Raw genomic sequence first — 50,710 nt, 5'->3', positions numbered from 1 at the left:
CGACACCGCAGGCTTGCCCACCACCGCCTCCTACGATCAGCCATGTGATCGTAGGAACTTTGCGATCAGGACACTAGGTCCTAGTCGCGCGGTCCCAGCACCGCCATCACCGCGCTGACCCGGGCGACGCGCTTGCCGTCGGCCAGCATCACGCCTTCGGTGAAGCAGAGGTTGCGGCCGAGGCGGGAGACCTCCGCCCGGACCTCGAGCCAGCAGCCCTCGGGCGCCGGGGCGAGGTAGTCGGTGGTGAGGGAGACGGTGGTCAGGGCATGGCGCGGCAGGCCCTTCCTTTCCCGCATCACCGCGACCGCATGGATCAGCCCGAGGTCGGCGAGGGTCGCGATGAAGCCGCCATGCGCGGCGCCGGCCGAGTTGCAGTGGCGATGCTGCAGCCGCAGGCCGAGCGAGACATGCGCATCGCCGGGCCGCGACCAGAAGGGACCGAGTTCGCGGGCATAGGGTCCGCCGTGGTGGGCGGGCACGAAGCCTTCGGGGATGGCATCGGCGTGGAGGGGCGGCGAGAGGGTGCGGTTCTCCATGGTCAATCGCAGCCCACGCCCATCCGCACCCGTGCTTCCGTCGCCAGCTTGTCCGCCCGCTCGTTCATGATGTCGCCGGCATGGCCACGCACCCATTTCCACTCGATGTCATGCGGCTTGGCGGCGGCCAGCAGGCGCTGCCACATCGCCATGTTCGCCACCGGCTCCTTGGCCGCATTCTTCCAGTTGTTCCGCACCCAGCCGTTGATCCAGCGGCTGATGCCGTTGCGGACGTATTCGCTGTCGGTGTGCAGGGCCACCTTGCAGGGGCGCTTCAGCGCCTCCAGCGCGCTGATCGCCGCCATCAGCTCCATCCGGTTGTTTGTGGTGGCGGGGTCGTAGCCGGACATCTCCCGCTCCAGGTCGCCGAAGCGCAGGATGGCGGACCAGCCGCCGGGGCCGGGGTTGGGCTTGCAGCCGCCATCGGTCCAGATCTCGACCAATTGCCGGGGCTGGGTCACGGGGTCAGAGGCCAAGCGCGCCAGCTCCTTCGGCGGCGGCGAAGAAGCGCAGCTTCGCCAGGTATTCCAGAGGGTCCTTGCGGGTCACCAGCGCCCCGGGCGGGGTCATCATCCAGTCGTACAACCGCGTCAGCAGGAAGCGCAGCGCGGCGCCGCGGCAGAGCACCGGCAGCGCCGCCGCCTCCGCCGCCGTCAGCGGCCGCACCCGCTGGTAGGCCGCCAGCAGCGCATGCGCCTTGGTGACGTTGTAGGCGCCGTCGGGCTCGAAGGCCCAGGCGTTCAGGCAGACGGCGATGTCGTAGGCCAGCAGATCGGTGCAGGCGAAGTAGAAGTCGATGAGGCCGGAGACCTGCGGCCGGCCGTCCGGCCCGTCGAGGAAGAAGACGTTGTCGGGAAAGAGATCCGCATGGATCTGCCCGACCGGCAGCGCCCCCGCGGCGGGCCAGGCGGCGACCACCGCCGCCAGCTTGGCGTCCAGCTCGGCGATCAGCCCGGGCTGCACCGCATCGCCGCCCGGGCGGCAACGGTCGAGCAGCGGCCCCCAGGCGGCGGGACCCAGGCCATTCGGACGGGTCGCGGTGAAATCGGCGCTGGCGGCATGCAGCCGGCCAAGCGCCTCGCCCAGCGGCGCCACGTGGTCCGGCCGCACCCGGCGCGGCCAGACGCCGGGCAGGAAGGTGCAGATGGCGGCCGGCCGGCCGGCGAGGACCCGCAGCGCCTGGCCGTCCCGCGCCTTGACCGGCTGCGGGCAATGCAGCCCGCGCGCCGCGAGGTGCTCCATCAGGCCGAGGAACCAGGGCAGCTCGGCCGGGTCGACGCGCTTCTCGTACAGCGTCAGCACGAAGTCGCCGGTGCCGGTCTTCAGGGCGTAATTGGAGTTCTCCACCCCTTCCGCGATGCCGCGGAAGGCGACCAGCTCGCCCAGGGGATAGGCGGCAAGGAAGGCGCGCAGCGCCTCGTCGGTAACTTCGGTATAGACGGCCATCGGGCGGGTTCTAGACCGCCACGATGCCGTCGCCTACCGGCCGGGAACGATTGGGCTGGAACGTTATCGCACCCCTTCGGTCACCAGTGCCGCCGGCAGCTTGAAGGTGATGGTCTCCTCCGCCACGACCACTTCCTCGATCAGCAGCGTGTAGCGCTCCCGCAGCCGGGTCAGGACCTCCTCGACCAGCACCTCGGGCGCGCTGGCGCCGGCGGTGATGCCGATGGTGGTGACGCCCTCGGCCAGGGCCAGGTCCAGGTCGCGGCCGCGCTGGACCATCACCGCGCGCGGGCAGCCGGCGCGCTCCGCCACCTCGACCAGCCGCAGCGAGTTGGAGGAATTGGGTGCGCCCACCACCACCATCAGCTCCGCCCGGTTGGCGATGGCCTTCACCGCCGCCTGGCGATTGGTGGTCGCGTAGCAGATGTCCTCCTTGGCGGGGGCATGGATATCCGGGAAGCGCGCCTTCAGCGCCGCGACGATATCGGCGGTGTCGTCCACCGACAGGGTGGTCTGGGTGATGAAGGCGAGCGGCAGCCCGCCCGGGACCGGCGCCGCCAGCGCCTGGGCGGCATCCTCGATCAGCGTCACCGTCCCTTCCGGCAGCTGGCCCATGGTGCCGACCACCTCCGGATGCCCGGCATGGCCGATCAGCAGGATGTGGCGGCCGCGGCTGAAGTGCTGCTCGGCCTCCCGGTGGACCTTGCTGACCAGCGGGCAGGTCGCATCGAGGTAGAAGAGCTTGCGGCGGCTGGCCTCGGCCGGGACGGCCTTGGGCACGCCATGGGCGGAGAAGACCACCGGGGCGTCGTCCGGCACCTCGTCCAGCTCCTCGACGAAGATGGCGCCCTGGCGTTCCAGGCTCTCGACCACGAAGCGGTTGTGGACGATTTCGTGCCGGACATAGACGGGGGCGCCGTAGCGGCGGATCGCCTCCTCCACGATCTTGATGGCCCGGTCCACGCCGGCGCAGAAGCCGCGCGGCCCGGCCAGCAGGATTTTCAGGGGGGGCAGGTTGCGCTCGGTCGCGCCGGGGTGCAGGTCCATGGTGCCTTTCGCTCGCTGGGCGCGGGGTGGAGTGCCGTCTATCAGATGGGCGGCCAGATGGGCGATAGATGGGGCCCGGTTGGTGTCATTCAGCGGGTCCGGGGTAAAGATGGCCCCGGCACACTAGCGGCCATCGGTGGGCGCTCAAGGGGGATATGGGGATGCGGGTGAGAGTTGTCCTGAAGGCTTTGGTGCTTCCCCTCATGGTGACCCTGCTGCTGGGCGGCTGCGGCGCCGCCGGCACCGGGACCCGGCTGCCCACCGCCTGCCCCACCCCCGGGCTGCTGGCCCAGGGGGCCGACCTGACCCGCTACCGCCCCGGCCCCGTCCAGGACCTCACCACCCTCGAATACGACGCCAGGCTGACCGGGCTCGGCGGCAATTGCAGCGCCGGGCGGGACGACCGCAGCATCGAGATGGAACTGACGGTTCGCTTCAGCGTGGAGCGCGGCGCGGGCCTGGAAGGCCGTACCGTGGACCTGCCGTGGTTCGTCGGCGTGGTCGATCGCCGGACCGGGGCGATCATCAGCCGTCCGGCATTTGTCGAACGCGCCGGCTTCGCCCGCAACGAGACCCGGACCAGCATCACCAGCGCACCGATTTCAATCTCCTTGCCCGTCAGTGAGTCGCGGCGTGCACAGGATTACGACATCAAGATATCCTTCGTGCTCTCCGAGGAGGATCTCGCCCTCAACCGGCGGCGCGGCCCCCGCTAACTCGCGCGGAAGAGGATTGCGCGGCGGACGGGGCAAAGGCTAGACAGGCGCACCCGCAGATACCGCGCGGGAGAGAGGGATGCCCCGGCCCACCGGGCAGCATCCCCGCCGAAGGCGCAACCGGCCCCCGGAAACGCTCAGGCAGAAGGGCCGCGCGGAGAAGGGACCTCTGGAAAGCTCGGTGCCGCAAGGTATCGGCACCGAAGGAGTAAGGCCCGGCCAAAGCCGCCGCCGAATCTCTCAGGTTCACCGGACAGAGGGGGGCCACGGACTTCAACTCACGCCGCGGATGCGGTCGGGGGACCCGTGGCCGAATCAGATCAGTTGCTTGAGACACCGCTCGGCGGCCTGCACCGGGCGCTTGGGGGCCGCATGGTCCCCTTCGCCGGCTATGCCATGCCGGTGCAATACCCCGCCGGCATCCTGACCGAACACCTGCATGTCCGCAGCGCAGCCGGGTTGTTCGACGTCTCCCACATGGGGCAGGCCGAGTTGGTCGGCGAAGGCGCCGCGGCGGCGCTGGAGCGGGTCACCCCCGCCGATGTCCAGGCGCTGAAGCCGGGGCGGCAGCGCTACGGCCTGCTGATGACCCCCGCGGGCGGCATCTTCGACGATTTCATGGTGGCCAACCTCGGCGACCGGCTCTTCCTCGTGGTCAATGCCAGCCGCAAGCACGAGGATTTCGCCCTCATCGAATCCGTGCTGCCGGCCGGCGTCCGGCTGAACCGGCTGCCGGACCGCGCCCTGCTGGCGCTGCAAGGTCCGGGGGCCGCCGCCGCCATGGCGCCCGTCGCCCCGGCGCTGACCGCCCTCACCTTCATGGGCATCGCCGCGGCCGAGGTCGCTGGCGTGCCCATCCTGGCCAGCCGCAGCGGCTATACCGGGGAGGATGGCTGGGAGATCAGCGTCCCCGCCGAGCAGGCCGAGCACTTGGCCAAGGCGCTGCTGGCCCTGCCCAGCGTGATGCCCGCCGGTCTCGGCGCCCGCGATTCGCTGCGGCTGGAAGCGGGCCTCTGCCTCTATGGCTCCGACATCGACGAGACCACCAGCCCGGTCGAGGCTGCCCTCGTCTGGTCCATCGGCAAGCGCCGCCGCATGGCCTGGGATTTCCCCGGCGCCGAGCGGGTGCGGGAGGAGCTGGCCAACGGCGCCGCGCGGCTCCGCGTCGGGCTGAAGCCGGAGGGCCGCCAGCCGGCCCGCGGTCATACGCTGATCCATGCCCCCGGCGGTGCCCCGATCGGCGAGGTCACCTCCGGCGGCTTCGGTCCCTCGCTCGGTGGCCCGATGGCCATGGGCTATGTCGCCCGCGCCCATGCCGCCGACGGCACCGCGCTTGAGTTGATGGTGCGCGGCAAGCCGCTCGCCGCCCGCGTCGCCCCGATGCCCTTCGTCCCCCACCGCTACGCCCGGTAAGGAGCCCATCCATGTCCGAGATGAAATACACCCAGGATCACGAATGGGTCCGGGCCGAGGGTGACGCCGCCACGATCGGGATCACCGAGCATGCCCAGAACGCCCTCGGCGACGTGGTCTTCGTCGACCTGCCCGAGGTCGGCCGCGAAGTGACCGCCGGCGAGGCCATCGCGGTGGTCGAGAGCGTCAAGGCGGCCTCCGACGTCTATGCCCCGATCGCCGGGCGCATCGTCGAGGTCAATGCCGCCCTGGTCGACGACCCCGGGCTGATCAACCGCGAGCCGACCGGCGAGGGCTGGTTCTTCAAGATCGAGGCCAGCGAGCCCGCCGCCATCGCCGCGCTGATGGACGACGCCGCCTATGCGGCCTTCGTGGAGAGCCAGTCTTGACTGCGTCTGATGGTCGGAGCGGCGCAGGCCGCGAAGAGCTGAATCAGCCGCAAGGTGTCTTGGCCGAACTCGCGGCACTGGAGGACGGCGCCGAATTCGCCCGTCGCCACATCGGTCCCGGCCCGGACGACATCACCGCCATGCTGCAGGTGGTCGGCGCCGCCAGCCTGGAGGAGATGGCCGGGCGCACCATCCCCGCCAGCATCCGCCAGGCCGATCTCTCCGCCCTGCCGCCGCCGGCGACCGAGGCCGAGGCCATCGCCGAGCTACGGGCCCTGGCGGAGCGGAACCGGCGGCTGAAGTCGCTGATCGGCCTCGGCTACCACGGCACCCATGTGCCGCCGGTGATCCTGCGGAACGTGCTGGAGAACCCGGGCTGGTACACCGCCTATACCCCCTACCAGGCCGAGATCGCGCAGGGCCGCCTCGAAGCCCTGGTGAACTTCCAGACCATGGTGGCCGAGCTGGCCGGCCTGCCGGTCGCCAATGCCTCGCTGCTCGATGAAGGCACCGCCGCGGCCGAGGCGGTGGCGCTGGCCCATGCCGCGCACAAGGGCAAGTCGAATACCCTGCTGGTCGCCGCCGACCTGCATCCGCAGACGCTCGCCGTGGTCCGCACCCGGGCCGAGCCGGTCGGCATCACCGTGCAGGTCGTCCCGCCCGCCGGGCTGATCGCCGCCGCGGCGGAGAAGCCCTTCGCCATGCTGCTGCAGTACCCCGGCACCACCGGCGAGGTCCGCGACCTGACGCCGGAGATCGCCGCCGCGCATGCGGCCGGGGCGCTGGCCATCGTCGCTGCCGATCCGCTCTCGCTGTGCCTGCTGACGCCGCCGGGCGAGATGGGCGCCGATGTCGTCATCGGCAGCACCCAGCGCTTCGGCGTGCCGCTCGGCTATGGCGGGCCGCATGCGGCCTATATGGCGGTGAAGGATGCGCTGAGGCGCCTGCTGCCGGGGCGCCTGGTCGGCGTCTCGCTCGATGCCGCCGGCAATCCGGCGATGCGGCTCGCGCTGCAGACGCGCGAGCAGCATATCCGGCGGGAGAAGGCGACCTCCAACATCTGCACCGCGCAGGTGCTGCTCGCCGTCATGGCCGGGATGTATGCGGTCTGGCACGGCCCGGAAGGGCTGGCGCGCATCGCCCGGCGGGTGAACCTGCAGGCCCGGCTGCTGGCCGAGGCGGCCCGGCGCGGCGGCTTCACCCTGCGTCACGACAGCTTCTTTGACACCATCGCCATCGAGGCCGGAGATCGTGCAGAGGCGCTGATGGCAGGCGCCGTGGCCCGGGGCTTCAATCTCTGGCGCGTCGATGCCGGCTGTGTCTCCATCGCCCTCGATGAGACCGTCACGCGCGACGACCTCGCCGCGCTGGCCGACTTGCTCGGCGGCGGCGCGCTCGATGCGCTGGCGCCGAAGCCCAGCCTGCCGGAGGCGCTGGCCCGCCGCAGCGCCTACCTCACCGCCGAGGTCTTCCGCAGCCACCACTCCGAACACGCCATGCTGCGCTACCTGAAGCGGCTGGAGGACAAGGACGTCGCGCTGAACCGCAGCATGATCCCGCTGGGCTCCTGCACGATGAAGCTGAACGCGACCGCGGAGATGATCCCGATCACCTTCCCCGGTTTCGCCGAGATCCATCCCTTCGCGCCGGAGGACCAGGCGCAGGGCTACTTCGCCATGGTGAAGCAGCTGGAGGACTGGCTCTGCGCCGTCACCGGCTTCGCCGCCGTCTCGTTGCAGCCGAATGCCGGCAGCCAGGGCGAATATGCCGGGCTGCTCGCCATCCGCGCCTGGCACCGCGCCCAGGGCAACGACCAGCGTGACGTCTGCCTCATCCCGAGCAGCGCGCATGGCACCAACCCGGCCAGCGCGGTCATGGCGGGCATGAAGGTGGTGGTGGTCGGCTGCGACCGCGACGGCAACGTCGACCTGAAGGACCTCGAGGCCAAGGCGGCGCAGCACGCCGACCGGCTGGCGGCGCTGATGGTGACCTATCCCAGCACGCACGGAGTCTTCGAAGAGGCCATCAAGGACATCTGCGCCCTGGTGCATCGCCATGGCGGCCAGGTCTACATGGATGGCGCCAACATGAATGCGCAGGTCGGGCTGACCTCGCCGGCGGCGATCGGCGCCGATGTCTGCCACCTGAATCTGCACAAGACCTTCTGCATCCCGCATGGCGGCGGCGGGCCTGGCGTCGGCCCGATCGGCGTCGCCGCGCATCTGGCGCCGCACCTGCCGAACCACCCCTTCCACAGCGGCGCCGGTCCGGCGACCGGCTACGGCCCGGTCTCCTCGGCGCCCTTCGGCAGTGCCGCCATCCTGCCGATCTCCTACGCCTATATCCGCATGATGGGCGCCGAAGGCCTGACGCGGGCGACGCAGGTGGCGATCCTGTCCGCGAACTACATGGCCAAGCGGCTGGAGCAGCACTACCCCGTGCTCTACCGAGGCCTCCGCGGCATGGTGGCGCATGAGTGCATCCTCGACTGCCGCGGCTTCCAGCAGGGCGGCGGCGTGATGGTCGAGGACATCGCCAAGCGGCTGCAGGACTACGGCTACCACGCGCCGACCATGTCCTGGCCGGTCTCCGGCACGCTCATGGTGGAGCCCACCGAGAGCGAGCCGAAGGAGGAGCTGGACCGCTTCTGCGACGCCATGATCGCCATCCGCGCCGAGATCCGCGCGGTGGAGCAGGGCCGCAGCGACCGCGCCGACAACCCGCTGAAGAATGCCCCCCATACCGCCGCCGAGGTCATGGCGACGGAATGGACGCATCCCTACGCGCGGGAGGAAGCCGCCTTCCCCCTGCCCTTCGTCCGCGCCCACAAGTACTGGCCGCCGGTGAAGCGCGTCGACAATGTCTACGGCGACCGCAACCTGGTCTGCACCTGCGCGCCGCTCGAGGCCTATGCGCAGCAGATGCACCTGCAGGCGGCGGAGTGACGCTCCGGCCCTGGCGGCGGACCGGCACCCGGACGGTCCACCGCGACCGCTGGGTGCATCTCCGCGCCGAGGCCTGGGTGACCGGGGCGGGCAAGGTGCTCGACCCCTGGTACATGCTGGACTGGGCGGACTGGGTGCATGTGGTGGCGCTGACGCCGGATGACCGGATGGTGCTGGTCCGCCAGTTCCGCCCGGGCGCCGGCGCCGCCATCCTCGAACTGCCGGGCGGCATGGTGGAGGCGCATGAGACCGACCCCGTCGCCGCCGGGCAGCGCGAATTCGCCGAGGAGACCGGCCATGCCGCCGCCAGCTACCGGCTGGTCAGCCGGTTGCGGCACGACCCCGCCCATGCCGGCAACCACCTGCATGTGGTCCTCGCCGAGGGTGCCACCCCGACCGGGCCCCAGCACCTCGACCCTGGCGAGGAGATCGCGGTCGAGACCCTGCCGGTCGATGCGGTGCTGGCGGGGCTCGCCGAGGGGCTGATCGGCAATGCCGGCCATTTCGGTGCGATCCTGCTGGCCTTGCGGGCGGCCGGGCGCATAGGCTTCTGAATGCCCTTACCGAGTGTCTTCCCCGCCGCCCTCGCCGCCCATGCCTTGAACGAGCCCGGGCGGCTTTCAGCCCGCATCTTCGGTCACGGCACCCTGGAGGTGCGCTGGTACGCGCCGCACGGCATGGATCCGCAGACGCCGCATTCCCGGGACGAGGCCTATGTCGTCGTCACCGGCGAAGGCCACTTCCGCTGCAACGGGGTCCTCTCCCCCTGCCGTGCCGGCGACCTGATCTTCGCCCCGGCCCATGCCGAGCATCGTTTCGAGGATTTCTCGGAGGATTTCGCGACCTGGGTGCTCTTCTACGGGCCGGAGGGTGGCGAGGCCGCCTGAACCGGCCCACCGGCTTCGCGTTGGTCCCGCATGAGCACATCCGGCAAGCCGAGCGGCGCCGCGGAGACGATGAATTCCGCCGACCCCGCCTCCAAGACCACCGCGGCCAAGGTGCAGCAGGGCAGTACCACGGCCAATCCCAAGGCCAAGGTGCCCTCGGACCTTTATCCGGACCCGCCCGGCGTCGATGACACGACCCCGGGCGCGCCGGACGACTAGGTCCGGCCGGCCATCTTCGTCACCGCATCGGCCAGCGCCTTGTCCAGCACCTCGATCAGCGTGTCGCATTCGCTGCGGGTGATGACCAAGGGCGGCGAGAGCACGATGGTATTGGAATGCCGCGCGCCGCCGCCGGAACGGCCGACGATGACGCCGTGGTTCTTGCAGAATTCCACCACGCCGCCGATCAGCCCGCCGTCGAGCTGCACCTTGCTCTCGCGGTCGGCCACCAGCTCGATCCCGATCAGCAGGCCCTTGCCGCGGATATCGCCGGTGATGCCGTGCCGGAACAGCCGATCCTTCAGCCCATCCATGAGATAGGCGCCCATCGTCGCCGCCCGCTCCGGCAGCTTCTCCTCGAGCAGGATCTCGATGTTGCGCACGGCGACGGCGGCGGCGACCGGGTGGCCGCCATAGGTATTCACCTGCATCACCTGCCGCGCCTCGGCCACCTCGCCAAGGAAGCTGTCGAAGACGTGGTTCTTCACCACCGTGGCGGCGATCGGCAGGTAGGCGGAGACGATGCCCTTGGCGACGGCCATGATATCCGGGCTGACGCCCCAGTGCTGGTGGCCGAACATCTTCCCCGTGCGGCCGAAGCCGTTGATCACCTCATCCACGTGCAGCAGCACGTCGTACTTGCGGCAGATGGCCTCGACCATCGGCAGGTACTCGTCCGGCGGCACCGCGACGCCGACGCCGGACATGATCGGCTCGACGATCACCTCCGCCACGGTCTGCGGCCCCTCGCCGAGGATGGTGGTCTCGATCGCGGTGGCGCAGGCCACCTTGCAGGAGGGGTATTCGAGGCCGAAGGGGCAGCGGTAGCAGGTCGGCGCGCCGACATGCACGAACTCGCCGGCATAGGGCTCGAACTTCATCTTGCGGTCGCCCATGCCGCCGGCCGCGAGCGTCGCCAGGGTGGTGCCGTGGTAGGCGTAGTAGCGGCTGATGGTCTTGAAGCGGAAGTCGCCGGGGAATTCGTGCTTGGCGTATTGCCGGGCGATCTTGAAGCCGGCCTCGTTCGCCTCGGAGCCGGAGTTGACGAAGTAGCTGTGGTAGTCGCCGCCCATCAGCGTGTTGAGCTGCTCGGCCAGCTGCGCCGCCGGCAGGTTCATCCCCGTGTGCGGGTAGTAGGCGATCGCCTGCATCTGCTCGGCGGCGATCTGCGCCAGCTCCGCCCGGCCATAGCCGATGTTGACGCACCAAAGCCCGGCCATGGCATCGAGGTAGGTGGTGCCATCGGCATCGACGATGGTCGAGCCCTGGCCGCCGGTGACGACCATCTGCTTCTGCTCGAGCGACTTGTGCTGCACCAGCGGGTGCAGGACGTTCGCCAGATCCTGTTCGACGACGCGCTTGCGGGCTTCGGGATCGGGCAGGTTGGTCATCGACATGGCGGGCCTCGCGCTGCTGCTGGGCGCGAGGCTAGGACATAATTTCGGCGACGGGAATCGCGCAGCCACCAGGGCCGCGCGAATTCCCCAAGGCCGGCGTCAGGCCTTCTTCAGCCGCGGCGGCTCGATCCCGGCGAGCTGGCACTGCGCATCCAGCATGGCCGAAAAATCCTTCTGCCCCCAGCCGCGCCCGCGGGCGCTGCTGAAGGCCTCCCGCGCGATGGCGGCGACCGGCAGCGTCACCTTGGCAGCATTGGCCGCCTGGACGATCAGCGACAGGTCCTTGTGGGCCAGGTCGATAGAGAAGCCCGGCACGATATCCCCGGCCAGCACCTTGTTCGGCCAGTTCACCTTGAGCTGCCCATTGGTCGCCGTCGTGCCATGCAGCACCTCCAGCGTCTTCTCCAGGTCGAGGCCGAAGGCGGTCGCCAGCGACAGCGCCTCCGCGTTGAGCTGGCAGAGGATGATGGCGAGGTAGTTGTTCACCAGTTTGCTGCGGGTGCCGGCGCCGGGGCCGCCGCAGTGATGCACGGTGGTGCCCATGGCATCGAGCAGCGGCTTCACCCGGGCGAAATCGGCATCGCTCGCGCCGACCATGAACAGCGATTCGCCGCGGTCGGCGTGCCAGGCGAGGCGCCCGACCGGCGCATCGACGAAGCCGATGCCGCGGGCGGCGCAGGCCGCGGCCAGCGCATCCGTCGTCTCCGGATCCACCGTGGACATGTCCATCACCACGGCGCCGGGGGCGAGGTTGTCCAGGATGCCGTCGGCGCCCAGCACCAGCGCCTGAACCTCCTTCGGCCCCGGCAGCATGGTCAGCACCACGTCGCTGGCCTTGGCGACCGCCGCCGCGCTGCCGGCCGAAGCCGCGCCAAGCGCTTCCAGCGCCGCTACCGGTCCCGGCGCGATGTCGTGCACCGTCAGCGGAAACTGCTTGCGGCGGATATTGGAGGCCATGCCGCAGCCCATGCGCCCGAGCCCGATGAAACCGATCTTGTCACGTGCCTGGTCCATGGAATTCCTACTCCTCGAAAGGGCGCGGAGACTGGCATTGCGCGCGACGCGGCGAAAGATGCGCGTCGTTGCGTCGGCCGCCCAATCCGCGCAATCTGTGCCTCATCTGAACCAAGGGAGATGTCCTGAATGGATCGCCGCCGCTTCATCGCGACGGGTGCCGCTGGCACCGCCGGCGCCGTTACGCTTGCCGCCCCGAACCTTGCTTCCGCCCAGCCGCGGATCCGCTGGCGTTGCCCGGGCAGCTTCCCGAAATCCCTCGATACCCTCTATGGCACGCAGGAATTCATTGCCAAGCGCGTCGCGGAAATGACCGATGGCGCCTTCCAGATCCAGGTCTTCGGCCCCGGCGAACTGGTGCCGGCGCTGCAGGTGATGGATGCGGTCGGCAACGGCAATGTCGAATGCGGCTATACCAGCGGCTACTACTACCTGGGCAAGGACCCCTCCCTCGCGCTGGTGACCTGCGTGCCCTTCGGCCTTTCCTCCCGGCAGCACTGGGCCTGGCTGACGCATGGCGGCGCGCGGGAGCTGTACGCCGAGGTCTATCGCGACCAGGGCGTCGTCGGCATCCCGGCCGGCAATACCGCGGCGCAGATGGGCGGCTGGTTCCGCAAGGAGATCAAGACCGTCGAGGACCTGAAGGGCCTCAAGTTCCGCATCGCCGGCTATGGCGGCAACGTCCTCAGCAAGCTCGGCGTCGTCACCCAGCAGATCGGCGGGCCGGACATCTATCCGGCGCTGGAACGCGGCGTCATCGATGGCGCGGAGTGGGTCGGGCCCTACGACGACGAGAAGCTCGGCTTCAACCGCGTCGCGCAATACTACTACTATCCCGGCTGGTGGGAGTATTCGCCCTCGATCGACCTGATGGTGAATGCCAAGGCCTACGAGGACCTGCCGGCCCAGTACAAGGCCGTGCTGAACGCCGCCTGCACCGAGGCTTGGCACTGGATGGCGGCTCGCTACGACGTGCTGAACCCGGCCGCGCTGCGCCGGCTCATCGCCTCCGGCACCCAGCTTCGCGGCTTCCCGCGGGACGTGCTGACCGCCTGCTACCGGGCGAGCCAGGAGCTCTATTCGGAAATCGGCGCGACCAATCCGCGCTTCAAGCGCATCCACGAGAAGTGGGATGCCTTCCGGCTGGAGCAGACGCAATGGCTGCGGGTCGCCGAGGATTCGCTCGGCAATTTCCTCGCCGCGACGACCGCCCAGCGCTGAGAAGAAAGGCCGGGGAGGTCTCCCTCCCCGGCCTTCCGGTTCAGCGCGCCGGCATGCGCACCAGGCGCATCTGGATGTAGTTGTCCGCGGTCTGCGGCACTTCCACGCCCTGCCGCGCGGCCCAGACGATCTGCTGCTGGTGCAGCGGGATATAGGCCACGTCGTCGATCAGGATCTTGCTCGCCTGGCTGATCAGCGCCTGGCGCTTCGCCGCATCCGTCTCGACCGCGATCTGGTCGACCAGCGTGTCGAATTGCCGGTTCGAATAGCCGCCGTTGTTGAAGACGCCGCGGCTGCCGTCCCGGGTCGCCGCCAGGCTGAACAGCGCGTTGTGCGCATCCGAGGTCGAGGGGGTCCAGCCCAGCATGTAGAAGCTGGTGTTGTAGCGCGGCCCGTTCACCTCGGCGAAGAAGCGGGCCCGGGTCTGGGCATTCAGGGTCACCCGGATGCCGATGCGGGCGAGCATGGAGACGGTCGCGGTGCAGATCGCCTCGTCATTCACGTAGCGGTCGTTCGGGCAATCCAGCGTCACGCCGAAGCCATTGGGATAGCCGGCCTCGGCCAGCAGCTTCTTGGCTTCCTCGAGGTTGACCCGCGGCCGCACGTCATCAGCCTCGAGGAAGCCGTTCACCCCCGGCCCATAGAGCAGGTTGGTCGGCCGCGACTGGCCGCGCATGACGGTGCGCTGGATGGCCTGCACGTCGATCGCCAGCAGCATGGCACGGCGGACCCGGACATCCTGGAAGGGGTTCCTGCCCTGGACGTCGGACTTCAGCAGCTGCGGCCGCATCTGGTCCAGGCCGAAGTAGATGGTCCGCAGCTCCGGCCCCTGGATGATGCGGACGCCGGGGGTGCGGCCGATGCGATCCACGTCCTGCGGCGGCACGGTATAGACGAAGTCCAGCTCGTTCGAGAGCAGTGCCGCGACGCGAGTGGCGTCGTTGGCGATGATGTTCAGCTCGATCCGCTGCAGGTTGTGGACCGCCTTGTCCCACCAGCCCGGGTTCGGCACCAGCACGGTGCGGCGGTCCGGCTCACGGCTCTGCAGCAGGAAGGGGCCGGTGCCCATGGCGTTGCGGGTGGCGAAATTCTCGCCGCGCGCGGTCAGGTCGGCCGGGCGCGTCGCATCGTTCTTCTCGGCCCAGGCCTTGGAGAACATGCCCCAGTTGGTGATTTCCTGGATCAGGATGGGGTTCGGGGCCGTGGTCTCGAAATCCACGGTGTGGTCGTCGACCTTGCGGATCTCCTTTACCGAGGCCAGCACGGACTGCACGTTGGAACCCGGCGCCCGCGCCCGCTGCGCGCTGAAGATCACGTCATCGGCGGTGAAGGGGGTGCCGTCGCTGAACTTCACGCCCTGGCGGAGATGGAAGCGCCAGACGGTGGGGGAAGGCTGTTCCCAGCTGACCGCCAGCGCCGGTTCCGGCTGCATCTGCGCGTTCCGCCGCACCAGCGGCTCGTAGAAGTTGGACCCGAAGGCCAGCAGGAAGGTTTCCTGGCGGGTATAGGGATCCATCGAATTGACATCGCCGTCATTCGCCCAGCGGAAGGTCTGGGATTGGGCGCTGAGGGCAGTGCCGCACAGCAGGGCGGCAGCCAGGGCAAAACGACGCATTGTTGGAGAGTCTCCCAGCGAGATCGACGCGCCGGAAGGTAGCCCGGGGATGCAGGGCCCGCAAAGCGAAACGGGGACCTTTCGGTCCCCGTTTCTTCAGTCCCGCCTTGATCCGAAGATCAGGCGCGCAGCTTGGTCGGCAGGCTGGCCACGGCGCTGTCGATCAGCGCCGCATCGGCCTTGGCATCGATCCGTTCGGCGATGACGCTGCGGGCGGCCGCCACGGCGATCTCCGACGCGGCACCGCGCACTTCCGCCACCGCACCGGCCTCCGCCGCGGCGATGCGGTCGAGCGCCATGCGCTCACGCCGCTTCGCCGAACCCTCGGCTTCCGCCGCCGCGGCCTCGGCCACGCGCCCGGCTTCCGCCTGGGCCCGGGCCAGCAGCTCGCCGGCTTCGGCCAGCGCCGCGGCACGGTCGGCCTCGGCCTGCTTCAGCAGGGCCTCCGCCTCGATCCGCAGCCGCGAGGCCTCGGCCAGATCCGTCCTCACCTGCGCCGCGCGGGCATCGAGCATGCCGGTAAGCTTGGCCCAGGCCATACGGCCGACCAGCGCGATGAAGATGAAGAAGCTGACCGCGACCCAGAACTTCGGGTCGAGGTAGAAGTGTTCGTAATGATGCGCCATCAGGCACGCCCCCGTGCTTTGAGTTCACGGTCCACCGCCTGGCCGACGGCCGCGGTGTCGGACTTGCCGATCAGCTTGCCCACCAGCGCATCCGCCGTCTCCGTCGCCACCTGGCGCAGGGCGCCCATGGCAGCGTCGCGGGCGCTGGCGATCTGGCCCTCGGCGGCTTCGATCTGCGCCGCAAGCTTTGCATTGAGCGCTTCGGAACGGGCGGATGCCTCCTCCTGCGCACGCTGCGTCGCTGCGTTGATCGCGGCCTGCGCCTCGGCCCGGGCCTTGGCGGTCGCCGTCTGATGCTCGGACAGCGCCGCATCGGCCCGCAGCTTTGCCGCCTGCGCCGATTCGAGGTCGCCCTCGATCCGCGCCCGCCGCGCTGCCAGCACGCCTTCGACCTGCGGCAGCGCGTATTGCGCCATCACGACGTACAGCGCGCCGAAGATGATCAGCATCCAGACGACCTGGGCGATCGTCCAGGGATTGGCGAAATCGAGCTGCGGCATGCCGCCGGCGCTCGATTCAGGCCGCCCGTGCTCGGCCGCCACCTGCGCCATGGCGGGCAGTGCCACCAGGCTCAGCGCGATCGCGTACCGAATGGTCTTTGTCATGCTCGTCTCCCTTGCATGCCGGACGGCGGAGGGCATCGCGCCCTCCGCCGGTCTCGCGGCAATGCTCAGGTGAAGAGGATGAGGAAGGCGATCAGCAGGGCGAAGAGCGCCACCGCTTCGGTCAGGGCGAAGCCCAGGATGCCGATCGGGAACACGACGTCCCGGGCGCCCGGGTTGCGCGCGACGCTGCTGATCAGCGAGGAGAAGATGTTGCCGATCCCGAGACCGACGCCGAACAGCGCGATGACGGCAATACCGGCCCCGAGGGCCTTGGCGGCGGCGACTTCCATGAGAGTGTCCCTTCAGGGGTAGTGTGGTTGCGAGAGGTCTGTTCGACGGCGATCAGTGCAGATGGACCGCGTCGTGCAGGTAGATGCTGGTCAGGATGGCGAAGACATAGGCCTGCAGGAAGGCGACCAGGATCTCGAACCCGACCAGGGCAACATTCATCGCCAGCGGCAGGGCCGCGCCGATGATGCCGACGACACCAAAGGCCCCGCCGATCATGACGACGAAGGTGGCGAAGACCTTCAGCATGACGTGGCCGGCGACCATGTTGGCGAAGAGACGAACGGACAGGCTGATCGGCCGCGAGAGGTAGGAGATGACCTCGATCGGGATGATCAGCGGTGCCAGCGCAAGGGGGGCGCCTTCCGGCAGGAAGTAGCCGAAGAAGTGCTTGCCGTGGATCACCAGCGCCACGATCGTGACTACCAGGAAGACCAGGACGGCCAGCGCCAGGGTCACCGCGATGTGGCTGGTGAAGGTGAAGGCATAGGGCAGCAGGCCAAGCATGTTGCCAAACAGCACGAACATGAAGATCGAGAACACGAAGGGGAAATACTTCCTCCCCTCGTCGCCGACCTGCCCGACCACGATGCCATGGACGAATTCGTAACCGCTTTCGGCCAGCGCCTGGATGCGGCCCGGCACGATGGCCCGCTTGGCGGTGCCCCAGAGCATCAGCGCGGTGATCAGCCCGAAGACCAGCAGCATATGCGCGTTGGACTGGCTGAAGCGCACGGATTCGCCGACGGCGCCGAGAAACGGCGTGAGCTCGAACTGGCTCAGCGCGTCGATAGCCTTGCCTTCAGCAGCCACTGCAGCAACTCCCGCGATTGACGCGCCATAATCCTGTGATCCGGGGCCTAGCGGCCCCAGGTCCTGCGACCACCGGAAGGCTTGAACAGCCGAAAGATGTTCATGACCCCGGCAGCAGCGCCCGCCACGAAGAACAGCAGGAAAAGCCAGGGCTTCGTCCCGAGCCATCGGTCCAGCATCAGCCCGATCACGACCCCGACCACCAGGGCCGAGACCAGTTCGAGGCCGACGCGGAACCCGATCCCCATAGGACCGGGCGGAAGACCCTGCTTGGCGCCCTCGCTCGGCTTGTCCAGACCCTGGCGGATCCGCGCCTCCCGAAGTCGCTGCTCTAAGTCGTCGCGCTCGTTCACCCTTGCTCCTCCTCCGGACCCCGGCGGAAGGCATCGGGCTCGTAAGGCCCCCCCCGCGGAGTGTCAATCCGTCGCGCGCCTGCACAGGACGCCAGCAATGCTTTTCCCATGATTAATCCGCCGGCCACCTCCCTATACGGCTTCGAAGGCACCGCTCTGCTGCCGCCAGAGCCGGGCATAGACCCCGCCCTTGCGCAGCAGGGCCTCATGCGTGCCCTCCTCGGCGATGCGGCCGTGCTCCAGCACCACCAGCCGGTCCATCCGGGCGATGGTCGAGAGCCGGTGGGCGATGGCGATCACGGTCTTGCCAGCCATCAATTCCGCCAGCTGGTCCTGGATGGCCGCCTCGACCTCCGAATCGAGGGCGCTGGTCGCCTCGTCCAGCACCAGGATCGGGGCGTCCTTCAGCAGCACGCGGGCGATGGCGATCCGCTGGCGCTGCCCGCCCGAGAGCTTGACCCCGCGTTCCCCGACGTGGGCGTCGTACCCCGCCCGGCCGCGCCAATCCTCGAGCTGGCCGATGAAGCCGGCGGCCGCGGCACGGGCCGCGGCCGCCTCCACTTCGGCCATGTCGGCATCCGGCCGGCCGTAGCGGATATTCTCGCGAATGGAACGATGCAGCAGCGCCGTATCCTGCGTCACCACGCCGATCGACCCGCGCAGGCTTTCCTGGGTCACCCCGGCGATATCCTGGCCATCGATCAGGATGCGGCCCGCCTCCGGCCGGAAGAAGCCCAGCAGCAGGTTCACCAGGGTGGATTTCCCCGCCCCGGAATGGCCGATCAGCCCGACCCGCTCGCCCGGCGCGATCCGCAGGTTCAGCCCTTGGATCACCCCGGTGTCCCGGCCATAGGAGAAATTCACCGCCTCGAAGCGGATCTCCCCTTTCGGCACCAGCAGCGGCACCGCCCCCGGCGGGTCCGGCGCGGTCGGCGGCACGGCGATGGAGTTCATCGCCTCCTGCACCACGCCCAGGTTCTCGAAGATGGCGGTCACGTTGAAGGCGACCCAGCCGGAGATATTGGCGATCTGCCAGGCCATGGGCAGCGCCGTCGCCACCGCCGCCAGCCCGATCTGGCCATGGATCCAGAGCCAGACGCCGGTCGCCGCCGTCGCCGTGATCATCGAGGCATTCAGCAGGCCGAGGGCGAAGCCATTCACCGTCACCAGCCGCATCTGCCGCAGGAAGGCGGCATTCAGCCCCAGCACGCCGTCGCGGACGAAGGCATCCTCCTGCGAGGCCCGGGCGAAGAGCTTCACCGTCTGGATATTGGTGTAGCTGTCGACGATCCGCCCCGTCAGCAGGCTCCGCGCCTCCGAGGCCTTGCGGGAGCGGTCCCGCATGCGGGGCACCAGCACCCGCAGCAGCCCGGCATAGGCGAAGAACCAGACGGCGATGGGCATCGCCAGCCGCCAGTCCGCATGGCCCAGCAGGGCCAGGGCGGCGGTGCCATAGACCAGGATGTACCAGACGGCATTGACCACCTGGACGACGCTTTCCCGGATCGCCGGTCCCGCCTGCATGACCCGGTTGGCGACCCGGCCGGAGAAATCCTCCTGGAAGAAGGGCAGGCCCTGGCGGACCACCTGCCAATGGCTCTGCCAGCGCACCAGGGAGGTGAAATTGCCGTTGATGCCCTGCTGGGTGATCAGGTTCTGCAGCAGGATGGCACCGGGCCGGCCGAGCAGGATCAGCGCCGCCATCCCCAGCAGGCTGCCCCCGGCCTCCGTCCAGAGGGTCTCCGGCGTATGGCTGCCGAGCAGCGCCACCAGCCGGCCCATCATCGCCGGGATGGCCGCATCCAGCAGTGCCACCAGCAGCCCGGCGAAGAACAGTGCGGCGAATGGCAGCTTCGCCTGGCGGATGAAGTGCCAGTAGAAGCCGGCCAGGCTGCGCGGCGGCGGGCCTTCCGGCACCGGCGTACCGAACAGGCGGGAGGCCTTGGTCCCCGGCGCCGCGACCGGGTCGACCAGGCGTTCGAAGAAACGGAATGGCATCCCGTCACAACGCCGGGCGGGGACGATCAGGTCAAGCCTTTTGCCCGGCCCGGTCAGGAAAGGTCATGCAGCCCCCGGCCGAGCGGCGGCGAGACGGTGAAGGCGGAGAATTCCACCGCCAGCCCGGCCCGTTCCGGGGTGCAGCACATCGGGCCCACCCGATAGCGGGCCGCTTTCGGAAAGGGCGCCAGCCGCACCAGCGGCCAGCGCAGGCCATCGGCCGAGGCCTGGACCCGGATGACCCCCGCCGCCACCGTCACCCGCAGCCAGAAATCCTTGGGGTCACCGGCATAGGGGCCCGTCGCCCAGTCCGAGCGGCCATCGGTGAGGACGCTGCCCAGCATCGCCTGCCCGTCCGACAGCTCGATCCCGGCCTTGATCCAGTGAAGCGGGTCGAGCCGCACCATGATGCCGGCCTGGTCATAGAGCGCGGTATAGTCGGCGCGGATGCGGAGCTGGGCGGTGAAGTCGCCGGTCGTCTCGCAGCCGAAGAAATGGCCGCTGTCGCGGGCGAAGCCGTAGTGGGTTTCCTGCCAGAAGTCGGTGGCGGCATCGGTGACGGCGAGCAGCCGGTCACCCTCCAGCCGCCACGCGGCCGGGGGGTTGTGCCAGGTGCCGCGGGCCAGGCTCATGCCTGCTTCCGCTCGATCAGCCCCCGCCGGATGCGCCGCCCGCGGCGGATCCGGTCCTCGATGAACCCCGCCTCGCCCCAGCGCACGGCGCGGGCCAGGGCATGGCTGTCCTCGGTGAAGCGGGCCAGCATCTCCAGCAGCGCCTCCCGGTTGTTGAGGAAGATGTCGCGCCACATGTCGACGTCGGAGGAGGCGATCCGGGTGAAGTCGCGGAAGCCGGAGGCGGCGAATTTCAGCACCGCCTCGCGCGTCTCCTCCGCCAGGTCGTCGGCGGTGCCGCAGATGGTGAAGGCGATCAGATGCGGCAGGTGGGAGACGATGGCGACGACCTTGTCGTGCGTCGCCGCATCCATGCTCTCGACCATGGAGCCGCAGCGCCGCCACAGCTCGGCGATTTTCTCGACCGCCGCGGCATCGCCGCCGGGCACCGGCGTCAGGATGACGTAGCGGCCGCGGAACAGGTCGGCGAAGCCGGCATCCGGGCCCGAATGCTCGGTCCCCGCCATGGGATGCGCCGGCACCAGATGCACGCCGGGCGGCAGCAGCGGCCCCAGGTCGCGGATCACGCTGCCCTTGGTGCTGCCCACGTCGGTCAGCACGCAGCCGGGCGCCAGATGCGGCGCGATGGCCGCCATCACCCCGGCATAGGCGCCGACCGGCACGCAGAGGATGACGCAGTCCGCCCCACGCACCGCCTCGGCCGCATCGTCCTCGACCACGTCGGCGAAGCCGAGTTCGCGGACCCGTGCCAGGGTTTCGGGCTTCCGGGTATGGGCCACCACCGTCCGGGCGATATCCCCGCGGTCCCGCGCCGCCCGGGCGATGGAACTGCCGACCAGCCCGACGCCGATCAGGCAGAGCCGCTCGAAGAGGGGCTCACCCACGCACGAAGCCTGTCAGCGCATCCAGCACCATGCCGCACTCCTCGGCGGTGCCGATGGTGATGCGGAGGCATTGCGGCAGGCTGTAGGAGGCCATGGCCCGGACGATCAGCCCGCGCGCCTTCAGCGCCGCATCGGCCGCCTGGGCCCGCTCGGCGGTGCTGAAGTCGGCCAGGATGAAATTGCCCTCGCTCGGCACCACGGTGACGCCCAGCGCCCGCAGCCCCTCGCTGACCTTGGCCCGCCACTCGCTGTTGTGCGCGACCGACTTCTCGACCCAGCCGGCCTCGGCCAGGGCGGCGACGCCGGCGGCGGCCGCCGGGGCATTCACGTTGAAGGGCCCGCGGACGCGGTTCAGCACGTCGGTGATATGCGGCGGCGCATAGGTCCAGCCCAGCCGCACCCCGCCCAGGCCGAAGACCTTGCTGAAGGTCCGGGTCATGATCGTATTGGTCCCGGCCTCGACCAGCGCCACGCCGGCGTCGTAGTCCTCCCGGGTGACGTATTCCGCATAGGCGGCATCCAGCACCAGCAGCACGTCCTCGCGCAGCTCGCTGCGCAGCCGGGTCACCTCGCTGGCCGGCAGCATGGTGCCGGTCGGGTTGTTCGGGTTGGCTAGGAACAGCAGCCGGGTGCGCGGGCCGACAGCGGCCAGCATCGCATCCACGTCGGCCGTGAGGTTCTTCTCCGGCACCTTGATAATGCGGCAGCCAGCATAGCGCCCGGCGATGTCATACATGACGAAGCCATGCGCGCTCATCACCAGCTCGGTGCCCTCGCCGCCATAGGCCATGATGATGTGGCCGATGAGCTCGTCCGAGCCGTTGCCGCAGACGATCCGCGCCGGGTCCAGCCCAAAGCGGGCGCCGATGGCATTGCGCAGCGCGGTGCTGCCGCCGTCGGGGTAGCGGTGCAGCTCACCGGCCAGCTTCGTATAAGCCGCCTGCGCCCCCGGCGGCACGCCGAAGGCGCCCTCGTTGGAGGAAAGCTTGATGATCCGGTTGACGCCCGGGATCTTCGATTCCCCGCCGACATAGGGCTCGATCGACAGGATGCTGGGGCGTGGCAGCAAAGCGGACATCAGCCTTGGTCTCCTCTCTCGGGCACCGCGTAGAAACCCAGCGGCAGGGCTCGGTCCACCGGCAGGCCCACAAGGCGGGGGTCGTCGGCCGTCAGCACGCCATCCACCTCGACCAGCGCCCGCAGCACCCCGCCGTCGCGGCGGAGCTGCAGCATCCGCGGCGGCAGCCCGGCCGCGGTCAGCGCCGCCGCCAGCTGCGCCCGGCTGCGGTCGCCGGAGGCCTCGATCCGCAGCAGCGACCGGTCGGCTCCGCTCGGGTCCGGCGCACCGGGGGCGACGGCGAGCGCCTCGGTCAGGCCCTCGGTCCCGGCGGCATGAAAGGGCAGCCGGGCGATCACCTGCAGCCGCGGGCTGTCGAGGCTCGTCCACCAGGCGGCCTCGGGCGCCTCGGCCTCCTCGGGCAGCGGCAGCACCGCCACCTGGGCCTCCCCGGCGGCGACGGCCGAAAGCACGCGGGCGGCGGTGGGCAGGCTGCGCAGCGGCGTCAGGCTGCCGAAATGCTCGCGCGCCAGCCGCTCATGCTCCGGCCCCCGGGCATAGACCGCGACGGAGAAGCCGCCCTGCTGGGCGGAGGAGGAGGCCAGCAGCTCCCGCCAGAGCCGCATCAGCGCGGTGGCCGGCAGCGCCCCCGTGTGGCGGGACAGCAGCCTGCGCATGATCATCGCCTCCCGCCCCGGGCGCAGCGGGCTGGGGCTGCCGGCCTTGGCGCGGCTGGCGGCCAGCCGGGCGACCACGGCGGCGCGGCGCATCACCAGCGCGTGCAGCGCATCGTCCAGGGCATCGATCTCCGCCCGCGCCTGGGCGAGCGGGTTCGGCGGTGGCGCATCCGCTGCCGCAGCAGGGACGCCATCGGGGGCGGGTTCGGGCGCTGGCGCCAATTCGCTGTCTGAGGATGTCATGTCCGGGACGTCTTTCGCGGCAGCAATAGACGTGACTCCGCCCCGCGCCAAGGCTCCACGCCCTCCCCTGGCGCCCGACCCTGCCCCCTTCCCTCGGCGGCAACCGTTGAAGACCCGCCCCGGGGAGCCTATTCCTGGCACCCAAGCCAGTAGAACCGAGCATGTCAGCACCCGTCGTCCCGCTTCCCCAGGTTGACCACCAGCGCGCCCTCTTCGCGGAGGGCCTGGCGCTCGACTGCGGCATGGTCATCGCCCCCATGGCGGTCGCCTACCAGACCTATGGCACCCTGAACGCCGCCCGGACCAATGCCATCCTGGTCTGCCATGCGCTGACCGCGGACCAATATGTTTCCGACATCAATCCGCTGACCGGCCGCGCCGGCTGGTGGGACACCATCGTCGGTCCCGGACTGCCGCTGGATACCGACCGCTATTTCCTGATCTGCGCCAATGTCCTCGGCGGCTGCATGGGCAGCACCGGCCCGCGGGAGGAGATGACCGACCCGGAAGGCCGGCCGATGGGCCGCCCCTGGGGCACGGATTTCCCCAATATCACCATCCGCGACATGGTCCGGGCCCAGAAGCTGCTGGTCGACCGCCTCGGCATCGAGCGCCTGCTGGCCGTCATCGGCGGCTCAATGGGCGGGATGCAGGTGCTGGAATGGGCGGCGACCTTCCCGGATGCGGTCTATGCCGCCGCCCCGATCGCGACGGCCGCCTATCACAGCGCCCAGAACATCGCCTTCAACGAGGTCGGCCGCGCCGCCATCCATTCCGATCCCGACTGGCGCGGCGGCCGCTACTGGGAGGATGGCGGGATCCCGGCCAAGGGCCTCTCGGTCGCCCGGATGGTCGCCCATATCACCTACCTGTCGGAACAGGCGCTGACCCGGAAGTTCGGCCGCCGGCTGCGCGGCGCCAGCTCGCTCACCTTCCTTGAGGATGTCTTCGAGGTGGAGAGCTACCTGCGCCACCAGGGCAGCACCTTTGTCCGCCGCTTCGACGCGAACAGCTACCTGACCATCACCCGCGCCATGGACTACTTCGACCTGGCCTCGGAACACGGCGGCGACCTTTCGGCCGCCTTCCGGGGGACGAAGACCCGCTTCTTCGTCTCCTCCTTCTCCTCCGACTGGCTCTTCCCGACCAGCGAGAGCCGCGCCGTGGTCCGTGCCCTGAACGCGGCGGCGGCCAATGTCAGCTTCGTCGAGATCGCTTCCGACAAGGGCCACGACGCCTTCCTGCTGGAGGAACCCGACTTCCACCGGGCACTCGGCGGCTTCCTCGCCGGCTGCGCCGATCGGCTGGGCGTCTGAAGCCGCCCGCCATCCCTTCCATTCACCCTCAGGATCTCCGCCATGCCGCCCAAAACCGGCCCCAATGACGGAATCATCGGCCAGGCCGCGGCCCTCGCCCGCGAATTCGCCCCCGAGCTCGATGCCGTCCTGCTGACCCAGTTCCCCGATGCCGAGACGCTGGACCTCTACCGGCCCGGCGAGACCGACATCGCCACCGTCACCGCGGTGAACCGCGCCGTCGCCGCGGCCCTCGCGGCCAGCGGCGTCCGCGTCTTCGTCCAGCGGGCCGACCGCGCCGCCTTCCGCCGTTGGATGGATGGCCGCATCGACACGCCGGAGAACCGCCTCGCCTGGCGCGACCGCGCGCGCATCCTGGGCGGTGCCGCGGCGCTGGAGGCGCTGGGCCTCGATGCCGCGCTGATCCCGGCGCAGCCCAAGCTCGGCACCGTGCCCGGCCCGCTGGCCGATCGCCTGGTCGCCGCCTTCGCCGAGGAGGATGGCGCCGGCTTCGAGGAACTGGCCCATGCGCTGCTGGCCGCGACCCGGACCGGCGTGCTGGAACTCGCCGTCCGCAAGGCCGCCGACCGGCTGGGCGAGGACATGGCCGAGGATCTCGTCGGCGCGCTGCTGGCCGTCGCCGAGGGCGCCGAGGCCGGCCCCTCCGGCTGGGCCGAGCTGGTCGCCCTGCCCGTCGCCCTGGTGCAGGGCGCGGTGCCGGATGCGGCGGAGCTGGGCGCCGGCATGATTGCCGCCGGCATCCTGCCCGCGACCCTGGAGCTGCGCTTCCTGCCCGGCTGGCGCTCGCCCGAGGCGCTGTCCCGGCTGGACCCCGCCGCCCTGCGCCGCGTGCTGCTCGACCTGGTCGCCGGCGCCGAGCCGCGCGACCTGCCGCCCGCCGATACCGACGAGCTGGCCAATGCCGGCTTCGGCATCCTGCTCGGCCTGCAGCTCGACTGGACCATCCCGACCTGGGAGGAGATCGCCGCCGAAGGCCCGCCCGAGCTGGACGAGGAGGACGAGAATCCTGAGGAGGGCCAGCGCGCCCTCGCCTTCGACCGCTGGCGCGCCGCCACCTTCGAGGCCGGCGGCTGCGTGCCGCTGGCCCTCGTCCCGCCTTCCGAGGTCGGTGACGAGATCGGCGACTTCCTCGGCGAGGCCGGGCAGCAGACGGCGGGGATCGAGGATATCCGCGACTTCGTCGCCATGGCCCGGCAGGAAGCCCCGGGCGAGGAGATCGTCTGCCGGCCGGAAGTGATCGGCGATGGGCTGGAGCTGTCGCTCTACACCACCGATGGCCGGTTCCTCGACAGCCTCAGCCTGGCCGCCGATGAGTTGCCGGCGCGGGCGGAGGAGATGCCCCGGCTGCTCGAGGCCTTCGTCGTCGTGGTGAAGGATGCGCCGGGGCGCTGAGGCGGAATGGCGGGGTGCCGCGCACCCCGCCAAGCCTGACTAGCGGACCTGCGGCCGCTGCCCCTGGTCGGCCGCCGGTGCGGTGGCCGATGGGGCCTGGTTCGCGGTGACCCGCCAGACGGTGTTCGACAGGTCGTCGGCGACGATCAGCGCGCCCCGCGGGTCCACCGAGACCCCGACCGGCCGGCCCCGGGTATTGCCCTCGCCGTTCAGGAACCCCGAGACGACATCGACCGGATCGCCGGCCGGCTTGCCATCCCGGAAGGGCACGAAGACCACCCGGTAGCCGACCGGGTTGTTGCGGTTCCAGCTGCCATGCTGGCCGACGAAGACCCCATCCGCGAAAGCCGTGCCCATGGCCGGGGTGGAGAAGGCCAGGCCCAGCGCCGCCACATGCGACCCGAGCGCGTAATCCGGCGCGATCGCCGAGGCGACCTTCGCGGGATTCTGCGGCTGCGCCCGGTTGTCGACATTCTGGCCCCAGTAGCTGAAGGGCCAGCCGTAGAAGGCCCCCTCCCGCACCGAGGTCAGGTAATCCGGCACCAGGTTGGGACCGATCTCGTCCCGCTCGTTCGCCACCGCGAAGAGCTGGCCGGTGCCCGGCTGGATCGCCAGCGCGGTCGGGTTGCGCAGCCCGGTCGCATAGGGCCGGTGCGCGCCGGTCTGGATATCGATCTGCCAGACCATGGCCCGGTCGATCTCGGCATCCATCCCGCGCTCGGTGATGTTGCTGTTGGAGCCGATGCCGACATAGAGGAAGCGGCCGTCGGCGCTGGCGGCCATCGCCTTGGTCCAGTGATGGTTGATCGCCGAGGGCAGGTCGGTGAGCGTCACCGGCGGTCCGCTGGCCTGAGTCTGGCCGTCCCGGTAGTCGAAGCGCACCACCGCGTCCTGGTTGGCGACATAGAGCTTGCCATCGACCAGCGCGAGCCCATAGGGCGCGTTGAGATGGTCGGCGAAGATGCCCTTCATCTCGTAGGTGCCGTCGCCATCGGCATCCCGCAGCAGCGTCAGCCGGTTGCCGCCGGGCACCGAGGTCTTGCCCAGGCTCTTGATGAAGCCGGCGATGATGTCCTTGGGGCGCACGGTCGGCGCATTGCCGCCGGCACCTTCCGCGACCAGGATATCGCCATTGGGCAGCACCAGGGTCTGCCGCGGGATGCGGAGATCGGTGGCGATGGCGGCGATCCGGTAGCCCTGCGGCACCGTGGGCAGGTCATTGCCCCAGCTCGCCGGGCGGGGAATCTGCATGGAAGGCAGCAGGCCGCGATGCGGTTCCGGCAGGGGTGGGTTGGCGCCATGCTGTTCCGGTCCGGCATCGCCGTCACAGGCCGCGAGGGTGAGCGCGACGGCGCCCATGAGAAGAGCCGAGCGCATCATGCCACCTCTTTCGCGTGAAACCCGGAATAGCCGGTCCAGGCCGCGGCGAGCGCCAGGGCCGCGACGACCGCCGAGAGATAAAGGCCTTCCGGCATGATCGCCCAGGCATCCTTGGCATGGACCAGGGCATTGACGAAGCCGAGCACCCACATGGCCAGCAGCAGGAGGCAATAGAGCACCAGCCGGCCCCGCTGCGCCGTACCGCGGCGGAACAGGTTGACCAGTGCCCAGAGCACGGCGAAGGCGCTGAAGAACAGCCCCCCGGCGATCAGCCAGGACGAGAAATTGGCCCATTGCACATGGAAGCTGCCCCGGTAGGCGAGGTCGCTGAACAGCGCCCCCAGGAACAGCGGCAGCGGGAAGGCGAGCAGCAGGGAATGCAGCGGATGCAACGGCCGTAATGGGGCCGAGGCGGATAGGGCAACCATGGAGTCTCCTCTCAGGCCTGGGCACGGCCGGATGGCCGGCTTCGGCAAAGGCGCTGAGGGGCAGCGAATGACCGGCCGCCAAGTTGCGTGACGAAGCAAGTTTCCGCGGTCGGCGGTCCCGGCTGGACGCGGAGGAAGCGCCTAGTGCGCCCCGGTCATCTCCACCAGCTCGATCACCAGCCCCGCCGTGCTCGCCGGGTCGAGGAAGGCGATGCGGTGGCCGCCATGGCCGCTGCGCGGCACCTCGTCCTTCAGCCTGATGCCCTTGCCCTTCAGCTCGGCCAGCGCCGCCTCGATGTCGTCAACCTCCAGGCAGATGTGGAACAGTCCCTCGCCGCGGGTGCGGATCCATTCGGCGGTGGCGCCGGTCTCGTCCTGCGGCTCCAGCAGTTCCAGCGCGCTTTCGCCGATCGGCAGCATCGCCAGACGGATCTTGTGCTCCGGTAGCGTCTCCTCGTGGTCGCAGCCGATCCCGAGCGTCGCCAGCGTATCCCGCACCGCATCCAGGTTGCGGATGGCGATGGCCACATGTTCGATGCGCTTGATCTTCATCGGAGCCTCCTTGAACCGGCGCCAAGGGTGATACCCTGCCGGCCAGAACGGAAGGGGGAAGCAACCATGGTCCGGATCGCCCGCCGCAGCCTGCTTGCCGCGACGCTCGCTACGCCCAGCCTTGCCGCAACCGAAGCCCCGGCCGGAGCCCCTTGGCCCAGCCGCGGCCTGGTCTGGGTGGTGCCCTTCGCCGCCGGCGGCATCACCGACAGCTCCTCCCGCGTCGTCGCCCAGCGGCTCTCGCAGATCCTCGGCCAGCCCATCGTGGTGGAGAACCGCCCCGGCGCCGGCGGTACCATCGGCACCGAGGCGGTGGCCCGGGCGCCGGCCGATGGCCTGACCCTGCTCTACGGCAGCCAGGGGCCGATCGCCGCCGCCCCGGCGCTGTATCCCGGCCTGCGCTACGACCCGAAGCGGGACTTCATCCCGGTCCAGGGCCTCGGCGCCTCGCCCAACATGGTGGTCACCAGCCCGGGCCGGCCCTGGCGCAGCATGGCGGAACTGGTCGCCGCCGCCCGGGCGCAGCCGGAGACGCTGACCTATGCCTCCACCGGCATCGGCACCGCGCCGCATCTGGCCGTCGAGATGCTGCAGCAGGTGACCGGCATCCGGCTGATCCATGCGCCCTATGCCAATGGCGCCCAGGCGGTGAACGACGTCATCGGCGGCCGGGTGGACGTGATGTGGGACTACCCGCTGACCAGCATCCCGCATGTCCGCGACGGCAGGCTGCGGGCGCTGGCCGTGACCGACAGCCAGCGCGTCCGCCTGGCGCCCGACGTCCCCACCATGGCCGAGGCCGGCTTCCCCGAGGCCGAATTCCTGCCCTGGGCCGGGCTTTTCGTTCCCGCCCAGACGCCGGCGCCGGTCGTCGGCCGCCTGGCCGCCGGGCTGCGCCAATCGATGCAGGACCCGCGGGTGCAGGAATTCTTCGACGGCACCGCGACGGTGCTCTGGCCCGGGATGGGTCCCGACCGCTTCAAGGCCTTCCTCGAGGACGAATGGCCGCGGATCGCCGCCCTGGTCGCCCGCTCCGGCGCGCGGCCGGGCTGAGGCCCCGGGCCTGGCTTGCACCCGCCCGGCCCGGCGGCTAGAGCCAGCCCTCCGCGACGCCTTGCACAGGAAATCCCCGCATGAGCGAGTCCGGCCACCGGCGCGAACGCACCATCGTGCTGGATACCGAGACCACCGGCCTCGACCCCGCCACCGGCGACCGCGTCATCGAGGTCGCGGCGATCGAGCTGGTCAACCTGATGCCCACCGCCCAGGTCTATCACGTGCTGATCGACCCGGAGCGCGACATCCCGCCCGAGGCCAGCAAGGTGCACGGCTTCACCATCGACATGCTGCGCGGCAAGCCGAGGTTCGCCGAGGTCGCCGCCGGGCTGGTCGAATTCCTCGGCGATGCGCCCATCGTCGCGCATAACGCGCCCTTCGACTTCGGCTTCCTCGACAATGAATTCCGCCTCGCCGGGCTGCCGCCGCTCGACCGCGCCCGCATGGTCGATAGCCTGATGCTGGCCAAGCAGCGCTACCCCGGCATGCCGAACAGCCTCGATGCGCTCTGCCGCCGCCTCGGCGTCGACAATTCGATGCGGGATAGCCACAACGCCCTGCTCGACGTGAAGCTGCTGGCCCAGGTCTATCTGGAGCTCATGGGCGGCCGGCAACCCGGCTTCGTCCTGGCGCTCAACATGGCCGGCCCGACGGTGGTGCTGGATGGCTTGAGCAAGCCCCGCACCCCCCGCCCCATCCTGCCGACCGAGGCGGAGCTGGCGGCCCATGCCGCTTTCCTCGGCAAGCTGAAGGAGCCACTCTGGCTGCAATAGCAACCGGAGGAACCCAAGGCATGTCCCAGCTGCACGGCAAGGTCGCCCTCGTCACCGGCGCGGCCTCCGGCATCGGTGCCGCCTGCGCCCGCACCCTGGCGCGCGAAGGCGCCAAGGTCCTGCTGACCGACCTCGACGACCACCGCGGCGAGGCGCTGGCCGCGAGCATCCGGGACGCCGGCGGCGAGGCCGCCTATCTCCACCAGGACGTCACCGAGGAGGACCGCTGGATCGAGGTCGTCGCCGCGGCGGAAGCCCGCTTCGGCAAGCTCGACGTGCTCGTCTCCAATGCCGGCATCGGCATCATGACCAGCATCGTCGACATGACCCTGGCCGATTGGCGCCGGCAGATGGCGATCAACGTCGATGGCGTCTTCCTCTCGGTGAAGCATTCCATCCCCGCCATGCGCCGGGCCGGGGGCGGATCGATCGTGCTGATCTCCTCGGTCGCCGGGCTGCGCGGCTCGGCCGGGCTGGCCGGCTATTCCGCGACCAAGGGCGCGGTGCGGCTCTTTGCCAAATCCGTGGCGCTCGAATGCGCGCGGGAGAATATCCGCTGCAACAGCGTCCATCCCGGCATCATCGAGACCCCGATCTGGGAGAAGATCCCGACCGGCGCCACCGGCCAAAGCCGCAACGCCCCGCTCGACCCACGGGCGATCGCCCTGGCCAGCGTGCCGACCGGCGTACTCGGCCAGCCGCAGGATATCGCCGATGGGGTGCTCTTTCTCGCCTCCGACCAGTCCCGCTACGTCAACGGGTCGGAGCTGGTGATCGATGGGGCGCAGACGGCGGGCCGGGTCGGCAGCATCGCCAAACCGTAACGGGGCGGAGCCCGGCGTGGGGCCTGGCCCGCCGGATTTGCCCTTCCCCCGCACCCATGGCTAACTGACATTTCAGTCGTCTCGGTTCGTAGCCCAGGGGAACCATCATCCATGCCGGAAGCGCCGACGCCCTCGCAATTGCGGCCCCTGGCGTCGCCCGCCCCTGATCGCCTGGTGGAATACTCCGCGCCCATCGGCGACTCGGTCAAGACCACCACCTGCTACATGTGCGCCTGCCGCTGCGGCATCCGGGTGCATCTGAAGGATGGCCAGGTCCGCTACATCGAGGGCAATCCGGACCACCCGGTGAACAAGGGCGTGCTCTGCGGCAAGGGCAGCGCCGGGATCATGACGCAGTACTCCCCGGCGAAGCTGCGCGCCCCCCTGAAGCGCATCGGACCGCGCGGCTCGGGCGAATATGCCGAGATCAGCTGGGAGGAGGCGCTGGAGACCGCGACGGGCTGGCTGAAGCACGTGCGGGAGACCGATCCGCGCCAGCTCGCCTTCTTCACCGGCCGCGACCAGTCGCAGAGCCTGACCGGCTTCTGGGCCGCGCAATTCGGCACCCCGAATTTCGCCGCGCATGGCGGTTTCTGCTCGGTCAACATGGCGGCCGGCGGGCTCTACACCATCGGCGGATCGTTCTGGGAATTCGGCGAGCCCGATTGGGACCGCGCCAAGTACTTCCTGATGTTCGGCGTCGCCGAGGACCACGACAGCAATCCGATCAAGATGGGGCTGTCGAAGATGAAGGCGCGCGGCGCCAAATTCATCTCGGTCAACCCGGTCCGCACCGGCTATTCCGCCATCGCCGACGAATGGGTCGGCATCCGCCCCGGCACCGATGGGCTGTTTGCCCTGTCGCTCGCGCATGAGCTGCTGCGCACCGACCACATCGACCTCGAATTCCTCGCCCGCTACACCAATGCGAGCTGGCTGGTGGTGCGCAATCCCGGCGGCGCCGACGACGGGCTGTTCGCCCGCGACGAGGCCGGCAAGCCGATGGCCTGGGACCGCAGCCGCGGCGCCATCGATGCCTCGATGGCGGATCTCTCCGCCGTCATGGTCGGCGACTTCACGCTGCCGGACGGCCGGAAAGCGCAGCCGGTCTTCCAGCTCATGGCGGAACGCTACCTGGCGCCGGAATATGCGCCCGAGGCGGTCGCCGAGTGCTGCGGCATCGACGCCGCCCGCATCCGCACCATCGCCGCCGAGATCGCCGACGTCGCCTTCAACCAGGCGATCACGCTCGAACAGCCCTGGACCGATGTCTGGGGCCGCCGGCACGAGACCATGGTCGGCCGCCCGGTCGCCTTCCACGCCATGCGCGGCATCTCGGCGCATTCCAACGGCTTCCATTCCTGCCGCGCGCTGCACCTGCTGCAGATGCTGCTCGGCGCGGTCGATACCCCCGGCTCCTGGCGCTACAAGTCACCTTTCCCGCGGCCGATCCCGCCCGGCCCCGGCCCGGCCGGCAAGGGCGCCAAGCCGAATACCCCGCTGGCGGGCAATATCCTCTCCTTCCCGCAGGGGCCGGACGACCTGCTGGTGGACGACGACGGCAATCCGCTGCGGATCGACAAGGCCTTCTCCTGGGATGCGCCGCTGGCGCTGCACGGGATGATGCATACGGTCATCGGCAATGCCGGCATCGGCGACCCGTACAAGATCGACACGCTCTTCATGTTCATGGCCAACATGGCCTGGAACAGCGCGATGAACCCCGGCGAGGTCATCCGCATCCTTACCGAGCAGCAGCCGGACGGCGAATACACCATCCCGCACGTCATCTACTCCGATGCCTACTACTCGGAGACGGTGCCCTATGCCGACCTGATCCTGCCGGACACCACCTACCTGGAACGCTGGGACTGCATCAGCATCCTCGACCGGCCGATCGGCAGCGCGCATGGCGCCGGCGATGCCATCCGCCAGCCGGTGCTCAAGCCGGACCGCGACGTGCGACCCTTCCAGGACGTGCTGATCGACCTCGGCTCCCGCCTCGGCCTGCCCGCCTTCACCAGGCCGGACGGCAGCCCGCGCTGGAAGGACTACCCCGACTACATCGTCAACCATGAGCGCATGCCCGGCGTCGGCCCGCTCGCCGGCTTCCGCGGCGCGGATGGCACGAAGAAGGGCGTCGGCGAGCCGAACCAGGACCAGCTGCAGCGCTACATCGACAATGGCTGCTTCTGGCGCGACCACCTGCCGCCGGAGCAATCCTATTTCAAGCATTCCAACAAGGATTACCTCGAGCAGTCCAAGGCCATGGGGCTGATGGGCAAGTCCGATCAGATCGTCATGCAGATCTGGTCCGAGCCGCTGCAGAAATTCCGCCTCGCCGCGGAGGGCCATGGCGCCAAGCAGCCGCCGGACCGGCTGCGGGAGCGGGTGCGCACCTATTGCGACCCGCTGCCCATCTGGTACGCGCCGCTCGAGCACACTGGCCAGGACCTCGGAGAGTTCGGCCTCTCGGCCATCACCCAGCGGCCGATGGCGATGTATCATTCCTGGGGTTCGATGAATGCCTGGCTGAAGCAGATCCTCGGCTCCAACAAGCTCTACATGGCGCGGGCCCGCGGCGCCGCGTTGGGCATCGACCAGGACGACTGGGTCTGGGTCGAGAGCCGCGCCGGGCGCCTCAAGTGCCAGGTGGCGCTGATGGAGGGCGTGAACCCCGACACGGTCTGGACCTGGAACGCCATCGGCAAGCGCTCCGGCGCCTGGAACCTCGACCCCGACAGCACGGAATCGACCAAGGGCTTCCTGCTGAACCACGTCATCAGCGAATGGCTGCCCGCCCAGGAAGGCTTCCGCCAGGCCAATGCCGACCCGGTCACCGGCCAGGCCGCCTGGTACGACCTGCGGGTGAAGGTCAGCAAATGCGCCCCCGGGGAGGAGGGCATCACCAGCCCCCACCCGGATACGCTGGCCCTGCCGCCGCATATGCCGAGCCGTCCCGACATCCTCCGCTATTCAACGAAGGCCAAGCCGTGACCTGCCTGCCCGAGATCACCCCCGGCCAGAAGAAGCTTGGCCTCGTCATCGACCTCGACACCTGCGTCGGCTGCCAGGCCTGCGCGACCAACTGCAAGGAATGGAACAGCTCCGGCCACAGCGGCCCGCTGCCCGACCTGAAGCCCTATTCCGCCGGGGCCGAGGGCGTCTGGTTCAACCGCGTCCATAGCTACGAGGCCGGCGAGGGCGGCGACGGCCGCACCGTCCACTTCCCCCGCAGCTGCCTGCATTGCGAGACCCCCGCCTGCGTCACGGTCTGCCCCACCGGCGCCTCCTACAAGCGGATCGAGGACGGCATCGTCCTGGTGGACCACGATACCTGCATCGGCTGCGGCCTGTGTGCCTGGGCCTGCCCCTATGGCGCGCGGGAGATGGACGAGGATGAGGGGGTGATGAAGAAATGCACCCTCTGCATCGACCGCATCTACAACGAGACCATCCCCGAGGCGCAGCGCCAGCCCGCCTGCGTGCTCACCTGTCCGACCAGTGCCCGCCACTTCGGCGACCTCGGCGACCCGAACAGCGATGTCAGCAAGCTGGTCGCCGAGCGCGGCGGCCAGGACCTGATGCCGGAGCTGGGCTACAATCCGGTCAACAAGTACCTGCCGCCGCGCAAGCGCAGCAGCGTTGCCGCCATGCCGGCCGAAGCCGTGCCCACCGCGATGGACATCAAGAACCCGCTGCTGCGCTGGATGGACAAGGTCCTGACGCGATGAATCCTGCGCCTTCCATCGTCTTCTTCACCACGGCGTCCGGCGCCGGCTACGGCTTGCTGTTCTGGCTCGGCCTGCTGCGGCCGCTGGGCGTGGTGCCGGCGACCCCGGCTTTCGCCCTGGTCTGCCTAGTGCTGGCGCTGCTGCTGATCACCGCCGGCCTCGCCTCCTCGACCCTGCACCTCGGCAACCCGATGCGGGCCTGGCGGGCCTTCAGCCAGTGGCGGTCCTCCTGGCTGTCGCGGGAAGGCGTGGCCGCGGTCGCCACCTATGTCCCGGCGATCGCCTTCGGCGCGGCGCTGCTGGCGGACCTGCCGGGCCTCGCCACCCTCGCCGGGCTGCTGGCGGCGGTGGGCGCCGCGGTGACGGTCTGGTGCACCGCCATGATCTATGCCTCGTTGAAGCCCATCCGGCAGTGGCACCACCCCTTGGTGGCGCCGGGCTATCTGCTGCTGGCGGCCTATTCCGGCATGGCGTTGCTGGCCGGTGTCTCGGCGCTGGGCGGCGTGGTCGGCGGCCCGGCCTCCTTCATCATCACCCTCGGCCTGGCCGGGCTGGTCCTCAAGCTGTTCTACTGGCGGATGATCGATGGCGGCGCCCCGATCGCCACCGCCGAGAGCGCCACCACCCTCGGCTTCATCGGCAAGGTCCGGCCGCTCGACCCGCCGCATACCGAAAGCAACTGGCTGCTGCGGGAGATGGGCTTCCGCGTCGCCCGCAAGCATGCCGCCACCTTGCGGACCATCGTGCTGGTCGGCGGCTTCGCCCTGCCGATCCTGCTCGCCCTGCTGGCGACGCAGATCGGTGGCGGCGTGGCGCTGCCGGCCCTGGCACTCGGCGCCCTGCTGGCCCTGGCCGGCCTGCTGGTCGAACGCTGGCTGATGTTCGCCGAGGCGACCCATACGGTGACGCTCTACTACTCCGGACGTTAACGGGGGCTTGCATCCCGGCCCCGCCATCCGCCACGCTGCCCAGCGGGATGGCAAAAAGGGCTGGGATGATGCGACTTCGCGCGCGATGGATGGCGGCTGCCTCAATTCTGGCCCTGGCGGCCGGCAGCCCGGCCGTTCAGGCCGCCGACCTCACCATCGCGGTGGGCGGCGCCTTCACCTCCATGGACCCGCATTTCTTCGACCTCTCGCCGAACCATGCCCTCACCTGGCATGTCTTCGACCGGCTGGTGCACCCCGATCTCGACCAGCGCCCGGCCCCCGGCCTCGCCACCTCCTGGCGCGCCGTCGACGAGCTGACCTGGGAATTCAAGCTGCGCGAGGGCGTCCGCTTCCAGGACGGCACCCCCTTCACGGCGGACGACGTGGTCTTCACCTTCGCCCGCGCGCCCAACGTGCCGAACAGCCCGACCTCCATGGGCCAGTACATCCGCCCGGTGACCCGGCTGGAGGTGGTCGATGCCCATACCATCCGCCTCCATACCGCGGAGCCGGTGCCGCTGATCCCGCAGATGATGGGCAGCTTCTCCATCATCGGCCGACGCCAGGGCGAGGTGAACGGCCAGGCGCTCGGCACCGCCGACTACAACAGCGGCCGCGCCGCCATCGGCACCGGCCCCTACAAGCTGGCCTCCTTCGCCATCGGCGACCGTGCCGTCTTCACCCGCAACCCGGACTGGTGGGGGCCGAAGCAGGACTGGGACCGCGTCACCTACCGCCTCATCAGCAACGACAGCGCCCGCGTCGCCGCGCTGCAATCCGGCGACGTCGATGCGATCGACACGGTGCCGACCCGCGACGTCGAGCGCATCCGCCGCGACGCGCGGCTGACGGTGCAAGCGCGCCCCGGCCTCCGCCTGATCTACCTCTACGTCGATGCCAACCGGCCGCAGTCGCCCTACGCCACCGACCGCGACGGCAAGGTGCTGCCGCAGAACCCGCTGCGCGACGTCCGCGTCCGCCAGGCGCTCAGCCTCGCCATCAACCGGGAGGGCATCCGCCGGCAGATCATGGAGGGCAATTCGCTGCCCACCGGCCAGGCCATGCCGGAGGGCAGCATGGGCTACGACCCCTCCATCCGGGTGCCGCCCTACGACGTGGACGCCGCGAAGAAGCTGCTGGCCGAGGCCGGCCTGCCGGATGGCTTCAACCTCACCCTGCACGGGCCGAACGACCGCTACGTGAACGACGACGGCATCGTCCAGGCGATCGCCCAGATGTGGTCCCGCATCGGCGTCCGCACCGCGGTCTCGACCAGCCCGGCCAGCGTCTTCTTCACCGCCGGCGGGGTGCGCGACGAGCACACGATCTCGCTCACCGGCTGGTCGACCTCGACCGGCGAGCCCGACACCCACCTGTCGCTGATGCTGGCGACGCCGGACCCGCAGCGCGGCCGCGGCACCCGCCTCCGCCCCTCCCACTACAGCAACCCCGACCTCGACCGGCTGGTGGACCGGGCGCTGACCACCATCGAGAACGAGGCGCGAGAGAAGCTGTATTTCGAGGCCATCCGCATCGGCTTCCAGCGCGACGCGGCGGTGATCCCGATCCACCACCAGGTCAATGTCTGGGCCATGCGCAAGGGCCTGACTTATACGCCGCAGCTGTCCGAGCAGACCCGCGCCATGGAATTCAGCCTGGCGCGATAGTCCGGGGCCTCACCGCAGCAGGCTGAGACCCGAAAACAGGCCGCGCAAGGCGTCGAGCCCCTGCCCGGCCAGCGCGCCGTCGAAGGGCCGGCCCGCCGCGGTGCCGCGGGCGGCGCCCAGGGCCAGCCGGTCCTGGCCCAGCTCCGCCGGAGACAGGCGGCCATTGCCGTCGTAGTCCAGGCTCTCGACCAGCAGCCGCGCCGCCAGCACCCCGGCCAGCCCGGCCGCCCCCGTCGTCGCGCCGAGCCTCTCCACCGAGGCGCCCTCCTGCAGGGCAACGACCCAGCCGAGCCCGCGCACCAGCCGCGCCACCTCGGCGGCACCCAGCTGCCCATCGCCCGAGACATCCGCCTGCACCACCAAGGCGCCGAGGCAGGTCGCCGCATCGGCGGTACAAGCGGCCTCGAGGTGCTCCAGCCCCGCCAGCAGGGCGAAGCCCTCGCCATGCTGCGCCGCCAGCGCGGCCGGGACCGTGGCGCAGCGCTGCCAGCGCATCACCGGTGCCGCGCCCGGCAGCAGGTCGTCGCGGGTCTTGGCCTCCGGCTCGGCCGTCTCCAGCGCCTCCCCGGCAAGGCGCAGCAGCAGCCGTGGTGCCGCTGCCCCGCCCGCAGTGCCGAGGCTCCAGCCCGCCATCTCCCGCAGGCCGGTGAAGCGCAGCAGCCGGCCATGGCCCGTGACCGGCACCCGCGCCGCCGCCCGTGCCGTCACCTGCAGCAGGGCGACGGGGCTGGCGCATTCGCCCTGCACCCAGCTGCCCTGCAGCCCCTCCGGCAATCCCTGCCCCAGCGCCAGGCCCGGCGCCAGCAGCAGCCACGCGGCCAGCCACCTCATTGCAGCACGAGTTCCTGGCCGGTGCAGAGATCGGCACCCGGCAGCCGCAGCTCCCGTCCGTCGCGGAACACCGCGGTCAGGTCCGCCTGGCAATGCTCAGGCCCTGCCGGCAGATCCTCCGGCGGGGCGAAGTCGAGGCTCTCGCCCGCCCCCAGCACGCTCTGCCCGAGCCGGTCCGGCCCACGCTGCGCCGCGCCGGCGGGGTCGGCGTAGAGCTCCACCACCGGCAGGGCCGCGGCATTGCGCAGCCGGACGCTGCCCTGCCGCAGCGCCGCCTTCTCCGGCCCGGCCGCCTCCGCCGGCGGCGCCAGCCGCTCCTCCAGGGTCCAGCCCGGCCGCAAGGTGATGGTGCTTGCGGCGCAGATATCGACGCCGCGCCGTTCCTCCGCCGAGCGGTTCTCGAAGATGATCCGCAGATCCGCCTGGCAGCTGCCCTCGAGGCTGACCACCTGCCGGCCCCCCGGCGCCAGCACCGCATCGCCCAGCACATCGGGGCCCCAGCTGTCGCTCTCGGCCGGGGAGACGAAGGCCCGCTGCACCGGCTGGCTGAAGCCGTTCACCAGCGTCACCTGGCGCGAAGCCCCCTCGGCCACCGCGGCCCGGCCGAAGGCCACCGCCGGCGCGGCGCAGACATCGAGGCCGCGCTGCACCTCCTCCCGGTCATCCTCGAAGACCGCGCGCAGGTCCCAGGCGCAGCCCGCGCCCCGCAGCCGCAACCGGAAATCGGCCCGCGGCTCGACCATGCTGGAGCCCAGCCGGTCGCCCCCCCAGGCGTCGCTGTCGGCCGCGCCGCCTGCCGTGCGGGCATAAAGCTCGCGCAGGGTGCGGCGGCCCTGGTTGGTCACCGTCACCTCGCGCAGCGGCAGGCCGGAATCGCCGAAGGTCAGCCGCGGCACCCGGCAGATGTCCAGACGCTCCCGCACCTCCTCCACCGCATCGTTGAAGACTGCGCGGATGTCGAAGACGCAGCCGGGCAGGTTGCGCAGCCGCAGCCGCAGGGTATCGCCGGCCGAGACGATCTCGCTGCCCAGCCGGTCCGGCCCCCAGCCGGTGGTTCCCCGCCCTGCCGGCCTGGTGCCGGGCGCGGCCAGGTAGAGCTCCCGCAGGCCCTCGTCGGACTGATTGACCACCTCCACCTCCCGCCGGGGGCCGGTATCGGCGAAGGTCACGCGCGGGTTGCGGCAGACGTCCAGTCGCCGGCGCATCTCGTCGCCACCCTCGAAGGTCGCCCGGACCTCGAAGGCGCAGTCCCGGGTGCGGCCCAGCGTGACGCGCAGGGTGGCGCGCGGCGGCAGCACGTTCGAGCCCAGCCGGTCCGGCCCTTCCTGCTCCGCGCCGGGGCGGAAGATGTACAGCTCCTGCAGGCTGCGGTCGGTCTCGTTCGCCACCGTCGCTTCCCGCGCCGCCGCGGCGGGCGGGGCGGCGGGCGCCTGCGCCCAGGCCGGCCCGCCCAGCATGAGGAGCCCCGCCAGTATCACGCGCCGCATGGGAATCCCCTGAATCGTTCCCGTCAGCATTGCGGCGCAAAACGGCAGGTTGCAAGCGCCTCAGCGCGCGACCAGCAGGCCCGCCTCGCGCATCAGCCGGCCGATCACCGCCTTGTCGCGGCGGAACACCGCCTGGGCCTCGGCCGGGCCGGCGACGACCGCGTCGCTGCCGGTCGCATCCAGCTTGGCGCGCGTCGCCGCATCGCCGGTGGCTGCCTGGAAGGCACCGGAAAGCCGCGCCTGGATCGGCTCCGGCGTGCCGACCGGGCAGAAGACCAGGATCCAGGTGGTCAGCTCGTAGCCCGGCAGCACCTCGCCGATCGCCGGCACCTCCGGCATGTTCGTCCGGCGTCCCGCCCCGGTCAGGCCGATGACCTTGCCGCGCCCCGATTCCACCACCGGGCGGAAGCTGCTCTCGCTGATGAAGCAGGCATCGAGCCGCCCGGCGGCCACGTCCCGCGCGACATCGGCGCCGCCACGGTAGGGGATGTGCTCCATCTTCACCCCGGCCATGGCCTGCATCAGCTCTCCCATCAGGTGGCCGATATGGGCGACGCCGGGGGTACCGAAGGTGACCTCGCCGGGCCGCCGCTGCGCCTCCGCCAGGAAACCGCGTAGGTCGGTGGCGGGGAAGCCCGCGCGCATCCCCAGCACATAGGGCGCGCTGGTGAGCTGGGTGATCGGCAGCAGCATGTCGTAGTCGAGCGGCAGCGACTTGTTCACCAGCGGCGAGGTGATGGTCGTCGCGCCCTCCATCACCAGCGTATAGCCATCCGCCGGGGCCTGCGCCGCGGCTGCGGCACCGAGCGCGCCGGAAGCCCCGGTACGGTTCTCGATCACCAGCTGCTGGCCGAGGGCCTCGCCGGTCTTCGACTGCACGATGCGGGCGACGGTATCGGCGATGCCGCCGGCGCTATAGGGACAGATCAGCCGCACCGGCCGGTTGGGGAAGTCGGCGATGCCCTGCCCCAGGGCCGGAACCGGCAGCAGCGCCGCCCCGAGCAGCGCCCGCCGCCTCACTTCGGCGCGCCTTCGCCGAAGTCCCACCAGATGCCGGCCATCAGCCCCAGCCCCTCGCGCAGCAGCGGCGCCAAGGCGTGCTCGTCCGGGCCATGCTGGTTGCAGCCGGGGTAGCTGTTCGGGATCCAGATGCAGGGTGCGTCGAGGATCTTGAGGAACAGGTCCGAGGGCGAGGAGCCGGAGGAATTCGGCACGATGTTCGGCGCTTGGTTCGAGGTCCGCCGCATGGATTTCGCCACCGCCTTGACCCAGGGATTCTCAGGATCGGTCCGGCTGGCCGGGAACATGCTGCGGTTCAGCGCCTCCTCCACCCGCACCATGGAGAAGCCATGCGCGTCGAGGTGCCGCCTGAGGTTGGGCACGATGGTCTCCGCCGGCACATCCACGGTATGCCGCACCTGCAGCCGCGCCCGCGCCTTGCCCTGCACCGCATTGGTCGGCGCATCCGGATGGCCGCAGACCGAGGCGAGGACGATCACGCTGGTCCAGCTGTAGATCCGCTCCGCCTTGCTCATCCCCGGCTCGCCCCAGTCGGCGCTGCCCTCGGGCACGCCGGGGATGTCCTCGAAGACCAGGGCATCGACCGCCGCCTTCACCGCCGCGGGGACCTGCTTCGGCAGCCAGCCATCCACCAGGATCCTGCCGCGCGGCGTGACGATGGAGGCCAGCGCATGCGCCAGCACGAAGCCTGGGTCGTCCAGCACGCCCCCCCAATGGCCGGAATGGTGCTCGCCCTCACGGTAGTCCACCACCAGGTCGAAGGCGACGCCGCCACGGGCGCCGAGCGACATCTCCGGCATGAAGGTGGTCTGCCGCGGCCCGTCGAGCGCGATGAAGACATCCGCCGCGCAGGCCTCGCGGTGCAGTTCCAAGAATTCGGCCAGGCCCGGCGAGCCGACCTCCTCCCCGGTCTCGACGAAGAATTTGGCGTTGAAGCCGAACTTGCCGCGCTCCGCCAGCACCGCCCGCAGGGCCTCCAGCGCGATCAGGTGCTGGCCCTTGTTGTCCACGGTGCCGCGGCCGTACCAGCGGTCGCCGGCGACGGTCACCGCCCAGGGGTCGCGGCCCTCGCTCCATTGCGGCGCCAGGCCGCGCACCACGTCGCCATGGCCATAAATCAGCACCGTCGGCAGCGCCGGGTCCTCGATCCGCGTCGCCAGCAGCACCGGGCCGCGGCCGGCCTCGGGATTGTCCAGCACCCGGCTCTCGAAGCCCATGTCCGCCAGCATCGGCGGCAGCACCTCGCCGCAGTAGCGGTAGAGGTCGGGCAGGCGCTGCGGCATCTGGCTCTCGGTCGGCACCGCCACCAGGCTGCGCAGCGCGGCCAGGTAGCGGCCGTCGTCGTAGCAGGCGGTGGCGCGGGCGATGGCGCCCTCGCGTGAACCGGACATCGCAATCCCTCCCGAAGCGGGGCCATCGTGGCCTCGCGCTCCGCCGCGGGTCAACGCCCCGGCCTTTGGCGTCCTCACGAGTTCGTGAGCGGAACTTTACCTATGAGTTACGTTGCAGACAGGTTCGTCACAGGAGGATCGATATGAACGCGCTTCGTTCGGCAGTGGCCGTGACCGCCTTGGTGGCCCTGGCCGCCTGCAATGCCTCCCCGCAGCGGCCGCAGCCGACCAACGTCGGCAACAGCGCCGCCGCCCCCATCGTGCCCGGCACCGGCCAGATCATGGGCGGCATCAGCAATGCCGAGGTCCAGCGCACCACCCCGGGCCCCGGCGCCCAGGCCCCCATCGTGCCCGGCACCGGCCGCATCATGGGCGGCACCAGCAATGCCGAGATCCAGCGCACCCGCCCGGGCCGCGGCGTTCAGGCGCCGATCGTGCCCGGCACCGGCCAGATCAACGGCGGCATCAGCAATGCCGAGGTGGACCGCGTCGGCGGCGGCCCGCCGTCCCGCTGAGCGTCGGGGGCCGGCCCTGACCAGGGGCCGGCCTCACAGCGCCCGCATCACCGCCTTCAGGACCAGTGCCAGCAGACCAACCGCGGCCACGCCACCGGCCCAGAGCCCGAGGAACCACAGCCACCGGCGCGCCGCACCCGTGGCCATGCTCAATGGTACCCCGCGCCAGCCTTCACCTTGCCGCGGAACAGCCAATAGACGTAGCCGGTATAGGCCAGGATGATCGGGATCAGCACCGCCGCCCCCACCAGCAGGAACAACTGGGAGGACCGCGGCGCCGCCGCATCCCAGATGGTGATCTCCGGCGGCACGATCATCGGCCACATGGTGATCCCGAGGCCGGTATAGGCCAGGAAGAACAGCCCCAGGGCGCAGAGGAAGGGCAGCCCATCCCGCCACGGATGCCCGTCGGTCTGGCCCAGGGCCCGGAACAGCTTCCAGCCCAGCGCCACCACCAGGACCGGCACCGGCAGCGCCGCGAGGATTGCCGGGAAGGCGAACCAGCGCGCCCGGAATTCCGGCAGCAGGAAGGGCATGATGGCGCTCACCAGCCCGATCAGCACCAGCGTCATCCAGCCCAGCCGCCGCGCCAGCCCCACCGCCTGGGCCTGCAGGGCCTCCTCGGTCTTCCAGACCAGCCAGCAGGCGCCGAGCAGGCCATAGCCCACCACCAGCGCCAGCGCCGTCAGGCAGGAGAAGGGCGTCAGCCAGTCCCACCAGCCGCCGGCATAGGCGCGCTCCTCCACCCGGATGCCCTGCACGAAGGCCCCCAGCGCCAGCCCCTGGCAGAGCGTCGCCGCATAGCTGCCCCAGGAGAAGGCGCGGTCCCAGGCCACCAGCTGCCCCGGCGTCGCCGCGCGGAAGCGCATCTCGAAGGAAACGCCGCGGAAGATCAGCGCCAGCAGCATCAGGATGATCGGCATGTAGAGCGCCGGCAGGATGGTCGCATAGGCCAGCGGGAACACCGCGAAGAGGCCGGCGCCGCCCATGATCAGCCAGGTCTCGTTGCCGTCCCAGACCGGCGCCACGGTATTGACCGCGACATCCCGCTCCTGCTGCCCGCGGATCCAGGGAAACAGGATGCCGATGCCGAGGTCGAAGCCATCCATGCAGACATAGAGGAACACCGCCGTGGCGATGAGGAAGGCCCAGATGGTGGCGATCGTCTCGGCCGTCATGCCACCGGCTCCGCCTGCCTGTCCGATTGCTTGCCCGATTGCTTGCCCGTCTGGGCCGCCGGCTTGTCCTGCACCGACGGCGCCGCCGTGGTCCCCGCGGTGCGGATCGGCTCGCCCTGGCGCGGGCCTTCCTCATGCGGCATCGGCGCATGGGCGAAGAGCCGGAACAGGTACCAGCCCCCCGCCCCGAAGACGCAGAAATACACCACCACGAAGGCCGCCAGCGAGGCCGCGACGGCCGGCGCCGCGATCGGGCTGACGCTCTCGGCCGTGCGCATCAGGCCATAGACGGTGAAGGGCTGCCGCCCCGCCTCGGTGGTGATCCAGCCGAAGGTCACCGCGATCAGCCCCGATGGCCCCATCGCCACCGCCCAGCGCTTGAACCAGGGCGTGTCGTAGAGCCGGCCGCGCCAGCGCAGCCACAGCGAGGCCAGCCCCAGCGCGATCATCAGCAGGCCGATGCCCACCATGATGCGGAAGGACCAGAAGACCAGCGGCACGTTGGTCGGCCGCGCATCGGCCGGGAAGTCCTTCAGGCCCTTCACCTCGCCGTCCCACTCATGGGTCAGGATCAGGCTGCCGAGGCGCGGGATGCCGATCGCCAGCCGCGTCTCCTCCCGCTCCATGTCCGGCATGCCGAAGAGCAGCAGCGGCGCGCCGCGCCGGGTCTCCCAATGGCCTTCCATCGCCGCGACCTTCTGCGGCTGCAGCTTCACCGCCCAGAGGCCCTGCATGTCGCCGAAGACCGCCTGGGCCGGCGCCACCACCACCGCCATCCACATCGCCATGGAGAACATCACCCGGGCATGCTGGTTGGCCCGGTCGCGCAGGATATGGAAGGCGCCGACCGCGCCGACGATCATCGCCGTGGTCAGGTAGGCGCCGGTGATGGTGTGCAGGTAGCGGAAGGGAAAGGAGGGATTGAAGACGATCGCCCACCAGTCTTCCGGCATGAAGCGGCCATCCGGCCCGATGGAGAAGCCGGCCGGCGTCTGCATCCAGGAATTGGCGGACAGGATCCAGAAGCCCGAGATCAGCGTGCCGATGGCGACCAGGCAGGTCGCGGCGAAATGCAGCCCCTTGCCGACCCGGCCCAGCCCGAACAGCATCACCCCGAGGAAACCCGCCTCCAGGAAGAAGGCCGTCAGCACCTCGTAGCCCATCAGCGGCCCCAGCACCGGCCCGGTGCGGTCGGCGAAGACCGACCAATTGGTCCCGAACTGGTAGGACAGCACGATGCCGGAGACCACGCCCATGGCGAAGTTCACCGCGAAGACCTTCAGCCAGTAGCGGAACAGGTCGAGGTAGAGCTCCCGCTTCGTGAACAGCCACAGCCCCTCCAGCACCGCGAGGTAGCTGGCCAGCCCGATGGTGAAGGCCGGGAACAGGAAGTGGAAGGTCACGGTGAAGGCGAATTGGATGCGGGCGAGCAGCAGCGCATCCGGCAAGGCATCCCAAAGCATCAGCAGGTCCTTCCCCGTCGCGTGGGTAATACCCGGCCGGCCCGCCCGTTCCCGGGTGACCTGGGCTTCCTCGCCGCTATAGCCCAGCCCGGGCGCCCGGTCGTGCCGATCCGCAACCCCATCGCCTCACGCCGCGCCGAACAGCAGATAGACCCGCGCCGCCGGCGGCCAAGCCGCCATGATCGGGTCGCGAAAGGCCCAGGCGCCCGCCACCGCCGCCGCCAGCACCAGGCCGGAGCCGATCCAGGCGGCCCAGAGCGCCATCCGGGCGGCGCGCCCATCCTGCTGCCCCGCCGCGGCCTCGGGAGGCGGCACCGCCGGCTCCGGCCGGCGCGGCGCGCTCATCGGCGGAACGGCCTCGGCAGCCGGGGCGGCAGGTACCGGTCCCGCCGGCACGGCCGGCGACTCGGGCTGGACCAGCCATTCATGCGCGCATTTGGCGCAGCGCAGCCTTCGCCCGGCGCCGATCAGCGCATCGGGCACCTCGTAGGTGGCGTCGCAGGTGGGACAGGCAATGCGCATCGGCAACCGCACTGTGTAAGGCGCGGGCGGCCCCTGCAAGCGGGGATTGGTCCGCTTCCGTCACCGGTTGCGCCTTGGCGTCGCGGGCCGCGGACGGCATTGTCCGCCGCATGGTGCGCTTCGAGCATGTCGGGCTGCGTTACGCGACGCCGACCGGGTCGGGGCAACCCGGCCTGGCGCCGGAGGTGCTGCGCGACCTCAGCTTCACCCTGCCGCAAGGCAGCTTCCACTGGCTGCTCGGCCCCTCGGGCGCCGGAAAATCCTCCCTGCTCGCCCTCATGCATCTGGCGATGCGGCCCAGCCGGGGGGAGATCGAGGTGCTCGGCCAGAGCCTTTCGGGGGTCCGGCGGGCGGCGCTGCCGGCGCTGCGGCGGCGGATCGGCGTGGTCTACCAGGACTTCCGCCTGCTGCCCCACCTCAACGTCTTCGACAACGTCGCCCTGCCGATGCGCGTCGCCGGCCGGCCGGAAGCGCAATTGCGCGCCGATGCGGCGGAGATGCTGCGCTGGGCGGGCCTTGAGCGGAAGCTGGCGGCGCTGCCGGCGACGCTCTCGGGCGGCGAGCAGCAGCGCGTCGCCATCGCCCGCGCCGTGGTGATGCGCCCGGCGCTGCTGGTGGCGGACGAGCCCACCGGCAACCTCGATGGCCCCCAGGCCCGCCGGGTGCTCTCCCTGCTGCAGGAGATGCACCGCCTGGGCACCACCGTGGTGGTGGCGACCCATGCGGAGTCGCTGGTGGCCGAATATCCCGGCCCGGGGCTCTGGCTGGCCGAGGGGCGGCTGGTGCGGCATGGCTGAGCCCGCCCGTCCCCTCCCCCGACCCATGCCCCGCTTGCGCCGCAGCCGCGGGCGGGACCCGCTCGGCCTGCGCCGGGCGCTGTCGGACCGGCTGCTGCCGGCGCTGGTCGCGGCCATGGCGCTGCTCGCCGCCCTGGCCCTGGCCGGGGCCCAGGGCGCCACGCAGCTCACCGCCCGCTGGGAAGGCGGTGCCGCTGCGGCGATGACGGTGCAGCTTCCCGCCAATGCTGGCCCGGCCCGGCTGGAGCGCGCCCTGACGGCGCTGGTCGCCATGCCGGAAGTGGCCGAGGCACGCTCGATGGATCAGGCGCGGATGGCGGCCCTGCTGCGCCCCTGGCTCGGCGAATCGCCCGCCCTGGCGCTGCCGGCGGTGATCGAGTTGCGGCTGGCCGGGCTGCCGGCCTCGCCCGAGGCTCTGGCCCGGCGCATCGCCGCCGCGGTCCCCGGCGCCTCGGTCGAATCGCACGGCGTCTGGGTCGCCCGGCTGGTGGCCCTGGCCCGCAGCCTCGCGGCGGTGGCGCTGGCCGCGCTGGCGCTGGTCGCCGGCATCGCCGCCGCGGTGGTCGCCGTCGCCGTCCGCGCCGGGATCGCCGCCCGGCGGGAGGCCATCGCCATCCTGCACGACCTCGGCGCGACGGATTCGGACATCGCCGGGCGCTTCGCCCAGCGCGCCGCCTGGCTGGTCGCCGCCGGGGCGGCCGGTGGCACCCTGCTCGCCGCCCCGGTGCTGGCCGGCTTCGCCGACCTCGCGGCACCGCTGCTCGGCGGCCAGCCGGCGGAGTCCATGCTGGAATGGCCCTGGGCCAGCCTGCCGATCGGCCCGCTGGCGCTGCTGCCGCTGCTCGCGGGCGCGCTCGGCTGGCTGACGGCGCAGGTGACGGTCCGCCGCTGGCTGCGCCGCCTGCCATGAGCGCCATTCGGGCATGAGCGACGCCACGGACACCGGAACCTCCCCTCCGCGGCCGCGCTGGCGCCGCCGCCAGCTTCTGGTCATGGCGCCGGCGCTCGGCCTGGCGGTGCTGGTGGCGGGCTTCGGCTGGTTCCTGGTCCTGGCCGGCCGCGGCCCGGCCGAGCCGACCCGCCATACCGACGGCATCGCCGTGCTGACCGGCGGGGCGGAACGGGTCGAGACCGGCCTCCGCCTGCTGCGGGACGGGGTGGCGGACCGGCTGCTGGTCTCGGGCGTGCATCCGCAGGTGACGCTCACCGATGTCACCCGGCTGGCGGCGATGGAGCCGGAGGCGCTGGGCGGGCGGATCGCCCTCGGCCCCCGTGCCACCACCACCCGGGGCAATGCGGCGGAAATCGCCGAATGGGCCCGCAGCGCGCAGCTTCGCTCGCTGCGGGTGGTCACCGCCGGCTATCACATGCCGCGCGCCCTGCTGGAGCTGCGCCGGACCCTGCCGGAGGTGGCGTTGGTGGCCCACCCCGTGGTACCGGCCCGCCTGCGCGACCCGGCGGCGGGCGGGCAGTCCCGCACCTGGTCCCTGCTGGCCGGGGAATACCTGAAATTCCTCGCAGCCTGGGCCGGCATCCCCGGGCTGCTGGGGCTGCCCCTGGACCCTCCCCGATGATGTATCCCCCCCGATGATCTGGCTCCGCTCGGTGCTGTTCAACATCGCCTTCTTCACCACGACGGCGCTGGTTTCCATCCTATCCACGCCCGTGCTGCTGGCGCCGCCGCACTGGACCATGCCGGCGATCCGCTTCTGGTCCTGGCTGGTGGTGCAGGAGCTCCGCTGGATCTGCGGCATCCGGCTCTGCATCCTGGGGCGGGAGCATCTGCCGCAGCAGGGCGCCGCGCTGATCGCCGCCAAGCACCAGTCGGCGCTCGATACCATCGTCTGGCTGCTGCTGGTGCCGAACTGCGCCTATGTGCTGAAGCAGGAACTGCTGCGGATCCCCTTCTACGGCTTCCTGGTGGCCAAGGTCGGGATGATCTCGGTGGACCGCGAGGGCGGCGCCTCCGCCATGCGGCACCTGCTGAAGGCCGGCAAGGCGGCGGCGGCGGCGGGGCGCCAGCTCGTCATCTTCCCCGAGGGCACCCGGGTGGCGCCGGGCGATCGCGTCCCGTACCAGCCCGGCATCGCCGCCCTGGCCGCCGCCACCGGCCTGCCGGTGATTCCGGTGGCGACCGACAGCGGCCTGCTCTGGGGTCGCCGCGCCTTTCTCAAGCGGCCCGGCACCATCACCATCTCGGTCCTGCCGGCCCTGCCCGCCGGCCTGCCCCGGCCCGTGCTGCTCGAACGGCTGGAAACGCTGATCGAGGCGGAAAGCGACCGGCTGATGGCGAACAACCCTGTGGATAACCCCGTGGATGACTTTGCGGCATCACCTTCGCCGTGAGTCCAGCTTGCCTAGCCAAGACGCTGCCGCAACGCGATTTCCCCAGGCCGAACCGCTCCCGCTGGCATGGGCGGCTTCAAACCGCACCCCACAACCCACTGAAAAACATCGATAATTTTTCGGTGCTGGCAGGATGCTTGCAGGCCAGGGAATGTTCCGCCCTTGGCTGCACACAGTCCGGCTGTCAATCCCCCGCCGATTGTGGACAATCGGTCTTAGCCACTGGTCCAACAGGGAATGGCAGCGGCGGCAGAAGGGCGGCGATCCGGTCCAGCCCGGCATCCCGCACCCCCAGCGCCGCCAGATGCGCCAGCGTATTCAACAGGTAATCCCGGTTGGCCCCGGCGGTGCCGATGCCCCGGGCGATGGCCGCCGCCGCCAGGTCGGGGCTCGGCCGGCAATAGCTGCCATGCGCCCGGTTGGCGACATAGGTGATGGCCATCGCCTGCCGCCCGCTGTCGAGCAGCCGCACTGGCAGCCGCCGCCGGGTATAGACCACCTCGTCGTTCAGGTTCTCCCGCGCATCCAGGTAGTCCAGCACCGCCGGGGCATCCTCCGCCCGGACCCGGAAGGCCAGCCCCCGGCAGGCGCCACCGCGGTCGAGCCCGAGCACCAGCCCCGGTGCCTCCGCGGTGCCGCGGTAGAAGCGGCTCTGCAGGCAGAAGCGGCGATGGAAGCCGCGCAGCAGCGCCGGATGGGTGCCCGCATGCGGGAAGCCCGGCCGCCAGATGAGCGAGCCGTAGCCGAAGACGTAGAGGTGACCATCGGGATCGAGCGGCAGGGTGGTCGGCATGGGTGGCCGCGATGCAATCCGGGGCCGGTGGCGTGAATTCGCAACCGGCGGGGCTTCGGCGTATATCCCCCGGCGAAATGTCCGCCAAGCCGCCCGCCCCCTCCGGCCGCGCGCCGAGCCGGCGCCGGCGCCTCGCGGTGCAGGCCTTGCTCGGCACCGCGCTGTTCCTCGCCCTGCTCGCCGCCGGCCATGCGCTGCTCTGGCGCTGGATGGGCAGCCAGTTGCAGGATGGCTTCGCCGCTTGGGCGGCCGGGCGCCGCGCCCAGGGCTGGCAGGTGGACCATGCGACTCCCTTGCGTGGCGGCTGGCCCTTCTCCGCCACCCTCACCCTGCCGCAATTCCGCCTGTCCGGCGGCGAGGCCACCCTGCCCGGCGGTATGGACTGGCAGGCCGAGTCGCTGATGCTCCGCGTGTCCCTGCCGCTGGTGGACCGGCTGGTGGTGGAGATGCCCGGCCGGCACCGGCTGCGGCTCGGCGGGCTGGAGATTCCCCTTGCCGCCGACCACCTGGCCGTCGAACTGCCGATCGAGCGCAACGTCCTGCCGCGCGAGGCGGCACTGGAGGGCGAGCGGCTGCGCTTCGGCATCGGTCCCGGCGGCGTCGAGGCCCACCGCATCCGCCTCGGCCTCGAGACCCGCGTCACCGCCATCGAGGGCGAGGCCGCGGTCACCCTGCGCGGCGGCGCCGAGGGCCTGCTGCTGCCCGCCTCGCCCATGCTGGCCGCGCTCGGCCGCATGGTGCAGTCGCTGGAATTCGATGCGGCGCTGACCGGCCCGGTCCCCCCCGGCCGCGGCCCGGCCGGCCGGGCCGAAGCCTGGCGCGACGGCGGCGGCACCCTGGCGCTGCATGGCCTGGAACTGCACTGGGGCCCGGTGGTCGCCAACACCACCGCGACCCTGACCCTGGACGAGGCGCTGCAGCCCATGGGCGCCGGCACCCTTCGCCTCGCCGGCGCGGTCGAGGCCCTGGATGCCGCGGCCGCCGCCGGCCTGTTGAGCCAGCGCGGCGCCGGCACCGCCCGCACCGTGGTCCGCCTGCTGAGCCGGGTGCCCCCCGAGGGCGGCCCGCCGCAGCTCGAGGTCCCGCTGACGATCGAGGACCGCACCCTGACCCTGGCCCGGATCCCGCTGGCCCGGCTGGAACCCTGGTCCTGGCCTACCCCGCCCGCACCGCCGGAGATCGTCCACGATCCCTCCCTGCCGGCGCGCTGAACGAATTGGGGGTGGCGCTGCGCCCCGAACCTGGTCTAGGCTTCCTTCATGAGGTCCCGCTTCACCCGTATTGCGCGAATT

At 70.7% G+C, this 50,710-nt stretch carries 51 protein-coding genes and 2 riboswitches; of the genes, 23 read left to right on the top strand and 28 right to left on the bottom strand.

Annotated elements, in window-relative coordinates; translation table 11 throughout:
* Positions 1 to 80 precede the first annotated feature (80 nt).
* From AC0IW9_RS17330 to ispH, 4 genes are all read right to left on the bottom strand, one after another.
* Positions 81 to 539, bottom strand: a complete 459-nt coding sequence (locus tag AC0IW9_RS17330) for a PaaI family thioesterase (RefSeq protein ID WP_471649530.1) — start codon at positions 537 to 539, stop codon at positions 81 to 83.
* A 2-nt stretch (positions 540 to 541) separates the two neighbouring features.
* Positions 542 to 1,015 (bottom strand): ribonuclease HI, encoded by a 474-nt coding sequence (gene rnhA / locus AC0IW9_RS17325; protein WP_471649529.1) that lies wholly within the window; start codon positions 1,013 to 1,015, stop codon positions 542 to 544.
* A complete protein-coding gene (locus tag AC0IW9_RS17320; protein WP_471649528.1) occupies positions 1,005 to 1,985 on the bottom strand; it encodes a homoserine kinase in 981 nt (326 codons plus the stop codon). Before AC0IW9_RS17320 ends, rnhA begins: the two co-directional genes overlap by 11 nt.
* A gap of 63 nt (positions 1,986 to 2,048) precedes the next feature.
* Positions 2,049 to 3,032: a 4-hydroxy-3-methylbut-2-enyl diphosphate reductase gene (ispH, locus tag AC0IW9_RS17315; protein WP_471649527.1), complete on the bottom strand. Its 984-nt coding sequence runs from the start codon at positions 3,030 to 3,032 to the stop codon at positions 2,049 to 2,051.
* A gap of 191 nt (positions 3,033 to 3,223) precedes the next feature.
* Here ispH and AC0IW9_RS17310 point away from each other — a divergent pair, with 191 nt between their 5' ends.
* The 7 genes from AC0IW9_RS17310 to AC0IW9_RS17280 all read left to right on the top strand — a co-directional run bounded on the left by AC0IW9_RS17310 (position 3,224) and on the right by AC0IW9_RS17280 (position 9,601).
* A complete protein-coding gene (locus AC0IW9_RS17310; protein ID WP_471649526.1) occupies positions 3,224 to 3,748 on the top strand; it encodes a hypothetical protein in 525 nt (174 codons plus the stop codon).
* 57 nt (positions 3,749 to 3,805) lie between these two features.
* Positions 3,806 to 3,911: riboswitch (glycine riboswitch) on the top strand.
* Positions 3,912 to 4,015, top strand: a riboswitch (glycine riboswitch). It abuts the riboswitch before it with no gap.
* Positions 4,016 to 4,054: 39 nt separating this feature from the next.
* Positions 4,055 to 5,161 (top strand): glycine cleavage system aminomethyltransferase GcvT, encoded by a 1,107-nt coding sequence (gene gcvT, locus AC0IW9_RS17305; protein ID WP_471649525.1) that lies wholly within the window; start codon positions 4,055 to 4,057, stop codon positions 5,159 to 5,161.
* Between the two features lie 11 nt (positions 5,162 to 5,172).
* Positions 5,173 to 5,550 carry a glycine cleavage system protein GcvH gene (gene gcvH, locus AC0IW9_RS17300; RefSeq protein WP_471649524.1) on the top strand — a complete coding sequence of 126 codons (378 nt, stop codon included), beginning with the start codon at positions 5,173 to 5,175 and terminating at the stop codon, positions 5,548 to 5,550.
* A 59-nt stretch (positions 5,551 to 5,609) separates the two neighbouring features.
* Positions 5,610 to 8,495: an aminomethyl-transferring glycine dehydrogenase gene (gene gcvP / locus AC0IW9_RS17295; RefSeq protein WP_471649523.1), complete on the top strand. Its 2,886-nt coding sequence runs from the start codon at positions 5,610 to 5,612 to the stop codon at positions 8,493 to 8,495.
* Entirely contained in the window at positions 8,492 to 9,049 is a 558-nt protein-coding gene (locus AC0IW9_RS17290) for an NUDIX hydrolase (protein WP_471649522.1), read from the top strand. Before gcvP ends, AC0IW9_RS17290 begins: the two co-directional genes overlap by 4 nt.
* The gene (locus tag AC0IW9_RS17285) at positions 9,050 to 9,382 is read left to right on the top strand and encodes a cupin domain-containing protein (protein ID WP_471649521.1); all 333 of its coding nucleotides are present in this window, start codon (positions 9,050 to 9,052) and stop codon (positions 9,380 to 9,382) included.
* 30 nt (positions 9,383 to 9,412) lie between these two features.
* Positions 9,413 to 9,601, top strand: a complete 189-nt coding sequence (locus tag AC0IW9_RS17280; protein WP_471649520.1) for a hypothetical protein — start codon at positions 9,413 to 9,415, stop codon at positions 9,599 to 9,601.
* Here the strand turns inward: AC0IW9_RS17280 and AC0IW9_RS17275 are convergent.
* Complete coding sequence (locus AC0IW9_RS17275; RefSeq protein WP_471649519.1) at positions 9,598 to 10,998, bottom strand: aminotransferase; 1,401 nt, start codon at positions 10,996 to 10,998, stop codon at positions 9,598 to 9,600. The genes AC0IW9_RS17280 and AC0IW9_RS17275 overlap by 4 nt on opposite strands.
* A 99-nt stretch (positions 10,999 to 11,097) precedes the next feature.
* Positions 11,098 to 12,072: an NAD(P)-dependent oxidoreductase gene (locus AC0IW9_RS17270; protein ID WP_471649533.1), complete on the bottom strand. Its 975-nt coding sequence runs from the start codon at positions 12,070 to 12,072 to the stop codon at positions 11,098 to 11,100.
* A 69-nt stretch (positions 12,073 to 12,141) separates the two neighbouring features.
* On the opposite strand from AC0IW9_RS17270, the gene AC0IW9_RS17265 reads away from it, so the two are divergent.
* Positions 12,142 to 13,233 carry a TRAP transporter substrate-binding protein gene (locus AC0IW9_RS17265; RefSeq protein ID WP_471649518.1) on the top strand — a complete coding sequence of 364 codons (1,092 nt, stop codon included), beginning with the start codon at positions 12,142 to 12,144 and terminating at the stop codon, positions 13,231 to 13,233.
* Positions 13,234 to 13,273: 40 nt separating this feature from the next.
* On the opposite strand, the gene AC0IW9_RS17260 is transcribed toward AC0IW9_RS17265, so the two are convergent.
* The 11 genes from AC0IW9_RS17260 to AC0IW9_RS17210 all read right to left on the bottom strand — a co-directional run bounded on the left by AC0IW9_RS17260 (position 13,274) and on the right by AC0IW9_RS17210 (position 23,024).
* Positions 13,274 to 14,848 (bottom strand): ABC transporter substrate-binding protein, encoded by a 1,575-nt coding sequence (locus tag AC0IW9_RS17260; protein ID WP_471649517.1) that lies wholly within the window; start codon positions 14,846 to 14,848, stop codon positions 13,274 to 13,276.
* Positions 14,849 to 14,967: 119 nt separating this feature from the next.
* Positions 14,968 to 15,474 carry a F0F1 ATP synthase subunit B family protein gene (locus tag AC0IW9_RS17255; RefSeq protein ID WP_471649516.1) on the bottom strand — a complete coding sequence of 169 codons (507 nt, stop codon included), beginning with the start codon at positions 15,472 to 15,474 and terminating at the stop codon, positions 14,968 to 14,970.
* Positions 15,474 to 16,079 carry a F0F1 ATP synthase subunit B family protein gene (locus AC0IW9_RS17250; protein WP_471649515.1) on the bottom strand — a complete coding sequence of 202 codons (606 nt, stop codon included), beginning with the start codon at positions 16,077 to 16,079 and terminating at the stop codon, positions 15,474 to 15,476. Before AC0IW9_RS17250 ends, AC0IW9_RS17255 begins: the two co-directional genes overlap by 1 nt.
* A gap of 65 nt (positions 16,080 to 16,144) precedes the next feature.
* Positions 16,145 to 16,369: an ATP synthase subunit C family protein gene (locus AC0IW9_RS17245; protein ID WP_290315176.1), complete on the bottom strand. Its 225-nt coding sequence runs from the start codon at positions 16,367 to 16,369 to the stop codon at positions 16,145 to 16,147.
* A 52-nt stretch (positions 16,370 to 16,421) separates the two neighbouring features.
* Positions 16,422 to 17,180 carry a F0F1 ATP synthase subunit A gene (locus tag AC0IW9_RS17240; RefSeq protein WP_471649514.1) on the bottom strand — a complete coding sequence of 253 codons (759 nt, stop codon included), beginning with the start codon at positions 17,178 to 17,180 and terminating at the stop codon, positions 16,422 to 16,424.
* Between the two features lie 47 nt (positions 17,181 to 17,227).
* A complete protein-coding gene (locus AC0IW9_RS17235) occupies positions 17,228 to 17,533 on the bottom strand; it encodes an AtpZ/AtpI family protein (RefSeq protein ID WP_471649513.1) in 306 nt (101 codons plus the stop codon).
* Positions 17,534 to 17,665: 132 nt separating this feature from the next.
* Positions 17,666 to 19,531: an ABC transporter ATP-binding protein gene (locus tag AC0IW9_RS17230; protein WP_471649512.1), complete on the bottom strand. Its 1,866-nt coding sequence runs from the start codon at positions 19,529 to 19,531 to the stop codon at positions 17,666 to 17,668.
* A 53-nt stretch (positions 19,532 to 19,584) separates the two neighbouring features.
* Positions 19,585 to 20,163 carry a DUF1349 domain-containing protein gene (locus AC0IW9_RS17225; RefSeq protein ID WP_471649511.1) on the bottom strand — a complete coding sequence of 193 codons (579 nt, stop codon included), beginning with the start codon at positions 20,161 to 20,163 and terminating at the stop codon, positions 19,585 to 19,587.
* Positions 20,160 to 21,047 carry a prephenate/arogenate dehydrogenase family protein gene (locus AC0IW9_RS17220; protein WP_471649510.1) on the bottom strand — a complete coding sequence of 296 codons (888 nt, stop codon included), beginning with the start codon at positions 21,045 to 21,047 and terminating at the stop codon, positions 20,160 to 20,162. Before AC0IW9_RS17220 ends, AC0IW9_RS17225 begins: the two co-directional genes overlap by 4 nt.
* A complete protein-coding gene (hisC, locus tag AC0IW9_RS17215) occupies positions 21,040 to 22,125 on the bottom strand; it encodes a histidinol-phosphate transaminase (RefSeq protein ID WP_471649509.1) in 1,086 nt (361 codons plus the stop codon). Before hisC ends, AC0IW9_RS17220 begins: the two co-directional genes overlap by 8 nt.
* On the bottom strand, positions 22,125 to 23,024 hold the full coding sequence (locus tag AC0IW9_RS17210; protein ID WP_471649508.1) for a chorismate mutase: 900 nt from the start codon (positions 23,022 to 23,024) through the stop codon (positions 22,125 to 22,127). Before AC0IW9_RS17210 ends, hisC begins: the two co-directional genes overlap by 1 nt.
* A 161-nt stretch (positions 23,025 to 23,185) precedes the next feature.
* On the opposite strand from AC0IW9_RS17210, the gene metX reads away from it, so the two are divergent.
* Positions 23,186 to 24,340 (top strand): homoserine O-acetyltransferase MetX, encoded by a 1,155-nt coding sequence (gene metX, locus AC0IW9_RS17205; RefSeq protein WP_471649507.1) that lies wholly within the window; start codon positions 23,186 to 23,188, stop codon positions 24,338 to 24,340.
* Positions 24,341 to 24,382: 42 nt separating this feature from the next.
* A complete protein-coding gene (locus AC0IW9_RS17200) occupies positions 24,383 to 25,732 on the top strand; it encodes a hypothetical protein (RefSeq protein WP_471649506.1) in 1,350 nt (449 codons plus the stop codon).
* A 39-nt stretch (positions 25,733 to 25,771) separates the two neighbouring features.
* On the opposite strand, the gene AC0IW9_RS17195 is transcribed toward AC0IW9_RS17200, so the two are convergent.
* From AC0IW9_RS17195 to mce, 3 genes are all read right to left on the bottom strand, one after another.
* The gene (locus AC0IW9_RS17195) at positions 25,772 to 27,112 is read right to left on the bottom strand and encodes a PQQ-dependent sugar dehydrogenase (RefSeq protein WP_471649505.1); all 1,341 of its coding nucleotides are present in this window, start codon (positions 27,110 to 27,112) and stop codon (positions 25,772 to 25,774) included.
* Complete coding sequence (locus AC0IW9_RS17190; RefSeq protein WP_471649504.1) at positions 27,109 to 27,540, bottom strand: DUF2231 domain-containing protein; 432 nt, start codon at positions 27,538 to 27,540, stop codon at positions 27,109 to 27,111. The genes AC0IW9_RS17195 and AC0IW9_RS17190 overlap by 4 nt, the downstream gene beginning before the upstream one ends.
* 141 nt (positions 27,541 to 27,681) lie before the next feature.
* The gene (mce, locus tag AC0IW9_RS17185; RefSeq protein WP_471649503.1) at positions 27,682 to 28,092 is read right to left on the bottom strand and encodes a methylmalonyl-CoA epimerase; all 411 of its coding nucleotides are present in this window, start codon (positions 28,090 to 28,092) and stop codon (positions 27,682 to 27,684) included.
* A gap of 66 nt (positions 28,093 to 28,158) precedes the next feature.
* On the opposite strand from mce, the gene AC0IW9_RS17180 reads away from it, so the two are divergent.
* From AC0IW9_RS17180 to AC0IW9_RS17150, 7 genes are all read left to right on the top strand, one after another.
* Positions 28,159 to 29,145 carry a Bug family tripartite tricarboxylate transporter substrate binding protein gene (locus AC0IW9_RS17180; RefSeq protein ID WP_471649502.1) on the top strand — a complete coding sequence of 329 codons (987 nt, stop codon included), beginning with the start codon at positions 28,159 to 28,161 and terminating at the stop codon, positions 29,143 to 29,145.
* 80 nt (positions 29,146 to 29,225) lie between these two features.
* A complete protein-coding gene (gene dnaQ, locus AC0IW9_RS17175; protein ID WP_471649501.1) occupies positions 29,226 to 29,921 on the top strand; it encodes a DNA polymerase III subunit epsilon in 696 nt (231 codons plus the stop codon).
* A gap of 20 nt (positions 29,922 to 29,941) precedes the next feature.
* Positions 29,942 to 30,745 carry an SDR family NAD(P)-dependent oxidoreductase gene (locus tag AC0IW9_RS17170; RefSeq protein ID WP_471649500.1) on the top strand — a complete coding sequence of 268 codons (804 nt, stop codon included), beginning with the start codon at positions 29,942 to 29,944 and terminating at the stop codon, positions 30,743 to 30,745.
* 111 nt (positions 30,746 to 30,856) lie between these two features.
* Positions 30,857 to 33,742 (top strand): molybdopterin oxidoreductase family protein, encoded by a 2,886-nt coding sequence (locus AC0IW9_RS17165; RefSeq protein WP_471649499.1) that lies wholly within the window; start codon positions 30,857 to 30,859, stop codon positions 33,740 to 33,742.
* Positions 33,739 to 34,479, top strand: a complete 741-nt coding sequence (locus tag AC0IW9_RS17160) for a 4Fe-4S dicluster domain-containing protein (RefSeq protein ID WP_471649498.1) — start codon at positions 33,739 to 33,741, stop codon at positions 34,477 to 34,479. Before AC0IW9_RS17165 ends, AC0IW9_RS17160 begins: the two co-directional genes overlap by 4 nt.
* Positions 34,476 to 35,408 (top strand): dimethyl sulfoxide reductase anchor subunit family protein, encoded by a 933-nt coding sequence (locus AC0IW9_RS17155; protein WP_471649497.1) that lies wholly within the window; start codon positions 34,476 to 34,478, stop codon positions 35,406 to 35,408. The genes AC0IW9_RS17160 and AC0IW9_RS17155 overlap by 4 nt, the downstream gene beginning before the upstream one ends.
* Positions 35,409 to 35,497: 89 nt before the next feature.
* A complete protein-coding gene (locus AC0IW9_RS17150) occupies positions 35,498 to 37,075 on the top strand; it encodes an ABC transporter substrate-binding protein (RefSeq protein WP_471649496.1) in 1,578 nt (525 codons plus the stop codon).
* 9 nt (positions 37,076 to 37,084) lie between these two features.
* Here the strand turns inward: AC0IW9_RS17150 and AC0IW9_RS17145 are convergent, their stop codons facing one another.
* From AC0IW9_RS17145 to AC0IW9_RS17130, 4 genes are read right to left on the bottom strand one after another with little or no spacing between them, the layout of a single operon-like run.
* Positions 37,085 to 37,906: a hypothetical protein gene (locus AC0IW9_RS17145; protein WP_471649495.1), complete on the bottom strand. Its 822-nt coding sequence runs from the start codon at positions 37,904 to 37,906 to the stop codon at positions 37,085 to 37,087.
* Positions 37,903 to 39,393, bottom strand: a complete 1,491-nt coding sequence (locus tag AC0IW9_RS17140; RefSeq protein WP_471649494.1) for a hypothetical protein — start codon at positions 39,391 to 39,393, stop codon at positions 37,903 to 37,905. The genes AC0IW9_RS17145 and AC0IW9_RS17140 overlap by 4 nt, the downstream gene beginning before the upstream one ends.
* 60 nt (positions 39,394 to 39,453) lie before the next feature.
* On the bottom strand, positions 39,454 to 40,413 hold the full coding sequence (locus tag AC0IW9_RS17135; RefSeq protein ID WP_471649493.1) for a Bug family tripartite tricarboxylate transporter substrate binding protein: 960 nt from the start codon (positions 40,411 to 40,413) through the stop codon (positions 39,454 to 39,456).
* Positions 40,410 to 41,804, bottom strand: a complete 1,395-nt coding sequence (locus AC0IW9_RS17130; RefSeq protein ID WP_471649492.1) for a M20/M25/M40 family metallo-hydrolase — start codon at positions 41,802 to 41,804, stop codon at positions 40,410 to 40,412. The genes AC0IW9_RS17135 and AC0IW9_RS17130 overlap by 4 nt, the downstream gene beginning before the upstream one ends.
* A gap of 143 nt (positions 41,805 to 41,947) precedes the next feature.
* Here AC0IW9_RS17130 and AC0IW9_RS17125 point away from each other — a divergent pair, with 143 nt between their 5' ends.
* Positions 41,948 to 42,319, top strand: coding sequence for a hypothetical protein (locus AC0IW9_RS17125; RefSeq protein ID WP_471649491.1), 372 nt, complete (start codon positions 41,948 to 41,950; stop codon positions 42,317 to 42,319).
* A 149-nt stretch (positions 42,320 to 42,468) separates the two neighbouring features.
* Here AC0IW9_RS17125 and cydB read toward each other — a convergent pair whose 3' ends face one another.
* From cydB to AC0IW9_RS17110, 3 genes are all read right to left on the bottom strand, one after another.
* A complete protein-coding gene (gene cydB / locus AC0IW9_RS17120; RefSeq protein WP_471649490.1) occupies positions 42,469 to 43,497 on the bottom strand; it encodes a cytochrome d ubiquinol oxidase subunit II in 1,029 nt (342 codons plus the stop codon).
* The gene (locus tag AC0IW9_RS17115; protein WP_471649489.1) at positions 43,494 to 44,960 is read right to left on the bottom strand and encodes a cytochrome ubiquinol oxidase subunit I; all 1,467 of its coding nucleotides are present in this window, start codon (positions 44,958 to 44,960) and stop codon (positions 43,494 to 43,496) included. The genes cydB and AC0IW9_RS17115 overlap by 4 nt, the downstream gene beginning before the upstream one ends.
* A 126-nt stretch (positions 44,961 to 45,086) precedes the next feature.
* Complete coding sequence (locus AC0IW9_RS17110; protein ID WP_471649488.1) at positions 45,087 to 45,482, bottom strand: zinc-ribbon domain-containing protein; 396 nt, start codon at positions 45,480 to 45,482, stop codon at positions 45,087 to 45,089.
* Between the two features lie 110 nt (positions 45,483 to 45,592).
* Between AC0IW9_RS17110 and AC0IW9_RS17105 the strand changes: the two genes are divergently transcribed.
* From AC0IW9_RS17105 to AC0IW9_RS17090, 4 genes are read left to right on the top strand one after another with little or no spacing between them, the layout of a single operon-like run.
* Positions 45,593 to 46,279: a cell division ATP-binding protein FtsE gene (locus tag AC0IW9_RS17105; RefSeq protein ID WP_471649487.1), complete on the top strand. Its 687-nt coding sequence runs from the start codon at positions 45,593 to 45,595 to the stop codon at positions 46,277 to 46,279.
* A gap of 25 nt (positions 46,280 to 46,304) precedes the next feature.
* Positions 46,305 to 47,189, top strand: a complete 885-nt coding sequence (locus tag AC0IW9_RS17100; protein ID WP_471649532.1) for an FtsX-like permease family protein — start codon at positions 46,305 to 46,307, stop codon at positions 47,187 to 47,189.
* 13 nt (positions 47,190 to 47,202) lie between these two features.
* A complete protein-coding gene (locus tag AC0IW9_RS17095; RefSeq protein ID WP_471649486.1) occupies positions 47,203 to 47,853 on the top strand; it encodes a YdcF family protein in 651 nt (216 codons plus the stop codon).
* Between the two features lie 13 nt (positions 47,854 to 47,866).
* Positions 47,867 to 48,625, top strand: a complete 759-nt coding sequence (locus AC0IW9_RS17090) for a lysophospholipid acyltransferase family protein (protein WP_471649485.1) — start codon at positions 47,867 to 47,869, stop codon at positions 48,623 to 48,625.
* Positions 48,626 to 48,809: 184 nt separating this feature from the next.
* Here AC0IW9_RS17090 and AC0IW9_RS17085 read toward each other — a convergent pair whose 3' ends face one another.
* Positions 48,810 to 49,418, bottom strand: a complete 609-nt coding sequence (locus AC0IW9_RS17085) for a gamma-glutamylcyclotransferase (protein WP_471649484.1) — start codon at positions 49,416 to 49,418, stop codon at positions 48,810 to 48,812.
* 77 nt (positions 49,419 to 49,495) lie between these two features.
* Between AC0IW9_RS17085 and AC0IW9_RS17080 the strand changes: the two genes are divergently transcribed.
* Positions 49,496 to 50,629: a DUF2125 domain-containing protein gene (locus tag AC0IW9_RS17080; protein ID WP_471649483.1), complete on the top strand. Its 1,134-nt coding sequence runs from the start codon at positions 49,496 to 49,498 to the stop codon at positions 50,627 to 50,629.
* Positions 50,630 to 50,710 lie beyond the last annotated feature (81 nt).

The sequence above is a fragment of the Belnapia sp. AC561 genome, assembly GCF_979252845.1.
This window is presented reverse-complemented; position numbering and strand designations above follow the sequence as displayed.

Coding starts and splice junctions, on each gene's coding strand:
- AC0IW9_RS17330 (WP_471649530.1), bottom strand. CDS start 539: ATGGAGAACCGCACCCTCTCGCCGCCCCTCCACGCCGATGCCATCCCC.
- AC0IW9_RS17320 (WP_471649528.1), bottom strand. CDS start 1,985: ATGGCCGTCTATACCGAAGTTACCGACGAGGCGCTGCGCGCCTTCCTT.
- ispH (WP_471649527.1), bottom strand. CDS start 3,032: ATGGACCTGCACCCCGGCGCGACCGAGCGCAACCTGCCCCCCCTGAAA.
- gcvH (WP_471649524.1), top strand. CDS start 5,173: ATGTCCGAGATGAAATACACCCAGGATCACGAATGGGTCCGGGCCGAG.
- AC0IW9_RS17285 (WP_471649521.1), top strand. CDS start 9,050: ATGCCCTTACCGAGTGTCTTCCCCGCCGCCCTCGCCGCCCATGCCTTG.
- AC0IW9_RS17280 (WP_471649520.1), top strand. CDS start 9,413: ATGAGCACATCCGGCAAGCCGAGCGGCGCCGCGGAGACGATGAATTCC.
- AC0IW9_RS17275 (WP_471649519.1), bottom strand. CDS start 10,998: ATGTCGATGACCAACCTGCCCGATCCCGAAGCCCGCAAGCGCGTCGTC.
- AC0IW9_RS17265 (WP_471649518.1), top strand. CDS start 12,142: ATGGATCGCCGCCGCTTCATCGCGACGGGTGCCGCTGGCACCGCCGGC.
- AC0IW9_RS17260 (WP_471649517.1), bottom strand. CDS start 14,848: ATGCGTCGTTTTGCCCTGGCTGCCGCCCTGCTGTGCGGCACTGCCCTC.
- AC0IW9_RS17255 (WP_471649516.1), bottom strand. CDS start 15,474: ATGGCGCATCATTACGAACACTTCTACCTCGACCCGAAGTTCTGGGTC.
- AC0IW9_RS17250 (WP_471649515.1), bottom strand. CDS start 16,079: ATGACAAAGACCATTCGGTACGCGATCGCGCTGAGCCTGGTGGCACTG.
- AC0IW9_RS17245 (WP_290315176.1), bottom strand. CDS start 16,369: ATGGAAGTCGCCGCCGCCAAGGCCCTCGGGGCCGGTATTGCCGTCATC.
- AC0IW9_RS17230 (WP_471649512.1), bottom strand. CDS start 19,531: ATGCCATTCCGTTTCTTCGAACGCCTGGTCGACCCGGTCGCGGCGCCG.
- AC0IW9_RS17225 (WP_471649511.1), bottom strand. CDS start 20,163: ATGAGCCTGGCCCGCGGCACCTGGCACAACCCCCCGGCCGCGTGGCGG.
- hisC (WP_471649509.1), bottom strand. CDS start 22,125: ATGTCCGCTTTGCTGCCACGCCCCAGCATCCTGTCGATCGAGCCCTAT.
- AC0IW9_RS17210 (WP_471649508.1), bottom strand. CDS start 23,024: ATGACATCCTCAGACAGCGAATTGGCGCCAGCGCCCGAACCCGCCCCC.
- metX (WP_471649507.1), top strand. CDS start 23,186: ATGTCAGCACCCGTCGTCCCGCTTCCCCAGGTTGACCACCAGCGCGCC.
- AC0IW9_RS17200 (WP_471649506.1), top strand. CDS start 24,383: ATGCCGCCCAAAACCGGCCCCAATGACGGAATCATCGGCCAGGCCGCG.
- AC0IW9_RS17195 (WP_471649505.1), bottom strand. CDS start 27,112: ATGATGCGCTCGGCTCTTCTCATGGGCGCCGTCGCGCTCACCCTCGCG.
- AC0IW9_RS17190 (WP_471649504.1), bottom strand. CDS start 27,540: ATGGTTGCCCTATCCGCCTCGGCCCCATTACGGCCGTTGCATCCGCTG.
- mce (WP_471649503.1), bottom strand. CDS start 28,092: ATGAAGATCAAGCGCATCGAACATGTGGCCATCGCCATCCGCAACCTG.
- AC0IW9_RS17180 (WP_471649502.1), top strand. CDS start 28,159: ATGGTCCGGATCGCCCGCCGCAGCCTGCTTGCCGCGACGCTCGCTACG.
- dnaQ (WP_471649501.1), top strand. CDS start 29,226: ATGAGCGAGTCCGGCCACCGGCGCGAACGCACCATCGTGCTGGATACC.
- AC0IW9_RS17170 (WP_471649500.1), top strand. CDS start 29,942: ATGTCCCAGCTGCACGGCAAGGTCGCCCTCGTCACCGGCGCGGCCTCC.
- AC0IW9_RS17165 (WP_471649499.1), top strand. CDS start 30,857: ATGCCGGAAGCGCCGACGCCCTCGCAATTGCGGCCCCTGGCGTCGCCC.
- AC0IW9_RS17155 (WP_471649497.1), top strand. CDS start 34,476: ATGAATCCTGCGCCTTCCATCGTCTTCTTCACCACGGCGTCCGGCGCC.
- AC0IW9_RS17150 (WP_471649496.1), top strand. CDS start 35,498: ATGGCGGCTGCCTCAATTCTGGCCCTGGCGGCCGGCAGCCCGGCCGTT.
- AC0IW9_RS17145 (WP_471649495.1), bottom strand. CDS start 37,906: ATGAGGTGGCTGGCCGCGTGGCTGCTGCTGGCGCCGGGCCTGGCGCTG.
- AC0IW9_RS17140 (WP_471649494.1), bottom strand. CDS start 39,393: ATGCGGCGCGTGATACTGGCGGGGCTCCTCATGCTGGGCGGGCCGGCC.
- AC0IW9_RS17130 (WP_471649492.1), bottom strand. CDS start 41,804: ATGTCCGGTTCACGCGAGGGCGCCATCGCCCGCGCCACCGCCTGCTAC.
- AC0IW9_RS17125 (WP_471649491.1), top strand. CDS start 41,948: ATGAACGCGCTTCGTTCGGCAGTGGCCGTGACCGCCTTGGTGGCCCTG.
- cydB (WP_471649490.1), bottom strand. CDS start 43,497: ATGACGGCCGAGACGATCGCCACCATCTGGGCCTTCCTCATCGCCACG.
- AC0IW9_RS17115 (WP_471649489.1), bottom strand. CDS start 44,960: ATGCTTTGGGATGCCTTGCCGGATGCGCTGCTGCTCGCCCGCATCCAA.
- AC0IW9_RS17110 (WP_471649488.1), bottom strand. CDS start 45,482: ATGCGCATTGCCTGTCCCACCTGCGACGCCACCTACGAGGTGCCCGAT.
- AC0IW9_RS17105 (WP_471649487.1), top strand. CDS start 45,593: ATGGTGCGCTTCGAGCATGTCGGGCTGCGTTACGCGACGCCGACCGGG.
- AC0IW9_RS17100 (WP_471649532.1), top strand. CDS start 46,305: ATGCCCCGCTTGCGCCGCAGCCGCGGGCGGGACCCGCTCGGCCTGCGC.
- AC0IW9_RS17095 (WP_471649486.1), top strand. CDS start 47,203: ATGAGCGACGCCACGGACACCGGAACCTCCCCTCCGCGGCCGCGCTGG.
- AC0IW9_RS17090 (WP_471649485.1), top strand. CDS start 47,867: ATGATCTGGCTCCGCTCGGTGCTGTTCAACATCGCCTTCTTCACCACG.
- AC0IW9_RS17085 (WP_471649484.1), bottom strand. CDS start 49,418: ATGCCGACCACCCTGCCGCTCGATCCCGATGGTCACCTCTACGTCTTC.
- AC0IW9_RS17080 (WP_471649483.1), top strand. CDS start 49,496: ATGTCCGCCAAGCCGCCCGCCCCCTCCGGCCGCGCGCCGAGCCGGCGC.